General features: G+C 71.6%; 36 protein-coding genes and 3 pseudogenes (1 of these 39 running past the window's edge). 19 read left to right on the plus strand and 20 right to left on the minus strand.

What is annotated here, in order from left to right; translation table 11 throughout:
• Positions 1-1,032, minus strand: a 1,032-nt coding sequence (locus IF00_RS41710; protein ID WP_158710541.1) for a hypothetical protein, incomplete at its 3' end; no start/stop codon positions are given.
• 524 nt (positions 1,033-1,556) lie between these two features.
• On the opposite strand from IF00_RS41710, the gene IF00_RS42925 reads away from it, so the two are divergent.
• The 3 genes from IF00_RS42925 (at position 1,557) to IF00_RS0133130 (ending at position 6,823) form a co-directional block, all read left to right on the plus strand.
• Complete coding sequence (locus tag IF00_RS42925) at positions 1,557-3,422, plus strand: eCIS core domain-containing protein (RefSeq protein WP_280922634.1); 1,866 nt, start codon at positions 1,557-1,559, stop codon at positions 3,420-3,422.
• A 166-nt stretch (positions 3,423-3,588) separates the two neighbouring features.
• Complete coding sequence (locus IF00_RS42930; RefSeq protein ID WP_030324501.1) at positions 3,589-5,151, plus strand: eCIS core domain-containing protein; 1,563 nt, start codon at positions 3,589-3,591, stop codon at positions 5,149-5,151.
• A 478-nt stretch (positions 5,152-5,629) separates the two neighbouring features.
• Positions 5,630-6,823 (plus strand): hypothetical protein, encoded by a 1,194-nt coding sequence (locus IF00_RS0133130; RefSeq protein ID WP_037639630.1) that lies wholly within the window; start codon positions 5,630-5,632, stop codon positions 6,821-6,823.
• 129 nt (positions 6,824-6,952) lie between these two features.
• On the opposite strand, the gene IF00_RS0133135 is transcribed toward IF00_RS0133130, so the two are convergent.
• From IF00_RS0133135 to IF00_RS0133155, 5 genes are all read right to left on the minus strand, one after another.
• On the minus strand, positions 6,953-8,692 hold the full coding sequence (locus IF00_RS0133135; protein WP_030324504.1) for a lysyl oxidase family protein: 1,740 nt from the start codon (positions 8,690-8,692) through the stop codon (positions 6,953-6,955).
• 899 nt (positions 8,693-9,591) lie between these two features.
• A complete protein-coding gene (locus IF00_RS0133140; protein WP_030324506.1) occupies positions 9,592-10,827 on the minus strand; it encodes a cytochrome P450 in 1,236 nt (411 codons plus the stop codon).
• Between the two features lie 24 nt (positions 10,828-10,851).
• Complete coding sequence (locus tag IF00_RS0133145; RefSeq protein ID WP_051820746.1) at positions 10,852-12,276, minus strand: NAD(P)/FAD-dependent oxidoreductase; 1,425 nt, start codon at positions 12,274-12,276, stop codon at positions 10,852-10,854.
• Positions 12,233-12,460 (minus strand): ferredoxin, encoded by a 228-nt coding sequence (locus IF00_RS0133150; RefSeq protein WP_030324509.1) that lies wholly within the window; start codon positions 12,458-12,460, stop codon positions 12,233-12,235. Before IF00_RS0133150 ends, IF00_RS0133145 begins: the two co-directional genes overlap by 44 nt.
• Before the next feature lie 250 nt (positions 12,461-12,710).
• Positions 12,711-13,814: a PP2C family protein-serine/threonine phosphatase gene (locus tag IF00_RS0133155; protein WP_051820747.1), complete on the minus strand. Its 1,104-nt coding sequence runs from the start codon at positions 13,812-13,814 to the stop codon at positions 12,711-12,713.
• A gap of 264 nt (positions 13,815-14,078) precedes the next feature.
• On the opposite strand from IF00_RS0133155, the gene lanKC reads away from it, so the two are divergent.
• Positions 14,079-16,712: a class III lanthionine synthetase LanKC gene (gene lanKC / locus IF00_RS0133160; protein ID WP_051820748.1), complete on the plus strand. Its 2,634-nt coding sequence runs from the start codon at positions 14,079-14,081 to the stop codon at positions 16,710-16,712.
• Between the two features lie 376 nt (positions 16,713-17,088).
• On the opposite strand, the pseudogene IF00_RS47245 reads toward lanKC, so the two are convergent.
• Positions 17,089-17,298 (minus strand): annotated as a pseudogene (locus tag IF00_RS47245) (amino acid permease); the annotation flags it as partial.
• Between the two features lie 2 nt (positions 17,299-17,300).
• Here IF00_RS47245 and IF00_RS0133170 point away from each other — a divergent pair.
• A pseudogene (locus IF00_RS0133170) lies at positions 17,301-17,828 on the plus strand (amino acid transporter); the annotation flags it as partial.
• 18 nt (positions 17,829-17,846) lie between these two features.
• On the opposite strand, the pseudogene IF00_RS47875 reads toward IF00_RS0133170, so the two are convergent.
• The 4 genes and pseudogenes from IF00_RS47875 to IF00_RS0133185 all read right to left on the minus strand — a co-directional run.
• Positions 17,847-17,972, minus strand: a pseudogene (locus IF00_RS47875) (SAV_915 family protein); the annotation flags it as partial.
• 69 nt (positions 17,973-18,041) lie between these two features.
• Positions 18,042-19,172 (minus strand): glutamate--cysteine ligase, encoded by a 1,131-nt coding sequence (locus IF00_RS0133175; protein ID WP_030324516.1) that lies wholly within the window; start codon positions 19,170-19,172, stop codon positions 18,042-18,044.
• Between the two features lie 150 nt (positions 19,173-19,322).
• Positions 19,323-19,985, minus strand: a complete 663-nt coding sequence (locus tag IF00_RS0133180; RefSeq protein WP_030324518.1) for an HAD family hydrolase — start codon at positions 19,983-19,985, stop codon at positions 19,323-19,325.
• A gap of 11 nt (positions 19,986-19,996) precedes the next feature.
• Positions 19,997-20,227: a hypothetical protein gene (locus IF00_RS0133185; RefSeq protein WP_030324521.1), complete on the minus strand. Its 231-nt coding sequence runs from the start codon at positions 20,225-20,227 to the stop codon at positions 19,997-19,999.
• Between the two features lie 475 nt (positions 20,228-20,702).
• Between IF00_RS0133185 and IF00_RS0133190 the strand changes: the two genes are divergently transcribed.
• On the plus strand, positions 20,703-22,133 hold the full coding sequence (locus IF00_RS0133190) for a DUF2252 domain-containing protein (protein WP_030324522.1): 1,431 nt from the start codon (positions 20,703-20,705) through the stop codon (positions 22,131-22,133).
• Between the two features lie 70 nt (positions 22,134-22,203).
• Positions 22,204-22,677, plus strand: a complete 474-nt coding sequence (locus tag IF00_RS42935) for a hypothetical protein (protein ID WP_158710542.1) — start codon at positions 22,204-22,206, stop codon at positions 22,675-22,677.
• 28 nt (positions 22,678-22,705) lie between these two features.
• Here the strand turns inward: IF00_RS42935 and IF00_RS0133200 are convergent, their stop codons facing one another.
• Positions 22,706-24,835, minus strand: a complete 2,130-nt coding sequence (locus IF00_RS0133200; RefSeq protein ID WP_245234702.1) for a CHAT domain-containing protein — start codon at positions 24,833-24,835, stop codon at positions 22,706-22,708.
• 244 nt (positions 24,836-25,079) lie between these two features.
• On the opposite strand from IF00_RS0133200, the gene IF00_RS0133205 reads away from it, so the two are divergent.
• Positions 25,080-27,470 carry a CHAT domain-containing protein gene (locus tag IF00_RS0133205; protein ID WP_158710543.1) on the plus strand — a complete coding sequence of 797 codons (2,391 nt, stop codon included), beginning with the start codon at positions 25,080-25,082 and terminating at the stop codon, positions 27,468-27,470.
• A gap of 122 nt (positions 27,471-27,592) precedes the next feature.
• Positions 27,593-36,988 carry a hypothetical protein gene (locus tag IF00_RS0133210; protein WP_158710544.1) on the plus strand — a complete coding sequence of 3,132 codons (9,396 nt, stop codon included), beginning with the start codon at positions 27,593-27,595 and terminating at the stop codon, positions 36,986-36,988.
• A 153-nt stretch (positions 36,989-37,141) separates the two neighbouring features.
• Here IF00_RS0133210 and IF00_RS0133215 read toward each other — a convergent pair whose 3' ends face one another.
• From IF00_RS0133215 to IF00_RS0133235, 4 genes are all read right to left on the minus strand, one after another.
• Positions 37,142-38,665 (minus strand): MFS transporter, encoded by a 1,524-nt coding sequence (locus tag IF00_RS0133215; protein WP_051820756.1) that lies wholly within the window; start codon positions 38,663-38,665, stop codon positions 37,142-37,144.
• A gap of 181 nt (positions 38,666-38,846) precedes the next feature.
• Entirely contained in the window at positions 38,847-39,518 is a 672-nt protein-coding gene (locus tag IF00_RS0133220; protein WP_106975918.1) for a class F sortase, read from the minus strand.
• A gap of 90 nt (positions 39,519-39,608) precedes the next feature.
• Complete coding sequence (locus IF00_RS0133225; protein WP_030324536.1) at positions 39,609-40,115, minus strand: hypothetical protein; 507 nt, start codon at positions 40,113-40,115, stop codon at positions 39,609-39,611.
• 409 nt (positions 40,116-40,524) lie between these two features.
• Positions 40,525-42,186, minus strand: coding sequence for an FAD-dependent oxidoreductase (locus IF00_RS0133235; RefSeq protein ID WP_030324537.1), 1,662 nt, complete (start codon positions 42,184-42,186; stop codon positions 40,525-40,527).
• 231 nt (positions 42,187-42,417) lie between these two features.
• On the opposite strand from IF00_RS0133235, the gene IF00_RS0133240 reads away from it, so the two are divergent.
• The 7 genes from IF00_RS0133240 (at position 42,418) to IF00_RS0133270 (ending at position 47,752) form a co-directional block, all read left to right on the plus strand.
• Complete coding sequence (locus IF00_RS0133240; RefSeq protein WP_030324539.1) at positions 42,418-43,539, plus strand: SchA/CurD-like domain-containing protein; 1,122 nt, start codon at positions 42,418-42,420, stop codon at positions 43,537-43,539.
• Positions 43,540-43,604: 65 nt separating this feature from the next.
• Positions 43,605-44,075: a cupin domain-containing protein gene (locus tag IF00_RS0133245; RefSeq protein ID WP_030324540.1), complete on the plus strand. Its 471-nt coding sequence runs from the start codon at positions 43,605-43,607 to the stop codon at positions 44,073-44,075.
• Entirely contained in the window at positions 44,072-45,340 is a 1,269-nt protein-coding gene (locus tag IF00_RS0133250; RefSeq protein ID WP_030324542.1) for a beta-ketoacyl-[acyl-carrier-protein] synthase family protein, read from the plus strand. The genes IF00_RS0133245 and IF00_RS0133250 overlap by 4 nt, the downstream gene beginning before the upstream one ends.
• Positions 45,337-46,584 (plus strand): ketosynthase chain-length factor, encoded by a 1,248-nt coding sequence (locus IF00_RS0133255; RefSeq protein ID WP_030324544.1) that lies wholly within the window; start codon positions 45,337-45,339, stop codon positions 46,582-46,584. Before IF00_RS0133250 ends, IF00_RS0133255 begins: the two co-directional genes overlap by 4 nt.
• Before the next feature lie 24 nt (positions 46,585-46,608).
• Positions 46,609-46,869, plus strand: a complete 261-nt coding sequence (locus IF00_RS0133260; protein ID WP_030324546.1) for an acyl carrier protein — start codon at positions 46,609-46,611, stop codon at positions 46,867-46,869.
• Between the two features lie 2 nt (positions 46,870-46,871).
• A complete protein-coding gene (locus IF00_RS0133265; RefSeq protein WP_030324547.1) occupies positions 46,872-47,351 on the plus strand; it encodes an SRPBCC family protein in 480 nt (159 codons plus the stop codon).
• 68 nt (positions 47,352-47,419) lie between these two features.
• Complete coding sequence (locus tag IF00_RS0133270; RefSeq protein ID WP_030324548.1) at positions 47,420-47,752, plus strand: TcmI family type II polyketide cyclase; 333 nt, start codon at positions 47,420-47,422, stop codon at positions 47,750-47,752.
• Between the two features lie 95 nt (positions 47,753-47,847).
• Here IF00_RS0133270 and IF00_RS0133275 read toward each other — a convergent pair whose 3' ends face one another.
• On the minus strand, positions 47,848-48,897 hold the full coding sequence (locus tag IF00_RS0133275) for a methyltransferase (protein ID WP_037639635.1): 1,050 nt from the start codon (positions 48,895-48,897) through the stop codon (positions 47,848-47,850).
• A gap of 52 nt (positions 48,898-48,949) precedes the next feature.
• Positions 48,950-50,014 carry a right-handed parallel beta-helix repeat-containing protein gene (locus IF00_RS0133280; protein WP_030324550.1) on the minus strand — a complete coding sequence of 355 codons (1,065 nt, stop codon included), beginning with the start codon at positions 50,012-50,014 and terminating at the stop codon, positions 48,950-48,952.
• A gap of 186 nt (positions 50,015-50,200) precedes the next feature.
• Between IF00_RS0133280 and IF00_RS0133285 the strand changes: the two genes are divergently transcribed.
• On the plus strand, positions 50,201-51,748 hold the full coding sequence (locus tag IF00_RS0133285; RefSeq protein WP_037639638.1) for an MFS transporter: 1,548 nt from the start codon (positions 50,201-50,203) through the stop codon (positions 51,746-51,748).
• Between the two features lie 109 nt (positions 51,749-51,857).
• On the opposite strand, the gene IF00_RS0133290 is transcribed toward IF00_RS0133285, so the two are convergent.
• On the minus strand, positions 51,858-53,288 hold the full coding sequence (locus IF00_RS0133290; protein ID WP_030324553.1) for a tetratricopeptide repeat protein: 1,431 nt from the start codon (positions 53,286-53,288) through the stop codon (positions 51,858-51,860).
• A gap of 329 nt (positions 53,289-53,617) precedes the next feature.
• On the opposite strand from IF00_RS0133290, the gene IF00_RS0133295 reads away from it, so the two are divergent.
• Positions 53,618-54,517: a hypothetical protein gene (locus tag IF00_RS0133295; RefSeq protein ID WP_245234699.1), complete on the plus strand. Its 900-nt coding sequence runs from the start codon at positions 53,618-53,620 to the stop codon at positions 54,515-54,517.
• Between the two features lie 234 nt (positions 54,518-54,751).
• Here IF00_RS0133295 and IF00_RS0133300 read toward each other — a convergent pair whose 3' ends face one another.
• Entirely contained in the window at positions 54,752-55,690 is a 939-nt protein-coding gene (locus tag IF00_RS0133300; RefSeq protein ID WP_078944949.1) for an ATP-grasp domain-containing protein, read from the minus strand.
• A gap of 206 nt (positions 55,691-55,896) precedes the next feature.
• Between IF00_RS0133300 and IF00_RS0133305 the strand changes: the two genes are divergently transcribed.
• On the plus strand, positions 55,897-57,671 hold the 5' portion of the coding sequence (locus IF00_RS0133305; RefSeq protein WP_030324560.1) for a cellulase family glycosylhydrolase. The gene runs 124 nt beyond the window's last position; the window shows 1,775 of its 1,899 coding nt (coding positions 1-1,775); its start codon is at positions 55,897-55,899; its stop codon lies beyond the right edge, outside the window.

The following is a 57,671-nucleotide window of genomic DNA, read 5'->3' on the forward strand; positions in this document are numbered from 1 at the left end:
CCGCATGCGACGCGGGACATCGAGAGCGTCGCCGTTGGCACCCTTGCCCACGGTGATCTGGTCCGTGCCGGACCACAGCCGCGCCTGCCCGCCCTGGGCATACCACCGCCACCGCTCACCCGCGGCCGGGTTCTCGACGAAGGCTCCCGAAGAAGCCGTACGGTCGGCGAAGGAGAAACCACCGGCGGATCCACCGCTGTGCACCTCGGTACCCTCCACATGCAGGGCCCGCTGAGGCGAGGACGAGCCGATGGCCACGTTGCCCGTGCCGTCGATCAACAACCGGTCACGGTCGGCGTTCCTGTCCGCGAAGTGCCAACGACCGTCGGAACCCGCGTATGTGACGTAGCTCCGGGCATCCGCGGCGGAGCTCTCCAGTCGCAGCCCGGACCCGTTTCCGGAGCTTGACGAGGTGAGGCGCAAACCGTCCTTGTCCCACGCTCCCCCCTCGATCTGCAGCCCGCCCTGCACCTTGAGCGTCCCGGTGCCGCCCTCCACCGAGAGAGCGGGAGACCCGGACCCGTCGGCCGAAGGTACATTCACGTCCAGGCCCCCGTCCGCCCGCGCACGGAGATCAGCAGCCGGGGCGTCCTCGACCTTCAACGTCGCACTGTTCGACCCCGCTGGACGGCGGAACTCGAGCCGTTCCACCGGAACCCCCACTGCCCGGCGGGGTCCTGGAGACAGGGTCTTCACCTTGCCTTCGGAACCGAACGTCAGCTGTGCCAGTACCACTTGCTGCCCTGTGTCCTCGAATCCACCCGCCGGCAACAGACGGAGCCACGGCGCCAGGAGCCAACCCTGCTGTTGCGTACCTCCCATCGCGTCGAAATGGCCCATGACCTCCTGCCAGGTCAGTGTCAGCACCTGATCACCGAGCAGGGTCAGCCCCCCGGTCTCCAGCGTCAGGCCGTCTGCTGACACCTTGACAGGTTCGCCGCCCGCCTCCGGACCCGTCACCGCCCGTCCCCCGTCGACCAGCACGATCACGCGACCCGCGGCGTCCAACGCCGAGCCGGTGGAGACCTTCACCCCGGTGCTCCCCGCGGTCGCGGTCACCCGCAACCCGCTGGCCACCCCCCAGCTGTGCAACGCAGAATCCCGCACTCGCCCGATAGGCAGCAGATAGCCTTCTACATCCGCATGGTTCTGGGCTTGGTAGGAGAAATTTCCGGCAGCTTGATACCGGATACGCTCTAGTGCCATGTCAATTCACCGCTACGTCGCTCGTCGCGTCGAACCGGGGTTTAGGACGTCACTGTCGCGTCCTTCAAGCGGATTCGTCAGGGAAAGCGCGCACGGTGAGCGCCGAGTGCGCGCCGTTGCCATGACCGCCCGCCCCTGTTGTTCCAGCCCAAGGGGCAGCGTGGCATATCGCCTGCTCACCACAAGGATACGCCGGTGGCCCGGCGGTCGCCTCCGTACACGGTGGTGATCCGTACAGCGATCCCCTCGGACGGAGGCCGGGCACAGTTGAAGAGTAGTCAGGCTCAATGCCCTGCTCGTATCGTGGGGATCTACCATCGGAGGCGTTCGAGCCCCGGGGAGTGACGGCGATGGCCGAGCGAGCACTTCTTCACGCAGCGTCGAGTACGTCGGAAAGGACGCCTCCCACGGACCGGAGCCCACACCGGAACCATGGTGGCCCTTCCCACGCCAGTCGGGGAGTGTCCGGCCCAGGACGTCCCATCGGTCCGGATGTCCGAGGCGACATGGAGGCGCACCTCGGTCACGACTTGAGCCATGTCCGTATCCACACGGACGAGTCTGCAGCGATGTCGGCGCGGGCGATCGGGGCTCCCGCATTCACGGTGGGCCGCGATATCGCGTTCGCAGCAGGACAATACGCGCCGGGAACAGATCAAGGGCGAATTCTCCTCGGTCACGAGTTGACTCATGTGATTCAGCAGGCCGTCCCCGGCGATGCGCAGGGCGACGGACTCGTCGGTGCGGCTGGTGCGGCGGGGCGGGATGCCGAGGCCGAGGCGGCGGCGATGTCCGAGGCGCTGCGTGATGGCTCTGCCACGGGGCCGCCGCGGGTTCGAACGGGATCCGCACCCGTACTCCAGAGATACGAGGCGGGAGAGCACGCCAAGTTCGGTGAGGCGCGCGAGGAACTGAAGGGACTCGTCAGCAGACGGGCCCTTGCGCACAAGGTCAGACGCGGTGAAACGCCCGCCTCCATCGCGGCGCGGTACGGCATCACCGAGGCGGAGCTCCGGTCGACCAACGCGGCGCAGATCAGGACCTGGAAGTCGGCCAAGAGGGGCGGAAAGACGGTCCAGGGCTTCAACGCCGGAGAGACGATCGTGATCCCTCCGGCGGTGAACGAGGCGATCAAAGACGCTTTGAGCCGCGGCGAGTTGACCATCGTCGTGGGGGGTGTGCAGCTGGACTACGGCGAGGGCATCGCGATGGGTGACTTCTTCGCAGACCCGGCAGAGATGCTCACTGCACCGGACGCCACTCTGCGGGAGCTGTCCCGGCTCATCAAGAAGGACAAGGCGGGCCCCGCGGGAACCGTGAAGACTGCGGAGTGGGATGCGGTGACCGGCGGGAGATACTCGAGTCTGGCCCTCAGGAATGAATCTCACTTCTCCCCCTCGAACCCCGCCTCATCCGCCGGCTCGCCCGGGGACCACAAGTCCTCTTGGGAGAGGCATCACGCCGAAGCCGTCACCGAGTCCCAGAAGGGAAACAAGGAGAAGGCATTGGCGATCAACGCGTTTGCCGACCACTTCCTCACCGACGCCTTCGCCGCCGGACATCTCATCAACAAGCGGGACGTGATGGAAGCATTCAAACGCAACATCACGGTGAAAGCTGACAAGAAATTCACTGCCGAGTCGGTTGCCTTCTTCGACGCCGTGGCTGCCAAGTCGTTCGTCGGCGCCGTCAAGACTGCGTTCTCCGCGTACGAGACGGTCGAAATGAAAGGGTACGTGTTCCGTCCCGACATCGACTCGGTGAGTCGATTTTCGTCCCTCCTGCAAGGGATTCACGAGAAGGAGCCGGACCTCCTGTCGAATGCGGTGGTCAAGGGCGTCCACGACAGGCTGAACACACTTCAGGGCGGCGTTCCGGTGGAGAACAATGTGGGCGACAGCTGGAATCTGTCCGGGGACACCTCGCTCAACCCGGACAGCATGAGGGTGGCGCGCAAAGCAGTCGCCCAATCGCAACTCAATGTGCTGAGCGCCTTCAAGGCCCAAGGAGTGGTCATCGCCGACTTCTACAGGAGCGTCTGGGATCTTGTGCCGCACGTCACGACTCGGGGCGAGACGATAGTGAAGGAGAACGTGACGAGTGGCACGGACCCGAAGTCGGCAGCGCTGATCGACGCCACGGTCTCTCTCATCAGAGAGAACTACCTCCTTATCATCACAGAGCTCGAAAAGCGCAACGTCCTCAAGAAGGCGTGAGCACTGGGCCCCTTCCATGAAACGTCCCGCGGACCAAGGCGCTGCCGTTGCCACCGCCCGGGACTGGCGGGACGATGGAAGGGTGCTCTCGCACCAGCTACCTGCCGCGTCGAGCCACGCCGCACGGCAGCACGGAACGAGCGAAGTCCCACGATCCGGCGACCTCGTGGCCCGAACCGTTGCGCATGCCGCCGCGTCGAGCGGCACGGCGCTGGACCCGGCCACCCGGACCTGGGCAGACAGCCGCTTCGGGCATGACTTCGGCGACATCCGGGTCCACAGCGACCCGGTCTCCACGGCCGCGCTGGGCGCCGCCGCGTACACGACCGGCACCTCGATCGTCTTCGCGCCGGGACGCTACGCCCCCGGCACCGCATCGGGCCGTCGGCTCCTCGCCCACGAGCTGGCCCATGTGCGTCAGCAGCGCGGCAGCACCGCGCCGCCGCGGTCGGTGGGGAGCCCGGACGCCGCCACCGAGCGGGAGGCCGACCGGGTCGCCGACCTGGCCGCCGGCTCGGGGGGCCCGGGTCGACCACTACCCGAGATCCGATACGCGCCCGCGGCCGGGACGGTCCAGCTCCACCCCGAGGAGCCGTGCCCGGCACCTCCGGAATGGCAGCCCGAGAGTGCGGCGCCGCGAACGATCTACGGCCCGGCGAACCGGCTTCTCGAAAGGATCTACCGGGCCACGCACGCGGGGCCCAAAGAGCAGATCCTGGTCGGCTCCGACTTTCTCTACGGCGGGAACCCGGACTACGGGATCACGCTCCCCAAGGACGCGCAGGATGCCGAGTTCGCCCAGGATTTCCTGGGGGAGCTCCGCGGCTTGAGGCGTCAACGCGCGCCCGACATCATAGACTTCACCGCTCGCACGATCTACGAGATCAAGACCGTCGCCTACGCGGACGAGGGGCAGGAACAGCTCAGGGACGAGTACCGGCTGGCCGATGCACTCCAGGTCAAGCACGGAGGGCGGCCTTGGACCCGGGTGCACGCCACGTGGTTCCCGCCTCACGTACTGGGGCCGCTGGAGGGCAGCCCCGACTGCAAGATCTGCACCGCCGCGACCGAACACCCCGTAGGGAACGAGGGCCTGATCCTCTATCAGGTCTACCGTCGCAGCGGCGAGGAGCGGAAGAGGGAGAGCACCCCGTCCCCGGAGAAGGCCAAGGCGCTGGCCGCGCTGGCCGAGGGCGCGCAGAAGCTGCGAAGGCAGTTCGACCACTATTCCGGCGAGCACAAGGTCCAGGCCGAGCTGATCGACCGGCCATCGGTTTCCGGCTTCGCGGGCTACTGGACCAACCAGCTCTTCAACGGGCCCGTCCCTCCCCAGACCATCTGGCTCAACGCCTTCGCCTCACTCGCGGCGGTGGACTCCTCGGTGCGGACCGGGGACGTCCTCCGCGCCACGGCGAGCCTGGTCCGGGGCCGTCGGGAGTTCCTCCTGGCCCAGCGACGCTATCTGATGTGGAAGGAGGGCATCGAGCCGGCCGGCCGAAAGGCGAAGATCGCCATCGGTGTCCTGGCCGTCGCGGCGATCGCCGCCTTCGTGGCACCCCAGCTCCTCACCCCGGAGAAGGCACCGCAAGCCGAGCAGCTGGTGGTGCGTGTCGCCGAGCTGGTCGCGGAGAACGACGCGAGGATGCTGGCGACGGATGCGCTCTTGACGGAGGCCGAGATCGCGGCCGAGGCAGAGAAAGAGGTCGAGCTCCTGCTCCGCGTACCGTAGCCGGGGCAGTGCGGTCACACGCTGCCCCGCCGCGGCGGCGGTGCCCGAGCACGCCATTCCCTCCCCCGGCCCTTACCGCGCGAGCCGGGGGCGAACGAAGGGAACCCGCCAGATGAGCCACCGTCTCCACGGCCCGTCCGTCCCGGGACGCACCTCTGCGAGTGGGGCCGTCGCTCGTACTGACGAGGTCCCTGCGACTCCCTGACCGCCTCGTCAGCGAAACGAACGGCCACAGCGGCCACGAGGCGGAAGGGAACGAACGTGCTGACGTCCCGGAGACTCCGCTACCGGGCCGAGTGCAGCGGGACCTCGTACGTCGCGGGCACCGAGCCGCATCGCACAGCCGCGCCGCCTGTGGATCGATCGGCTTCCCCGTCGACCGGGTATTCGATCCGCGGCGGCGCGGGTGGGGTACCGCTTGCCTCGCGCGGGCTGCGGACCATACTGGTCGGGCCCTGATCGCCCACCGAACGGTTCCATGGCCAAGAACAGCATTTCATCGACCACCGTCCCCGACACCACCTGGCTCGGGCGTGGGCGTCACCTCGGGCCCGAGCCCGAGCGGGACGTCCGGCGCAACCTGCTCGCTCTCAAGGCGGCCCGGGTGATCGACGACTTCCTGGACCTCGACCCCGTCGAGGCGGCGCGTTCCACCGATCTGTACCCCAGGGACGAGTCCGCCGACCCCGGCCCGTCCGCCCGCCGGCTCTTCGAAGCCCGCTGGCGCGTGGCCGACGGCGTCACGGTTCGCGCGCAGCTGACCACGTACGAGCCCGAGTCCCGGCGCACGAAGGGCGAGGGTGTCACCTGGGTCCTCGCCGCCGAGGCCGAACGGGCCTGGGAGGCGAGCTGGCCCTCACCGGCCACCGTGTTCTGGCCCGACAGCGACCAGGTCGCATGGGACCACGAGACGGTTCCGGACGTACGCCTGCGGACCACGAACCACCTGCCGAAGGACGACGACGAGTTGCGCCGCCTGCTGCGGGCCTGCACCCGGCAGAGCTGGTTCATCCATGTCGTGGTCCATGAGGCGATGACGCCGGACGCCCTGGGACGCCGGCCGATCACGGCGTTCCTGCCACCGAGCCTGCGGCACCGGGTGGTCGAACACCGGGCCACGCCGGACCAGGCGCTGATCGCCGACTTCGTGATGAAGCGTGAGCTGGGTGTGGGGATACCGCGCGGTGGCGCCGTCATCCTGCCCCCGACACCGCAGGTCCCCGGCTACGACGCGGAGCGCTTCACGATTCGTGATGTCTTCCTGGACGGCACGGAACCCACCAGGCTCCTGGCCACGATCGAAGAGTTCGCCTCATTGCCCCGGCCGATGCCGGCGGACGCCGAACAGGTCCTGACGCGGCTGCGCGAAGGCTGGCACCTGCTCACCACCGCCGAGGAACTGGCGCACGCACGGGCCATGGTCACCAGGTACGCCAAGGCACTCGAAGCCATGACAGCATCCTGCGACCTGTACCGGGAGGCCGCCGAGTCGGCGCTCGGCGCCCTCGCCGAGGCGAACAGCGGCGACGGCGCCCCCCGGACGGCATCGCCGGCGTCGTCCAAGGAGGATCCCTCACCCTGGAAGACCCTCACGAAGACGCTCGCCCGCTTCCGGGCCCCGAGCCCCCAAGCGCCGGACACGGAAGTCCAGCAGCGTCCGCACGACCAGTGAGATGTGCGGGAGGACGGACCGGTCACCCGCTGACCGCCCCGGGGTCCGCGTCCCACGGGGATTCCGTATGACGACCGAGCCGGCCCCGTGGGGCCGGCTCGGCGGATACGGCGGGGAGCGCCGTGTGGGTCAGTTCGCGTTCACGAGGTCGTGGGCGGGGACGGTGACGGTCCGCCGGCCGGGGGTGCCGCCGAGGACGACCTTGCGCAGAGCGCTGTTGTTGTCGAGGTTGGTCTCCTTCAGCCGCTTGGCCGGGTTGGCGAGGACCTGGATGTAGTAGGTGCCGTTGGGCAGGTCCGTGATGTCGAAGGACTGTCCGGGCAGGTCCTGGGTGTAGGTGTCACCGGAGCCGACGTCCAGCACCTCGCGGACGGAGATGGAGTTCTCCTGGCCGCAGGCGGTGGACAGGTCGGTGTTGTTCGGGTGCCAGTTGGCGTTCTTCACGGTGTAGTCGACGGCGTCGGTGTTGGCGAGGCAGAAGGCCTCCTTGCCACTGCGGACGGCTTCCTTCTGGTCTGCCTTCAGCAGCCGGTAGCTGGCGAAGTCGGTGAAGTGCCAGTGCACGTGGCCGGGACGCGGGTCCCACTCCATGGTGCCGGTGGGCGTGTAGCCGACCTGCTTGCCCTGGGCGTCGTAGAAGTACTGGTAGGCGTCCATCATGGCCTTGCCGGGCGAACGGAAGCCGTCCACGACGAGCTGGGCCGGGCCGGCGTTCCAGACGTTCGCGCTGAAGGCGAGGTAGTCCTTGCCGGGGATGTCCTGGGCGCCGCCGTCGCTGATGGTGATGCCATAGGCCGGCAGGGACCGCAGGTCGGGCTTGGGAACGTTCGGGACGGACGGGGTCCCGGTGGGACGTGCGGGCCGGGGGGCGAGAGCGGGGGCCTGGCGCGAACCGTCGGTCTGCCCGGGGGTGTCACCGGCGGCCCGGACGCCGGCGCGACCGGCCTGCTGCACCTTGAGCGCCCACGGCAGGGCCGGGGGCGCCGCCTTCAGCGGCCCGTGGCCCACGTTGTAGGAGGGGCCCGCGCCGCTGGTCTGCGGGGCTCCGGCCTGGGCGGCGGTCGGAGCGTGTCCCGCTCCGTGCCCGGCGTGGGCGGAGGGGGCCTGGTGCGCGGGGCCGTGTCCGGCGTGTTCCCCGGCGGCGGCCGACCGGCCGTTCTCCCAGCTGCGTTCCTCGACGGTGAGCTTCACCGAGGCGGGCTTGTCGGCGATGCCGAAGAGATCCCGGTACTTCTTGGCGACCCTGACCTTGGCCGTGTACGTGCCCGCGGCGAGCTTCACGGGCTCGGTGTAGGAGCCGCCGTAGGTGTTGGCGGCCCACCCCTTCTCGACGCCCCACACGGAGCCGAGGGTGAAGGGGTTGGTGGGGCAGCTTTCCGGATACTTCGAGGTGGCGGGCGCGTCGGGCCGGATCCGTCCGCTGGCGTTGTTCGGGCAGAAGCTCTCCGCGCGGCTGACGACCACCTTGCCGTCCCTGTCCGTGACGGTGATCTCGGCGAAGCCCGGCAGTCCGGAGAAGTCCTTAACGGTACCCAGGGGCAGCGTCTTCGCCTTGCTGCCGCCGCCCTCGAACACGGTCTGGGTGACCGTCACGGGATCCTTGTAGGACTTCCGGGTCACCTTCAGCTCCAGAGGCCTCCCCTCGGCGGTGAGGTACGTGCCCAGGTCCAGGTAGACGCCCGGCTCCTCCTTCCACGAGGTGAGCGTGACCGAGCCGGTCGCAGCGACGAGGCTGAGCGTCGGCCCCGTCGCGGCCGTCGCCTGCTCCGGCGCGGCGGTCATGAGACCGACCGTCACTGCCACGGCGGCGACAGCCGTGGCCCCGGCGAGCAGCGGCCGCCGTAGCCGGTTGGTGCGCGTCGTACTCATCGTTCCCTCGTCCTCCGGATGCTGTGCGGAAGCGGATCGGCCGCGGCCCGGCGGGACGTCTCCGCCCCGGGGCTCATGCGGTGTGGGGCGCTCGGTGCACCCGCGCTGTGAGAGGAAGGCATCGGACGTCCGGTTGTCCGGAGAGCCGAAACGTCACGAAGTTGGCCGGAAGGCGCTCCCCGGACGAAAGCCGGACAGGACTGCCGAATCGACACCTCACCACCGGAAAGGGGATCCGGTTCGGGAGATGCCGAGAAGCTCACCGGTGGCCCGAAACGTCTGTCGCTGATCCGGTGACGGCAGGGCCCCGCCCGACACGGCGGGGCGGGCGGCCGCCCGCCCGGGTGATGCGTGGCTCCTCCCCGTCGACGCGAGCGTCTCTGCCCCGGCCGTCGGCGTCGGTCTGCGTTCGCCGTCGGCGTCGGCCTGCCCTTACGGACGTGTGGCACCGTGATCAACCAGGACGGAGGCGGGCCCGCGCGGCAGCGGCAGCAGGGGATCCGGCGCGAGCGGAGGGCATGGATCGGCCCGTACGGTGCTCAGAGGTGCATCGGGTCACCGATTCGTGTGGGGCGCCAGGCCGTCCCGGTAGTCATGGTCACAGAGCGTGGCCCGCTGGGCCGGGCCGACGCTCTGGTTTCCGTGCGGAGGGCGGGAAGGAAGCCTTCAGCGGCGCGTGGAGAGCCTCTGCGCGTACGACACGCCCGCGCCCGGCCCCCGCCGGGCAACGGCAGGACCGGCGGGCACGACCGCCGGCCCGCGTCGGGAAGCGCGCACCCCGGCGCGCCGGCAGCACTCGAAGGCGGTGGAGAGCTCCCGCGCCCGCCCATGGGCGGTACTGACGAAGCGGCAGTTCGGTACGCGCGATCCGCGTCGGCTCCGCGGACCTCACACACCCCCTAGGGTCGGATTCCGTCGCAGGCGATCCGCAGGTGGCGCGGCCCGCGCAGTACGGCGTTCTGGCGGTACTCGGGCGGGTCGTCGAGGAGGCGTGGGTTCTCCAGTCTCCGGGCCAGCTCCGCCAGGGCGAGTTGGGCTTCCAGTCGGGCGACCGGTGCGCCGAAGCAGCTGTGGATGCCGCTGCCCAGGCCGAGGTGCTGGATGTCCGGGCGGTCGGGGTCGAAGCGGTCCGGGTTCTCGAACCGCTGGGGGTCGCGGTTGCCGGACGCCAGGACCAGCCAGAGGGCGGATCCCTCGGGGATGGTGACGCCGCGGACCTCGATGTCGGCGAGAGCGGTGCGCCCCGGCAGCAGCTGCACCGGCGGCTCGAAGCGCAGCAGTTCCTCGACGATCGGCACGGCCAGTCGCGGTTCGGTCCTCAGACGCTGGAGGACCTCGGGATGGCGCAGCAGGGTCAGCATTCCGTTGCTGATGAGGTTGACCGTGGTCTCGTGCCCCGCGATCAGGAGCAGGGCCGCCGTGCTGAGCAGTTCCATCGTGGTCATCGGACCGTCCTGGCCCTTGGCCGTCGCCAGCTGGGAGAGCATGTCGTCCCCGGGGTTCTTGCGGCGTTCCTCGATCAGACCGGCCAGATACATGCCCAGCGCCATCCGGGCCTCGTGCGCGTCCTTGCCGCGCTCGGCGGGATCCGCGTCCGGATCGGGGTCCAGGCTGGCGGCGAGGGTGTCCGCCCAGGTGTGGAAGCGTGCCTCGTCCTCGCGCGGCACTCCGAGCAGCCTGCAGATCACGGTCACCGGGAACGGGTAGGAGAACTCCTCCACCAGGTCGATCCGGCCCGGGTCACCGAGGCCGTCGATGAGGCCGCCGACGATGTCGTGGAGCTCCGGGCGCATTCCGTCGACCCGGTGGGGGGAGTGCGGCGGGCCGAAGTGCCGGTTCGTCATGCGTCGCAAGCGGTCGTGTTCCGGCGGGTCGAGCCGCAGGAAGCTCGGCGGCAGGGCGCTCTCCTCAGGGGCGGACTCCGCCGGCGGGTCAGCGTTGCCGGATGCCACGTTGCGGGCGTCGGAGCTGATCCGAGGATCGTGCAGAAGGCTGCGGATCTCGTAGTAGGTGCTGATCACGTACGCCCCGTCGGTCTCGTGGTGGACCGGTGTCTTCCGCAGCTCTTCGTAGATCGGGTACGGGTCGGCCCGGTTGGCGTAGTCCAGGATCTGGTGCAGCAGGGTGGGCGTCATGGCAGGTCCTTGTGGCCGTACGGGTCAGTGCGCGGGGGTGAACGTCATCCGGCGGTCGGCCGGCGAGTATCCGCTGAGGGTCACGGTGGGGCCGTGGCTGGGGACCGACGGGTCGGGGAAGTCCGCGTCCACCGGCCGTTGCCCGCCCGCGTGCCGGTCGACCGTGGGGAACTGCGGCGGGAACGGCGCGGTGCGCTCGATGAGTTCCTGGTAGAACGGCAGCCACCGGCCGTGGTCGAAGGAGACGGCACCGATGACGCGCCCCTGGTATCCGTAGACGCCGACGAACCGGCGGCTGTCCAGCGAGCCCTGCGAGATCAGGATCTCCGTCCCCATCGACGGCACTCCGACCGACTTGATGTTGACGCCGAACTGGGACGACCAGAAGGCCGGCACGTCCATGTGCGGCAGCCGGTCGACGCTCTCGCTGACCATGTTGTGAGCCGCGATCCCGGCCTGGGCGACGGCGTTGCCCCAGTGCTCGAGCGACAGGAACTGATAACCGAACAGGGGATGGGGACAGCGGGCGACATCACCTGCGGCGTAGATGTCGTCGGTGACGATGCCGCGGATGTCGAAGGCCCGGCAGCCGGCATCGCAGGCGATGCCGCGGGGCCCGGCGCCGAGCCCGGAACCGTACAGCCATTCGGTGTTACGGAGTGCGCCGAGCGAGACGACCACCACGTCGGTCTCCACGGTGGAGCCGTCGGACAGATGCGCGGCCCGCACCCGTCCAGAGGCGTCGCCCTCGAGAGCGGTCACCATGACCCCGCACCGCAGGTCCACACCGTGCTCGCGCTGGAGGCCGGCGGCCACCGCGGCCACCACCCCGCCGAGTGCACCGACCAGGGGCGCGGCGCCCCGCTCGGCGACGGTGACGGGGATGCCGCGTTCGCGGCAGGCGGAGGCGACCTCCGAACCGGCGAATCCGCCCCCGATGACGAGGACCCGGTGGGGTCCCTCGTCGAGCCGCCGGGCGAGCGCGGCGGCCTCGTCACGGGTCCGCAGCACGAAGACGCCGTCGAGTTCCGCCTCCTCCTCGCGCGGCCACGGCCGCGCCCGTACCCCGGTGGCGATCAGCAGTCGGTCGTACGGCACCTCGTCGCCGTCGGCCAGCCGTACCCTCTTCGCGGCCATGTCCAGCCCGGTGGCGGGAACGCCGAGCCGCCAGGTCGCGTCGACGGATCGCAGCCGGGGCAGCGCGGTGCGTTCGGCGCGCGCCCTGCCCAGCAGCACTCCCTTGGACAGCGGGGGCCGGTCGTACGGTTCGCAAGGCTCGTCGCCGATCATGGTCAGAGACCCCGCGAAGCCCATGGCGCGCAGGGTCTCGGCAGCCCGCAGGCCTGCCAGCGAGGCGCCGACGACGACGATGCGGCCCTCGCGTTTGAGCTGCTCCAGGACTCCGTCACCGACCACCGGGCACCGCCTCGGCCGGCTCGTCCACGGCATCGACGAGGATGGCCTGCACCGGGCAGGCCGCGGCGGCCTGGGCCAGCTTCTCGCGGTGCGCCTCGTCGGGATCCGGGTCGTACAGCAGCGCCTCGTCGCCGTGCATGGTGAAGATCTCGGGAGCGAGGAACGCGCACTGCGCGTACCCCTGGCAGCGGTTCAGATCGACGGCGATGCTGACCACGGGATCGGTCCTCTCCAACGGCTCGGTCGAGCCCTCTGCGCCCACTCTCACGGGCCGGGAGGGTCACAGCGACGGGGGCGGACCGATCGAGTGAGCGATGGGGCCCGGTCTGGTCTGGTCGTGGGCTCGGGTCTGATCTGGTCGTGGGCGTGAGGCCCCCGTGGGTCCCCGTGGGTGGTGCCTGGCCGGCCGCCCGGTGCCGTGGCCGGGGAGGGCGCGGAAGACGACGGAAAAAAGGGCCCCCGTCCCGTCAGCCCGGCCCGGAGGCGTCCAAGGTGAGGATCAGGAGGGTGACGTCGTCCTGGATCTTGGGGGCGAATCGACTCAGATCGGCCCAGATCTCGTCGGGCAGCCGGTCCAGACCGACACCGGTCATACGGGCCAGACGCTCGACGAACGGGTAGAAGGCCCCCGAGGCGTCCCGTGTCTCCAGGACACCGTCCGACGCCAGGAGCAACAGGTCCCCGGGCAGCAGCGACACCGTCGCGGCGGTCCCCGGCATGACGTCGGCGAGGCCCAGTCCCAGGGGCGGTCCGGGGTCGGGTTCCAGGATGCTCACGGTTCCGCCGCGCAGCAGGACCGGCGGCGGGTGGCCGCAGGCCAGGACACGGACCTCCCGCCCGTGCGGCATGAAGTCCAGGAAGACGGCCGTGGCGAAGAGCTCCGCGTGCTCCGTCCGCGCCGAGTCGACGACGAGCCTGCGGTCCAGCCGCGCCGCGATCGCCTCCGCGTCCACGTCGTCCAGCACGGCCTCACGGAACGCCCCCAGGACGGAGGCGACCGTCGCGACGGCCGACAGACCGTGCCCCTGCACGTCGCCGTGGACAGCCCGTACCCCGTGGGGACCGGGCCGGACGTCGAAGAAGTCGCCTCCCACCAGCGTGCCGCGCTCGGCGGCGCGGTACAGGCTCGCGCAGCGCACGGGCCCCACCCTCTGCTGTACGTCGGGGACGATGGCCCGCTGGGCCGTCTCGGCGACGGTACGTTCCAGGTCGAGCTGCTCGTCCCGGCGCCCGCGGACGAAGGAGACGAAGACGCTCAGGGTCGCGACGAAGCCGAGGGTGAAGAGGTCGGTGTTGCCGGGCTGGTTCAGATGGAAGAAGGGAATGGTCAGCAGCCCGATCGTCGCGGCGCCGAGAAAGGCCGTGGCCAGCGGTCCGTAGGCCAGGACGGCCAGCGGAGGCACCGCGCCGAGCAGGAAGCCGATGTCCAGCGGAGCGGACTCGGTGAGGGAGGCCGCCCCGACCCCGACCAGCAGCAGCACGGGAAGAACCCGCACCCAGCGGGGCGGCGGGGCGCCGCGCAGCCAGCTCCGCCGGTGCGGTCCGGTCGCCGACTTCCTTGGCTTCACCACACCACCAGGCTCCTATGCCGGAGTGCACCGCGCACTCCACGGCCGCCGCCCCGCCGGTCCTGGGGGGCCGGGGCCGTGGACGTCCACCTGGGGGCTCCTGGGCCGTCGCCGAGCGGGAGCGGGAGCGCCGCCGCCCGCGTCGACAGCGGGCACGACCTGCCCGATACCGGTCGCATGCCGCCCACGAACCGTTTCCATACCCGCCGGTCCTAGCGTCGGGCACAGCCGTCATGGCCGCCCGCTACCACCCCGCGAGGAGATTCCGTGCTCGAAGGCTTCGGCGAAGCGCTCGCGGACCGGGAGTACTTCCTACCGCTGTCCAGCGTGACCGACCCCGGGCCGCGCTTCGCTCCCAGCGAGGTGCCGCCGGGACTGCGCGGCGCCGTCCAGGGCATCTGGACGGCCTGGGGCGGTCCGCGGGCCGGGCTCGCCGAACAGGGCTGGAAGATCCATGTGTCGGCGCGGCTAGACCGGGCGCAGCACGTGCTCGACACGGTCGCCGGGATCTGCTTCTCCGAAGGCGTGCCGTTCAAGCACCTGAGCGCCCGGCTCTTCTTCCTCTTCCTCCATCACAAGCACGCGGCGCGAGCCCAGTCGGGCAAGTTCTGCGCCGTCTATCCGCCGGACACGGCGACCGCCCGCCGACTCCTGGAACGCCTGCGTGACGCGCTCGACGGGGAGGAGGGACCGTATGTCCTCACCGACCGGCGCTTTCGCGACTCGCGGACGGTCCACTACCGCTACGGATCCTTCGGTGCCCGCAGCCGGCTGCGCGCCGACGGCACCCGCGAGGGGCTGGTCCGCGACGGCTCCGGCCGCGAGGTCGTGGATCTGCGGCTGCCCGCCTTCCACCTGCCCGCGGGGATCACGGACCCCTTCGCCGAGCGGGAGGAGCAGCCGCACGAGGGCCCGATCCTGATCCGCGACTACGAGGTGACCCGTGCGGTGCGCCTGAGCAACGCCGGTGGCACCTACCAGGCCCGGGACCGGCGGACCGGCCGCACCGTCTTCGTCAAGGAGGCTCGCGCCCACAACGGGCTGGTCTTCGACGGGACCGACGCGCAGCAACGTCTGCGGCACGAGTACGGCGTGCTGCGCGAGCTGCACGCGGCCGCCCCCGGGGTGGGCCCGGAGCCGCTGGACCACTTCACGGAGTGGGAGCACGACTTCCTCGTCACCGAGCACGTCGCCGGGCAGCCGCTGGTGAGCTGGCTGAGCCGGTCCTCGCCGCTGGCCCGCGCCGACCGCACGGCCGAGTCCGTCGCCGTGTACTACGAGGTGTGCCGGCGCCTGCTGGCCGCGCTGGACGCCTCGCTGAGGCGCATGCACGCCGCCGGCTACCGGTTCGGCGACCTCAGCCTGGGCAATGTCATGGTGACGCCGTCGGGCGGGGTCCGGCTGGTGGACTTCGAGGCGGCCTCGGCCCTGTCCGCGCCGCCCTCCGGGATCGGCACCCCGGGGTTCACTCCCCCGCCCGGCCTGCTCCGGCTCGACTCCGATCCGCTGCTGCGGGACCGGTACGGCATGTCGGCGGTCGCGTTCGCGTTCCTGGCGCCGTTCAACGAGATCGCCGAGCACGCCCCCGCCAACCTCGCGCTGCTGCGCCGCGACCTGGCGGACGTGGCTCCGCCGCCCGACCTGTGGCAGCGGGCCACCGCCTTCCATCCGACGGAGGACCGCGCGCAGGATCACGTGCGGGACCGGGCAGAGGACCACGCCCCTGACCAGGGCGGTCCCGGCCGCCTTCCCTCCCCCGCCGAGCTGGACGCCGATCCGCGCGGCTGCCTCGTCCGGCTGGCCGAGGAGGTGGCCGCGGGGCTGCTGGAGACGGCCGACGCCGGCCGGCCGGAGTGGGCCTTCCCGCCCTCGCCCGAGGCGTTCCGGACCAACAACGTGTGCCTGGCTCACGGCACGGCCGGGGTGGTGCACGCCCTGCACCGCGCCGGGGCAGCGGTGCCGGAGGAGATCCGCGAACGGCTGCGCCGCGACACCCTGGCGCAGCGCGACGCGCTGCCTCCAGGACTGCTCGTCGGCTCGGCCGGCATCGCCCGGGTGCTGGTCGGCATCGGCCTGCTGGACGAGGCCGTCGACCTGCTCCGGGACGCCGACGACCATGCGCTCACCGCCTCCTGCGGCACGCTGGCCGGCGGGCGGGCCGGGGTCGGCCTGGGCTGGCTCGCCCTGCACCGGCTGACCGGGGAGAGCAGCCACCTGGAGCGGGCCGCCTCGGCAGGGGAGCACCTGCTGCGCACCCCCGACCTGCCCGCCACCCTCGGCGAGCACGACGCCCGCGGTCTGCTGCACGGCCGCTCGGGGCTCGCCCTCTTCCTCCACCGCCTGGCCCGCGACACCGGCGAGGACCGCTACCTGGAGGCGGGGCGCATGCTGCTCCACCAGGAGCTGGACCGGACCTTTCCGCTGGACGACGGCGCCCTGTCCGTCTCCGACGACACAAGACTCAGCCGTGCCATGCCGTACCTGGCCACGGGCGCGGCCGGCGTCGCTGCGGTGCTCACCCGCTATGTGGCCACCGCGCCGGACGAACGCTGCGCCACGGCGCTGCCGAGGCTGGTGGCCGGCATCCGGGTCTCCCGCGCCACGAAGGAGGGGGGCCTGTACCGGGGGCTGGCCGGACTGACCTGGTTCCTGACCGAGCACGCCGAGCTCACCGGCACGGACGCCGCCCGCGCGGACGCCGTGGGCGCCGCGACAGGCCTGCTGAAGTACGCGGTTCCTTACCGGCGCGGTGTCCGCTTCCTCGGAGCGGGTTCGCAGCGGTTCACCGCCGACCTGTCCAGTGGCGGAGCGGGGGTCCTGCTGGTCCTCCACCGTCTGCTGTCCGGCCCGCTCCTGACGAAGCCCCACCACGCGCGTCCCCGGATCCCCGCAGCCCGCTGACGGCGCCGGGCGGACGTCCCATGAACGCCTGGGCACGGCGGCCGTCACCTCCGTGCCGAGGCAGGCAGTTGCCAACCGACACGACCCCGAGACGAAGGTGGAGAGCACCCATGAGCCAGATCCTCGCGCTCCAGACCCTGGACACCGAGCCGGAGGCCTGTTCCCTCCCTCCCTGCTTCAGCGTCGCCTGGAGCATCAGCGACATCTTCCCCGAGCCGATGTGACCGACCGGCACCCGTGAGGGCCGGGACCGGTGGGCCTGCCACCGGTCCCGGCCCGGAGTGCTTCGCCCGACCTGCCTGCGCGCCCGATGGGGGTTCGCAGGATCCGGCCCGCTTCACACCCCCGACAGCCTGGTCGGCGGCAGCGGATCGGGTCAGCAGCGGAAGCGGAGTCGGCACACGACGGCGTCGGTGTCGCGGCGGACGGCGTGGGCGACGACCGCGCCCCGCCGGTTCTGCAGAGCACGCTGCCAGAGGCGCTCGGGCTCGGCCTCCGGGATGAGAACGGTGACCTGAGTGCCGGGTTCGGTCGTCCCCAGGCCGCGTACGTACGCCGCAAGGGGTCGGCCGAGCGCGCGGCGCTCGGCTCCTCTCCCGCCTCGGGCGGGCCTTCGAACTGCGCGTCACCCACATCGAGCTCGACGAGATGGCCCAGCGCTTCATCCAGGACATCTCCCGGCGTACCCCGCGGTTCATCGCCAACGAACCGGACAACCGGGACGTGGCCGAGTACCGCGACAAGATCGAGCAGATCCGCGCCGACAACGATCTGCCCACCACCGAGGACTTCGTCTTCGTCGAGGTCACGGTCACCGACCCCTCCGAGTTCGAGGCGGGCCTGACCGTACGCGGCGAGGTCATGCACGACCGCTATCGCGTCCTCACCGTCGAGTCCTCCTCCATCCCGAACGCGCTGGCCGCCCTCCTGCTCCACGCCCGCGACCTCACCGGTGTGAGCCCGCACGTCTACTTCGAGTGGACCGAGGGCAACCCCTTCGCCAACTTCCTCCGCTTCTTCCTCCTCGGCCAGGGCGAGGTCGCCCCCGTCACCCGCGAGGTCCTGCGGGAGGCGGAGTCCGACCGGAACCGCCGCCCGCGCGTCCACGTCGGCTGACGCCGGAGTCGTCCCGCGCAGGACCGCCCGCGAGAGCCGGATCCAGGGCTGGTCCGAGCCGGGAGTGGCGGTCAGCCTCTCCACGGTGGTGAACCCGACAGCGGTGCGGCTGCCCAGCGGCGTGCGGAAGACGCGGACCGCCACCGCGTGTGCCCCCGGCCGGACGCGGACCTCCAGGGGCCCGGCCGGGTCGGGTTCCTCGGGCTCGGGATCTCAGGCTCGGGAGTCGCTCGTGATGCGCGCGCACTCGATGACCACCGAGGTGAGACTGCCGTGAGTACGCAGGAGCTCGCGCTGGATGCGGGCTCCGTTGCCCCGGTCCAGCAGCCCGGCGATGCCTTCGCGGACCCGTGCGTCGTCGCCGCTCTCGACCAGGGCCTCCTGGACATGGGCGTACAGCGCCTGGACGACCGCGGCCGCCGGAGCCTCTCTCATGGTCTCGGGATGCAGGAGCGGGCCGTCCAGGCCTGACCGGCCGGCCCGCCATGCCGCCAGCCGAAGGAGGTCCGTGTCGACGCGGGAGGGAGGATCCCCTTCGCGCCAGGCCCTGGCGGCAGTCTCGACGAGGGCGCGCACCAGCGCGGCGAGGAGTACCGGCGTCGACGCGTCGAGGCACACGTCCGCCACTCTGACCTCCACCGTGGGGTAGGTGGCCGAAAGCCGGGCGTCGAAGTAGATCATCGCCTCGTCTCGCAGGACTCCGGTGTCGAGCATGGCACGCACCTGCTCGTGGTAGCGATCGGCGGAGCCGAAGACCGGCATCGGGCCGGCGGAGGGCAGTCTGTTCCACACCCGACTGCGATAGCTCGCGTACTTGCTGTCCTGCCCCTGCCAGAAGGGCGAGTTCGCGCTCATCGCGGTCAGAACGGAGAGCCAGGGCCGGATCCTGTCGAGTACGGCGATGCCCTCCTCGTCCGACTCGACCGAGACGTGGACGTGGCAGCCGCAGGTGAGTTGTTCCTGCGCGGTCAGGCCGAACTGTTCGCCCAGCCAGGCGTATCGCTTGCCCGTGTTCAGCGAGGGCCGGGCGGGGAGCGGCGAGGTGGCGAGGGCCGCCACGAGGGCGCCCGCGGACGCGGCGTGCCGGCCGGCCTCGGCTCGGCACCGGGTGACCTCGTCCCCGAGTTCGCCCATCTCCGTCACCGGTTTCGTGGCGAACTCCACCTGCTCCTTCTGCAGTTCCTTCTCGAAGGCGTGCTCCGGCGCGCCGTCGGCGGAGTCGTCGCGGGCCCGCTGACCCGCGGACCGGTCCGCGGCCGCGAGAACGGCACTGGCCAGGGCGAGGGGCTTCCCGGTACGGGCATGCACGAGAAGCAGCTCTTCTTCCACGCCCACGCTTCTCATTCCGCCACCGCCGTTCGCCCGCTCTCCCTGAGCGGGAAGGTATATATGTCCTGACCGACGCTCCGAACGGCAAACCTGTCGAAGCCCCTCAGTGCCTCTCCGGCGAGCGGAACGGGCCGCGCCGTTTCACGAGATCCGCCTGCCCCTGGCCTACGTGGCGGCGAACGGGCTGTCACCGAGACGGGCCAGCAGATCGGCCGGATCGCGGTACACGGCGGCGGCACCGGCCTCTTCCAGGTCGGCCCGCGGGATTCCGCCGCAGAGGAGGCCCACGGCGGTCACACCCGCGCGGGTGGCCGCCCTCATGTCCCACACGGTGTCGCCGACGAACACGGCCCGCTCGGGTGGCGTCCGGGCCAGCCGAAGGGCGTGCCGGACGGGTTCCGGTGCGGGTTTGCCTTCCTCGACGTCATCCGAGGTACTGGTTTCGGCGATGGCGTCGTCGGCGTCGATGGCCCGGCGCAGGGCCGAGAGCTCTCTGTCCTTCGCCGATGTGACCAGGACGACCAGCCAGCCGCTGCCCGCGAGGGTGCGCAGCAGGTCGGCGACCGAGGCCAGGGCGGGCAACCGATCGAACCAGGTGGCGTACAGGGTGTCGTGCGCGGCGCTCAGGCGGTCGTCCTGCGCGGGGTCGCGGTCGCCTCCCAGGAGGTGGTCGAGCAGGTCCTCGCCGGGCAGGCCGATCGACCGGTGGACGGAGTGCATCGGCACCCGGTGCCCGGCCTGACGCAGCGCCTCCCACCAGGCGACCACGTGCAGGTAGTTGGTGTCGGTGAGCGTCCCGTCGACGTCGAAGAGCGCGGCACGGTCCATGGTTCTCCTCCTCACGGTTCCCGCAGGGCGGGGAGCAGCTCTGCCTGCGACCGGCCGAGGAAGGGCTCCTGCGGGTCGCCGCCGACCTGGCCTGCGCGGTCGCCCTGCGACCCCGGCCGGGGGCACGTGGGGCCGGAGACGACGCAGGGGTCGAGGAACGCTCTCTCGGGGCCCGCGGCGCGGGCGACCGGTTCGCGGGGCCCGGCCTGGTCGGTCTTCGTCGTGTCGCCGTAAAGGGCCATGGAGACCACATTGCTATGTCTCTCCCGACCTCACGAGCCGACAGCCGTGCCAGGGCTCCCGAGAGCCTCGCCCGGGCGCCCTCTGCTCGGCGTCCGTCGCCTTCGGGCCGACACCCGGCTCCTCGGTGCCCCTCTCCCACGAACGGTCGCAGTCGGCGCCCCTCGCCCTCGAAAGACGTCGCAGAGCCCTGAGGTGCGCAACAGGCCCGGCGGGTCGACAGTGGAAGTGACTCGATCAGCTGGCGCTCGTCGTGGGGACCGCCCGCGTCATGCCGGCAGCAGGTGGCAACATCGCCGCGGCACCCGGCATCGCGATCGCCGATGCCGGGGGCGAGGGCGTGGGGTGAGCCCGCACGCCCACCCGGCATCGATGATCGGCCCGTCCGACATCGGAGGAGACCGCGGAACCCTTCTGGCCGCCCCGGCCGGTGCCGGACATCCCGACGGCCGCAGTGCCGGGCAAGGAGGGCCTTCGATGCCCCAGAAGTCGACCACGGGGATGCGTGCGGCACCCCATGCCACGCCCGCCGAGCGCACGGCACTCGGCAAGGAGGCCCGGCGCCGCTCGCCGCGATCGAGCCACGCCGCGTACGAGCCGCCTTCCGACAGGCCGGATCCGCTGACGATCCTGGAGGCGCAGTCCGCGACACGCGTGCCCGAGCTCGTTCCCATCCGCTACAGCCGTATGACGGAGTCCCCGTTCCGCTTCTACCGGGGCGCCGCCGCGATCATGGCCTCCGACCTGGCCGCCACCCCGCGCTCGGGATTCACCGCCCAGCTGTGCGGGGACGCCCACATGCTCAACTTCCGTCTCCTCGCCTCGCCGGAACGGCGCCTGATGTTCGACATCAACGACTTCGACGAGACGCTGCCCGGTCCGTGGGAGTGGGACGTCAAGCGGCTGTCGACGAGTTTCGTCATCGCGGGCCGGGCGAACGGCTTCGACGACGACGAGCGCGACCGCATCGTGCGGCGCACGGTCCGTTCGTACCGCGAGGCGATGATCGGTTTCGCTGCCATGCGCACCATCGACGTCTGGTACGCGAAGATCGACGACGAGCGCCTCAAGTCGCTGGCCACGGACCGGCTCCACAAGCGCGGCCGGAAGAACCTGACCCGTGCCATGGAGAAGGCCCGGAGCCGCGACAGCCTGCAGGTCTTCGACAAGCTCACCGAGATCGTCGACGGCCGGCCCGTGATCGCGGCGGATCCCCCGCTGCTCGTCCCGGTGGCCGACCTGATGCCCGACGTGGAGCGCCACGCCCTGGAGCGCCAGTTCCGCGGTCTGATCGAGCGGTACGGCCACTCGCTGGCGTCCGACCGGCGCACGCTCCTGTCGGACTACCGTCTGGCCGATGTCGCCCGCAAGGTGGTCGGGGTCGGCAGCGTCGGTACCCGCTGCTGGATCTTCCTGCTCCTCGGCCGGGACGACCAGGACCCGCTCTTCCTCCAGGCCAAGGAGGCGGACACGTCCGTGCTCGCCGCGCACGTCGGCGCGAGCATGTATCGCAATCAGGGCGAACGGGTGGTCGCCGGCCAGCGGCTGATGCAGGCCACCAGCGACATCTTCCTCGGCTGGGAGCGCGTGGACGGCATCGACGGCAAGAAGCGCGACTTCTACGTCCGCCAACTGCGTGACTGGAAGGGCATCGCCCTCCCCGAGACGATGAACCCGAGGCGCATGCAGGCGTTCGGCGAAGTGTGCGGGCTCACGCTGGCCCGCGCGCACGCGCGGTCCGGCGACCGGATCGCGATCGCCGCGTACCTGGGCGGCGGCGACTCCTTCGACCGGGCGATCGCCACGTTCGCGGAGGCCTATGCCGACCAGAACGAGCGCGACCACCAGGCCCTCGTCGACGCCGTAGGCGCGGGCCGGCTGCCCGCGGAGGAACTGCCGACGCCCTGATCCGGCAAGGGGCCTGGTCCACTCGTCGTCTGAACACGAGCGGGGGGCCACGGTTCCTCCGTCTCGTGACGTGACCGGTGTCACGGGCGGTACGTTTACGCCGACAGTCACACGGGGGACGGGACGACCGGAAGGAACGGAAGTGCAGGTTTCGACGCTCAGCCTCTGGGGTGCCGCCGCATTCGGCGCGGTCATCGGCTGGATCGCCTACCGGACACTGCGGCGTGCTGCGAACGCACCCAGGATCACCGATCTCATCACGGTGATCGCGGCATTGGGTGGCGGCGCGGTCATCAACACACAGTTCGCGGAGCCGGATCTGTTCGCCTGTTACGGCATCGGGCTGTTCGCCGGATTCTTCGCCTACTTCGTGATCGGACTCCTGGTCGACCGATCGGAGCGGAAGGCCCAGGACAAGCGCGAGGCGGCGCAGATCCCCGCGCAAGCGACGCAGACGACGCAAGCGGTGGAGGGGGCACCCGCAGGGACGACGGAGCCGGTCGGCGCACGGCAGAACAGTTCGACCTGGATGGGCGACCTCTGACGCTCCGGCGCGCCGACGGGTGGGGCCGTCAGGAAGCGAAGCTCAACCGCAAGGCGGCCGAACAATAAGCCGTATAGGCGAGCCCCAGGACGTTCCCCTGCCCCAGAAGCTCCATCCGCACCTGGTGCAGGGCGGATCCCACGTCGTGGCCGGCGAGGAGGAGCTCCCAGAACCGCTCGGCGAACCTGCCGGCCAGCCCCTGTTCCACGGTGATCTCCGTACCGACGACTCCGGCGGCCTGCAGTCCGGCGAAGGCGGTGACGAAGGGCAGCCAGGACCGGGCGTCGTGGTCGGCGGTGTGACAGCCGTTGAGAAAGACCAACGGCGCGACCCGCTCCCAGCCGTCCCAGCCCGGGTCCTCGCCCCAGGCGTTCAGATCCTCGGGCAGGATCCGGTCCGTGCCGCCGATCTCCAGGACGGTGGGTGTCGACACTTCCCCGGCCTGAGGGCGGCGTCCATGGCCGTAGAAGTAGAGACAGTCTCCGGGAGTATCCGTCAGGGACTGCCGGAGTGCCTGCTTCCGATCACAGACACGCAGCTCCGCGAAGCTCCCCCGCAGGACGGACAAGTGACGGGTCGCCACATCGCCGGCAAGCGCGTGACTCCGTGCCACGGTGAGGGAGGGCCGGGTTCCCTCACGGCCTGCCCGCAGGCGAATCCGGCGTCCCCTTCGAACGGACGGGGGCTGCTCGATGATGTGCCGGAATCCCCAGAACCCGTACGGGCAGAGCGTGTTGAGCGGATGCACGGCACCCTCCGGACAGGAGCGGGCCGTGGGGTCCTGTCGTACCCGCTCCCATCCCGCGGCGCACGGCTCCAGCGCGGCGTCACTCTCCACCGCGTTGTCGTACAGCAGGGCCCACGGGAAGACGAGGTCGTTCAACTCGGTCCGGCACACCTGGATCTCCGCGGGCTCGCGCAGCACGTGACGCAGGGCCTCCCGTTCCGGGCGGCTGCGCGCGACCATCTGGTAGAGCGTCCAGCCGAGCCGCGCGAGCCGGGTCATGTCCCGGAGCAATGCGGGGAAGTCCTTGCCGTGGTTCGCGTCGAGGAGGTTCACCGGCCGCGATGCGCCACCCTCGACGCGGAACTCGGCGTGACAGGCGAAGAGTGCGGCCCTCGCCTGTTCCAGCGCGGTGACCACCTGGTGCTCGCTGAGCCAGAACGTGGCGAGGGGCCCGCCCCCGGCGGTGACATCGATGGTCATGGCGCCGTCCTGTCGCCCCACTCGCACCGCCGCGGAGCGCCGGGGCAGCTCGCTCAGCGCCGCGAAGCCCGAGGTCAGCGTATAGTCGACCGCCGCCGTGGTGGCTCCTCCCGGCCCTTCGTCGGCGGCGATGGACGTGGTCAGGGTGACCGACTGCAACTGGTTGCCGCGGTACGAGACGAACATCCGCAGCCGGGCAGGGCCCGGCTCCTCCGGAGCGACGAACGGGATGTGGAGGTGCCGGCCACGGTGCCCTTCCTCACACGTGTGCCGGCCTCCCGGCTGACAGTGGCAGACCCAGGACGCCCCCTCGCGGGGCAGGAAGAGCCAGTGCTGCGCGGCGGGGAGGCGCAGGTCGTCGCTGACGACGGTGACCTGGAGCCAGTCACCGCTCCCGTCGTCGTCCGTGTGGTCGAGGCTGTTGTCGGGGAACGCCTCGGCCTGCGCCGCAAGGAGACTCCCGGGCTCCAGGCCTCCGATGTCCACGCGGAGTTCGTACGTCCTGCCGGAGGCGAGGAGACGGTCGGAGGGGATGACCACCCGCGAGAGAGGCCATACGACCGCGACGTTGAGGAAGCGCTCCGTGGCGTCCGGCTCGGAGGAACCGTCCGTCACGGGGACGGCGTCCGACGCTTCCTCGTCATGGGGCACGGGCTCGACGTGCCGACCGTCCGGCACGGCGCCCACGGGCACGCCGCGCAGGCCCTCCCGCTCCTGTCGCAGGAACAGGCCCCATGTCTCGATGGCTCCCGTGTACTTGTCGTACACCTCCTCGCACTTCTCAGTGAACTCGTCGCCGTCGAGGTCCGGATCGTTCAGCAGGGCGAGCCAGCCGTCGCGGGCCTTCTCCTCCAGCATGTCCGAGTGCCAGAGGTCGGAGTCCCGCAGAGCTCGCAACAGTCTCTCGTCCTCGCACCGCGGCGCCCATCCGTACGTCACCGAGTCCCGCATCTCCACGCCCGATCGCCCCTCGTCTCCGACTGGTGATGGCATTCTGAGGCAGGCGGAGGAACGGGGGCCAACCGTGGACCGGGATCAGGACATCGTCATTCGGCTGTCGTGGCAGGGCCGAGACGTCAGTGCGGTCGTCCTCGACGACCGAGGCGACCCCGTCCACGCGCCCGCGCCACCGGTCCGCGTGCGTCCGGGGATGTTCGTGCGATGGGCGGATGCCGTGGGACCCATGGTGACCGGGATGCTGACGGACGTTCTCCTGCCGGCGCCGGTGCGTCGGCACCTCGCGCATCGCAGGGAGCAGATGGAGGGGCGGTACGCACGGGTCCGGCTGCTCACGCCCGACGACGGCTCCCGCGACCTGGCCGCCCTGCGCTGGGAAGTGGTGCCCCTCCCCTCCGCGGAGGCCTCGGTCGGGGAATGGCACGCCTGGGCCGCGGAGCCCTCGGCACCACCGGCGGACGGCGGCTGCCCACTGGGTGTCCATCCCTCGTTCACCCTCGTCCGTGACGTCGCCTCCACGGCCCCGGTGCCCACGTCGACCCCCGTCACCGTCGGGAGGGTGACGATCGCGGACGCGACCGCGATCCACGGCGAGGTCGCAGTCCCCGTCTTCGCGGAGCCGCTGACCCTGCCCGAACCCCCTCCCGAGGCACTGACCGACGCCGACGGTCGGCTCGTCCGGCAGGCGGTGCGGGGCTCCCGGCTCTCGGCGCGAGTCGTGGACGCCCCGGCGACGCCGGGGGCGCTCTGGCAGGCCCTGTCCGAGGGGACACAGGTCTTCTACTTCGGCGGTCACCACGTGGCCTCCGGTCTCGTGGTGGGCGCGGACACCGGTGCCGGTCCGGTGTGGCTGGACGTGGACACGCTGGCCGGCTGGCTGCTGCAGGCCGACGTCCGGCTCGCGGTGCTCATGGCCTGCGACTCGGCGGTCTCGGAGAACGGGGAGGAGCCCGACCAGTCGGCGGCTCGGCGGCTCGTGCGGGCCGGCGTGCCCCATGTCGTCGCGGTGATGGGCAAGGTGAGTCATGATCAGGCCAAGAGGTTCTCCGGTTCCTTCTTCTCCGCCCTGACCCGGGGAGAGGAGATCGACCGCGCGCTGCTGGCCGGCCGAGCGCGCCTCGGGGACGCGGCCGCCGTGCCCGTGCTCTTCACCCGGTACGGTGCCCGCGAGCTCGCCGTCGAGCTGCTTCCCGAGCTGCGGGAGACGCAGCGGGCACCCGTGGCCCACCGTCTGCCCGTCGGAGACGGTGTCGTGGTGCCCGAACCGGACGAACGGCACCGGGTGCACCTGGACACCCGGTGGTGCCTCACGGAGCGGCCCGTGCTCGACGTCCTGGCCGATCCCACGGCCGACGACCTGCCACGGCTCCTGCTGGATGCGGAACGGCTGCTGGTACGGGCCCGCAACGCGGCGGGCCACGTCCGCGAGGCACTTCGCCGGTGGTACGTCTACGACGCGAGTAGCGATCGGCTGCCCCGGACGGAGTCGCAGCTCCGGGCCCGCGTCTCGCCCGCATTCGGACAGCCTGCGCCCGGCGCCGACCGAGGCGTCGGGCTCGTGCTGCGCTTCGACGGCACCGTCGTTCCCCACGACGGCCTCCGCCAGGAGCTCGACCAGCTGTACCGGTTCGGCTGGGACCTGCGCGTGGTCGTCCTGCAGATCAGGGACGAGGACCCCGCGCGGGTCCGGGACTCCGCCGAGGAGCTGGCGCGTGCGCTCGGCCTGGACGAGTACCTGCTGCGGACCTCCGTGTCCTCGGCCGTGTCGTCCGGCACGGCCCCACGGCCGCGCCGCCTGCTGCCGGCGAACACGGGTACCGACGCCTCCGGCCGTGGAGCGGGCGAACTCCTCGCATGGGCCCGGGAAGCGGACGCGTCGGGTCGGCCGGGGCCCTTATTCGACGTCGCCCCCCGGACCGTCGTCGAGGAACTCAACACGGAGGCGTCGTGGGGTGGTCCGCAGGGGGAGCTGGGTGTGCTCGCGGTCGTCCGGCGCTACTGGCCGGCGCTGTACCGCCCGTTGCTGGAGGCCTACGCGTCCGCGCGCTCGCGGCCGGCACGGGGCCTCTCCCTGCAGCTGGCGGCCCATCGCGACGAGGACCTGGACCGGTGGCTGCGGGCCGCCGGGGAGCAGCTGCCGCTCCCGGGTGAGGTCGGTGCGCTGGTCCGGGGACGCGCGCTCGTGGGCACGGTCGTGCTGGGACTCCTGCGAGCAGGGCACGCGGACACCGACGCCTTCGACGACTGGCTCGCCGAGGCGCCCCCGGAGGTCGCCGAAGCCGTCGCGACGGCGAAACGGGGACCCGAAGCGCTCATCGGCGAGGATCTCGCCCGTCCCGACGTCGCCGTGGCACTGGACCGTGCCGGGATGCTCGACGGCGTCGACCTGGGGCGGCTGGATCCCTCCGGCACGTGGCACGGGACATGGGCGCTGCTGGCCAGGCGCCCGCTGACCGAGGGGACCGCCCACTGGCTGTACGGCCTGCGCGAGGCTCCGCGCCGCGTTCTCGGGCTCGCCCCGGCGACCGGTCCCGGCCCGGAGAGGTCCGACAGGGAGCTGGAGGTCCAGCTCGCCGCGTACCGGCACGCGCTGGTCCCTCCGCTGCCCCGGACACAGGTGGGTGACTGACACCCCTTTCTCCACGACCAGTTGGCCAGAACCCGTTCATCCGTCCGGCTCCCTTCGTATCCTGGTCCACTCGCTCTTTCCTCCCGGCAGCGCGGCCGGGAACCGCAGGCAAGGGGACGCCTATGCTCGAACACTGGTATTTCTGCGCTGCGTTGGGGCTTCCCCCGCAAACTGCCGCGATACAGCTCGATCTCCTGACCGCTCTCCAGGAGCCGGTGGAGACCGAGCGGTCCGAGGAGATCGTCTCCACCGCGGTGGAGAGCCTCGCCCGGGCCGGAACGGCGACCGCGCTCTACGCCCTTCCCCATGTCCTCACCGCGCAGCGTCGGTTCGCGGGGGTGACCGAGGTGGCCGCACGGGCGGCGGCCCACTACCGGAGCATCGCGTCCGTGGCCCCGGAACAGCTGCGGGCCCGTCTCGGAGCCGCCTTGCGGGCGGCCGCCGGTCCGGACATCGCACAGGCCGTGGCGGCACTGGGCGAACTCCTGGACGACGCGGGCGACAGCACGACCGAGGCCGACGCCTCCATCGCCCCGTACCACGACCTCGTCGAGCAACTGGCCCCGACGACAGCCCTGGTGATCGCCCGGTTCCTGGCCGGCCGTGACGCGCGCGCCGTCGGCGAGCTCCTCGACGAGCACCCGTCCCTTACAGAGGATGCGCTCCGCGGCCGCCACGGCAGGCTTGCTCTGCTCCATGCGGCCGAGACGATCGCGATGGTACGGCCGGAAGCCACCGACAGGATTCGGACAGCCCTCGCGGTGGTGTCGCGAGGGGCGTTCGACATGGAGCCCGACCTGCTGGCGACCGCGGCCCGAGTCACCTTCACGCTGTCCGGCGGGAACGCGGGACCGGATCCCTCTCGTGCGGTGGGCGTCCTGGACGCCCTGGAGCACGAGGCGTTGACCGCCGAGTCCCTCTACGGCTGGCTGCAGACATGGACCGCCGACGGCCTGCTGCCGCCGCCGGCGGACTGCGAGGCACGGGAGTCGGCGTACCAGCGACTCGGCGGGGTGGGCGCCGCCCGGGAGTCGGCCATGCCGTCGGTGCTCTGGCAGTCGGCTCTGTGGTCCGCCGCGGCCGAGTACGCCCCGCAGCAGACCGTGGAACGGCTGGCGCGGTGGTGGCGATCGCCCGACCCGGCCTGGCGCACCAGTGAGCCGGGCGGACGGACCCGAGCCCCCGCGAACCTCCCCGTGACGCTGCCCTACCGCTCGTACGACGTCGTCCTGCGGCACACCTACCGGCTGTTGTCCCTGCGCCACCCCGCCGGCCAGAGCCCCACACCGATGTTCTCGACGGGCCCGGCCGGGGAGACCGATGCGGGCACGGCGGCATGGCTGTGGTCGCCCTGGCTCCTCCACCACACTCCGCCGCCCACGCCCAAGCCGACGCGCAACCGGCCCGGGTCGGCTCCCCAGACGGCTCAGGCGCCCACGCCGCGGCTCTGGGGCGATCAGCCCGAACAGCTGGTGCGGCTGCTCGGCGCGGGGCTCCTCGCCACCCGGCTGCTGACCTGCGCCGTGCCGGGCGAAGCCGGCCGGACGACGGAGAGCGGCACGACCGGGCAGCGGGACCATCTCCTGCTGCTGCTCGTCCATGTGCGCGACACCCTGTACCGGACGTTCGGCGCGCTCATGGACGTCGTCCACGGCAAGCCGCACCAGGCCCAGCTGTACGCCGGCCAGCTGTCCTCCCTTCTCCTGCACGCGGCGAGCGCCGCCGACTCGATCGGCAAGGGTGCGCGCAGCGGCGTCCACCCTGCCGAGATCGTGCGGGTGGTGGCCGAGCTCTCCCCTCCGCCGAGCAGCCCTCCCTATCCCCCGTTGCCCGACTGGGGCGCGCGTGGCGTAGCGCTGCACTGGGCGCAGGAGGCGTCGGCGGGAGGCACCGGGCCGCACCGGACCGAGGCCGGCGGACGGTGGTTCACCGGCGACCTGCCCCCGGCCGACACCCTGCTGTCGCTGATCCGGGAGCGGGAGACGCTCCGGCACTCCGCGAGGGCGATCCGCGCGACGCAGCTGCACCGTGACCTCCACGCGCATTCCCGATACGACGTACTGCGCTGGGACTGGACGCCGGAGGGCCCTCGGACGAGCGACGGGGCGCTCCTCGCGAGTCTGGCTCCCGTCGGACTGGCCCTCAGCGGCCCCGTCGACCCGAGCCGCGACTCCTTCTCCGTCGAGGAGTGGCGGGAGATGGCGCAGGGCGTGACCGAGTTCCTCACGGAGACGGACAAGTACGACATCACCCCGGTCACGGTCAAGACACTGCGGCTCGCGGCGCTGCTCGGACGGCCCGAGCTCGGCGACGAGGGCGCCTTCGAGGACTGGGTCTCCGAATGGAGCGGCCTGGTCACGTCCCTCAACGCGAAGTCGAACCTGCCGCGTTACGTGCGTTCCCGGATGTTCGACATGTTCCGCTCGCCGACGGACAGCGCCGGTTCGCAGGAGCGGCTGCTGCAGGTGCTGGAGCACGTGGTGGACGTGATCGTCGACCTGAGCGGTACCGCGCAGTTCTACTACGACCGGCTGTTCGAGGAGCTGACCGCTCACGGGCTGCCACCGGAGATGGCGAACCGGCTCCGGGTGCGCACGCTGCGGGCGCTCTACCACAAGTGGGGCGGAAACCCTCCGGTCGTGACGCACGGGAGCCCGTGGTCGAGGTACCTCAGCCACGTCTCCGGCCGGGGCACCGAGGCGGCGCTGGTCCGGTTCCTGCGGGCGACAGCGGCGGAGGAGCTCCAGGGGCAGGGGGTCACGCTCGACAAGGTGATGTCCTCCCTGTGGAACCGCACGCAGCGGCCCGCCCTCTATCCGGCGTCGCGACAGCCGTCGGGGCGGTCCGACGGGGACCGCCGGTTCGTCGAGGCGGTCGTCCAGGTCCGGCACGCAGGGGAGATCGTCGAGTACCGGCGGAGCGAGAACAGCAGTGTCGGGATGGTGCGGTCGGGGCGACCGTACGTGTACGACATGTTCCGGGACGGCGCCCGTACCCGCCCCCATGAACAGGGCGCCTACGTGCTCGGCTTCGTCTCCTCGCCGCCCCGTCGCGGCAAGCAGCCGACCCTTCTGGTCAACTGCGGCCTCGACCAGCCCGTGCAGTGCCGCCTGGAGGCGCACGAGACGAAGAACTGGGAGCTCGGGGAGCCGGTGGCGGTGCGGCTCGCCACCCCCGGCGACCCGCGGTCCTGGAGCGTCACCCGTCTCGCACGGCTTCCCCAGCAGGACGGGGAGGTGCGGGAGGCGGAACTCGCCCGGACGGGCGACTTCCCCTGGCTCAGGCTGACCGTCGACGGCGCGGCCATCGACGCGTATCCCCGGGGAGACGGGGAGAAGGACATGATCGCCCGCCGCAGGTGGGACCCCGACCTTTCGCGGGCCTTCGGGGACGGAGGCACGACAGCCCGGCCCGTGGAGACCCTGGTCCGATGGCACGAGGAGCTCAATCACTGGGTACCCGTCGACGCCGGTCTGCCGGAGCTGGCCGTCGCGGCCGGCACCGTCGACGGGGGCGGGGCCACGCCGGTGCGCCTGGTGCTGTCCGGGGTCGCCACCGAGAGGTCCGGGTTCGGGACGGCCTGGCGGTTCGTCACCGAGCCCGGCCAGTGCTACGTCCTCGGACCCTCCGCGTGGGACCCCGAGGACTGGCCGCGTGTGGAGGAGGAGTGCCTGGCCGCTCCGGCCGGACTGATCCTCCGCGCCGAGTTCCGGCCCGGGGAGAACCGGCTCCGCCTGTCACCCGAGCGGCCGTTCGACCGGCGCAACGTGCAATGGCTCGGGATCTTCGACCAGGTGAACGGCCCCCGCGACACGGCCGGGGACGAGGACGAGGAGCAGACGAGGGACCGGCCCGCCCACGAGGAGGCGTTTCTGCGGACCGACGCCGACGGGCAGCCGGAATGGCGGATCGACGTTCCCGCGGTCGAGGGCTTCCCCCGCTGGGTCACGGCCAGGTTCGACGGTCCTACGCCCAGAACCGCGCACGTGGTGTGCAGCGTCGAGTCCTGGGACGACACGGCCGCGCGCCGGCCACGGGTGACCGTTCAGCCCTTCGAGGAAGAGGGCATCCGCGAGGAGAAGCCGACTCCCGAGCTGTACGCCTGGTTCGCACGGGTACCGGACCACACGGTCGTCGACGTCGTCTGGGCCACGCGGAAGGCCTTCACGGCGGTGAACAGAGCTGCCACGAAGGAGGGCCTGCCGGGACGGATCACCACCGAGTCGCTCACGCTGAGCGGCCACTTCCCCTCGCTTTCCCGCACCTCTCCGCGCCGGGCCGTCGTCACGTCCGACTATGTCGTGCAGCCGTACGCGGAGCACCGTCGGGAGCCCACGGCGGCCCTGACGGCGGCACAGCTCGCGAGCCATTGCGTCACGCCGTGCGACCCGACGCTCCTGGACGTTCCGGCGCTCGGCGGCATGGTCATCGCCCGGACGAAGGAGGGCGGTCATGTGCGTGCCTGGTTCGACCTGGGCACGCACATCGCTGTGGCCGTGCTGCCGGTGGGATGCCTGGACGTCGAGGCGCCGTCGGTGGGCGACCACCTCATCGGGGAACTGACGCCCGGGGGCTGGGTGTTCCACGTGCAGCGACGCCTGCTGCACCTGGAGGCGCTGTGGGAGTGGGCGGAGGCGCCGGGGCCGGGCTGGAAGGCAGTCGGGCACACCCGCGGCCGGGACGGCACCTTGCTCCTCGTCCGACAGGACACCTCCGGGCCGCCCCGTCTGGCGAGCGCTCCGATGGACGACGAGTCCGGGACGAGCGGCCGGGCCGGTGCCCGGCGGGGCGGCAGGACGAGGAACGACGGCTCGTTTCCGGTCGTGGTCCAGCACGAAGGCACGTACCGCGTCGGCCACACCACCGGCATCGAGCTGGCCGACGCGTTCCGTCCTGTTCATGTCGAGCAGGAGCTCGTGGAGGTGTGGGACGTCAGGACTCCCGCGTCATCGGGCCCCGCGAGCCTGGACGACACCCGTCACGTGCGCGTGCGGCGGAGGTTCGATCTGTCGCCCGTCGGCACCGCTCGGCCGACGGAGACCGCGCAGCCCCGTCAGGAGCGGGACCCTGCGGCGGCCTGGCAGCAGCTCCTCGAGCTGCCCGGTCTCGCACTCACCGGCCGGCTCACCGAGGACGACCGCCTTGCGCTGACCGTCTGCGAGGCCCCCGATTCCGAGGGCGTGTACCGGCCGTGGCTGGAACTGCTCGACGAGCCGCGGGCCTGGGTGGGTGGCCGAAACTATCCGACCGATCCGGTGCGGGCCTCGCCGGTTCCGAACGGTGCCGGATACGCGGCGTCGTGCCTGCGGGCGACGCCACTGCCGGTCTCCGAGTTCATGACGACGTTCGCCCCGTACGCAGCACCGGACGGACGCCGCTGCGACTTCCGCGAACCGCGACACACGCGGGGGAAGCTGTACTACGTGGGGATCGAGGAGGGCGACGCCGGCCTCGCCGCCCGTTTCGAGTTCGGCCACGGCTGGTTCGTGGACATCCCTGTCGAGGCGCTCGTGGTAGGCGGGGAGCCGCTGGATCCCGACGGCCTCGCCCTCTTCCACGGCGACCGTGTCAACGCGATGACCTTCTCCCTCGACGAGGACGCCGTTCCCGGCGGCATCCGAGTGGTCATCGATCTGGCCGACATCTCCAAGGGCGTGGAGTGGCAGGTCCGTACGGAGGCGACGGCTGCCAACGTCGTGCACCTTCTTGAGGCGATCGTGGACAGGGACCGCGGCCGGGTGACCGTGCACCGTGTCCTCACCCGCACACGGGAGCTCGGCCGCGGCGCGGAGGAGGACACGCACGCCAAGGAACAGCCGGTGAGCGCCCGCATCGAGGAGCGCGACGCCCTTGCGTTGCTGGCGTCCGTGGAGTCGGGCTCGCAGCGCCGGCTCGTGCTCGGCCGGCTCGTTCCCGAGGCGATCGGCCGACAGCACCGGGCGTTGCGCTTCGCCACCGTCGCGCCGTACGCCACGGCCGACGGGGGGTCGGGGCTTCGCCGGTACGACCGGCTCTACCTGGACGCGGGGGTCATCCACGAGACGCACAACGACTACCTGCTGCGATTCGGCCTGCCCGAGGCACTTCATCAGGAGGGCGCCCCACTCGCGGTGGTCGTGCCCCGGCGAGACTTCTCACACCGCGAGAGCTGCCTCCGTCGCGCCGCGAAGACCGAGGGCCTCGGCGCGTACCGGGGACGGGCGCGCATGCTCGTACGGCTCGGGAACCACAACGAGAGCCCCGGTCAGCCGGCCAACCAGTGGCACGGGTCCACGAAGTCGCCGCCGGCACGGAGCACCGAGACCCTGCGCAGCTATCTGCGGCGCAGGTCGCAAGGCTGCTTCGGAGTGGTCGACTCCGACGGCGTGCAGATCGAGCTGCGGCCGGGCGTCGTCTTCGAGCTCTCAGGACTGCGGGGGACGGACGGCATCGTCCCCGGATCCGTGGTGCGGCTGACCCTGGACGAGGCGGAGGTCATCCGCGTCCACCAGGCGATCCCCGCCGACATCAGCTATCTCGACGACAGGCCCCGGCCCGCGGTGGTCTTCCCCAAGGACAGCCTCAAGAACGCCGAGGCCATCCGGGACGCGGACTCCTACGGGCGCTTCACCGTTGCCGGGCTCCCCGGACTCAACGCCACGGCCCAACGGGGAACGGGAGCGGCCCTGCTGCACACGGATCACCCCAAGATCGCCGGCGTGACGCGCCGGGCACTGCCGAGACCGCAGACCCAACTCGTTCCCATGGACGACCCGCGCGCCGGGATCCTGGAGTTCGACGCCGACGCGCCGACGGAGGGCGTGCTGGTGCGGCCCGTCGGCACCGGGCGGGAGCCCGTCGCAGCCCGGCCCGTGGCCTGGGCACAGCTGTCGTTCCGGGACGCTCCGGCGCGCCAGATCGCGGAGGCATGTGAGAACGGAGGCTGGCGGTATCACGACTCCCGCACTCAGACATGGCCGACGAACGGCGACGGGCCTGTCCGGCGTGGCCTGCCGGCGGTCGCCCGTGCCGTCGCCGAGCCGGTCTTCTTCTCCCTGAAGGGGGACGGCTGGACCCTCCGGCACGAGTCGGCCTCCCTGCGTCACCACGGCTTCCCGGCGACCGAGCTACTGGAGGAGACCTTCCAGGACCTCTCCGACGGGCGGCGCACGCACTGGACGGTGGCCCGGACGGAGGGGAGCAGTGTCTGGCTGGAGCTGACGCCGGGCCGTGTCACCGAAGTGCGGGGCGAACTCGTCCGCTTCTCCGACGGACAGTCGCTGGCCGACCTCGACTGGTCGCGTTTCGCCCCTGGAGACCTGCTCTACGGGCAGGTCGACGGAGGGGTGAACGAGTGCGGGCACCTGGTACTTGAGGACTGGCGGCCGGGATTGCGCGGCTCTTTGCGGCGCAGGGGCAGCACCCGGGTGCTGCTTCCCGTCACCCACGCGGACGACGTGGCCGGGGCCCTCTATCTCGGCGAAGGCGAGGCGGCGTTCCCGTATCCCGCGGAGCGGGAGCTGATCGCGCGGTGCCCCGTCGGCAGCAGCGTGTGGCTGGACCAGGCCAACGACGTGACCCCTGCGACCGCCGGCTCCGTGCGGGCGGGCGACGTGGTGCTCGTCTCGGCGAACCCGGCCGGCGGGGGTCTGCGCGTGGCCGGGCTGCAGCGGGCCCGGGTGGAGCTGGCACCACTCGCCAAGGAGCACTGGTTCCTCACGCCGTGGCTGCGGGACGACCTGGCCGCGGCCGGCGTGACGGGCAGCGCCGTCCTGCGGCAGCTGGGCGTGCTGCCCGTCACGGTCGAGGCGGTCGACGACGGGCCTGAGCCGGTCGTCACGATCTCCCGCAGGCATCAGCCCGGGGGCGTGTGGCCGGACGGCACGGTGCTGGCCCGGCCCGTGGCCGACCTCGGGAACGGCTACCTCGTGATGCGCAGCGGTGCGGCGCTGGTGCGGGTGCACGTGGAGACGTTGCTGCCCGGGCTGCCGCCGGAGGCGACGGCGGCGACGGCGAGCGCCCTCGTGGCGGACCGGCGCCTGCTCCGGCTGCACTGGGACAGGTCGACGAGGATTCTGCGGAGCGGGCTGCCGACCGGTGGGACCGGGCTCGACGAGACGGTCGTCCAGGCGTTGTTCGCCGTCGACGGTCCGGACGGCGACTGCCTCGGTGTCCTCTGCCGGGATGAGCGCAGCCAGGCGCTCTGTTGGCTCCCGGCACGGGACGCTGCGTGGACCACGGGTGTGCCCGGCGAGCTGCTCGTCGCGCGACTGCGTGCCGCGCGGCAGTTGACCGTACTGCGCCGCGACCGCTGCCAGGTCAGCCTCGTCCACCACCCGCTTGTCGTTCGGGAGTACGAGAACCTGAGCGCCGGCCAGCTGGTCCGCGTCACGGTGGTCGGTGAGTCGGCGGCCGTCGGCAAGCACGCCCCGAACCCGCTGCTCGTGTCCGTCGCACCTCTCGGCCTGTTGGCTCAGTACGCGAGGGGTCGCACGGTGCGCGGGCCCGGCGACGACATGATGGCCGAAGTCGCCCGGCTCGAGCGGATCGCGGACCGGGGCATCGTCCGACTGGTGGAACCAGGTGGCCGTCGGACATTCGTCGACCTGCCCGAGTGGATGTACGAGAGGCTCAAGAAGCTGTCGCTGCGGACGTTCGCCGAGCGTCCGAAGCCCGTCAGGGACCTGGTTCCGAACTGGTTCGGCAAGTACCGGAACGCCTACCGGGCGGGTGTCGAGGGCGAGCCGCTGCCGGCGGGGAACTCCACGGGGCGGAAGGTGATCTGGTCGCTCGGCGCGCTGGAGCAGGCATCCGGCGAGGAACACGCGGAGAAGCAGCGGACCGCGGCGGCCGCGGTGGCGGAGTGGCTGTGCTCCGACGTCGGCCGACCGATCGTGCTCCAGGAGGACGCGACCGTCGACCTTGCGCCGGTGCTGGCCGCCTGCCGGATCGGGGCCATGCTGCCGCAGGGGGTCGCTCGGCTTCCGCACGGCTGGCCGGCGTTCCTGCTGGCCCGCGTCGGGGACCGGGCGGTGTGCTCACTGCACACGGAGGCTCTCGTGACCGAGTGGCTGACCCGGCCGGAACGCCATGTGCTGGACGGCGACTGGCGCAGGCTCCGGTCGCTCTATCTGGCCCGGGAGCTGTCCTTCGGTCAGGTGGCGTCCGTCGAGGAGTTCGCGCGGGCCGTCATGGATCGCCCCGCGGGTCTGCCGCAGAGCGAAGCCGGCCGGGTGGCGAGGGCGCTGCTCGCCGCGGTGGGCCGGCTCCCCTCCGCGGAGCATCTGGTGCAGGACGCCCCGCTGATGCACCGACTGGCACGGCTCGGGGTGAGCCTCACACCGCCGGCCGGGTCGGCGGCACCGCGATGGGAGCCGACAAGGGAGCAGTACCTGGTGCTCCAGTCGGTCTTCCAGGCGGTGGTGCCGACCGGGCTGCCGATCACGCTCCTGCCGGCCCATGTACCGCTGCCGGAACCGGGCGCACGATACGGGGAGGCACTGCTCAGGGAGGCAGCCGCTCAGCTCGTGCGGCAGTGAGCGGCGGGGCCTCGCCCCCTGCTCACGAGTCGAGCCGCGGCGCCGGGCCGGAGGGGAAGCCACGGAAGGCGGTCCCCCGGCCCGGTCGGCCCGTCGGTGACGGGCCGATCGGGGCAGCGGATCTCGGCTCGCCGCCACTCCCCCGTCGGTCCGTCACTCCCGAGGTGTCGGCTCGGGGTCCTTCGGGGTGACGCGGTCGCCCGGATGGCGGATGGCGCACAGGAAGCCGAGAGCGAGGGCTACGGCCATGCCGTAGAAGACCCACTGGTTGGCCTGGGCGAAGTCCATCTGGATGGCCGACATGGCGTCGCGGGTGGCTTCGGCGACCTGGCCGGTGCCGGTCGGCGGGGTGGCGTCGCCGTGGCCGGAGACGGAGTCGGTGATGCCGCGCGCGACCTGGTCGGCGGTGGCGGGTGCGATGCCCCGTGCCCGCAGCGTGTCCGTCACGTTCTCCGTCATGGCCCGGGACAGCAGGGTGCCGAACACCGCCATGCCGATGCTCGCCGCGTAGTTGCGGACGGTCTGCGTGATGCCGGTGACCTCGCCGTAGGAGGCGCCGATGGCCCGGTTGACCGCGTCCGTCGACGCCGGGGCCAGGATGAAGCCGATTCCCGCGCCCGCGAGGGCCACGTACGGCCATTGGTCGTGCATGGACAGGTTGGTCAGTTCGTTGGCCCACAGGGCGAAGCCGACCGCGCCCAGGATCGTTCCCGCTTTCAGCGCGGGGCGCGCACCCCGTTTGTCGAGGATCCGGCCGCCCCACTGGGAGGCGAGGGCGAAGCCGACGAAGAAGTACAGCAGGAAGAGCGCCGCCTGGTTGGGAGAGGCGCTGAGGGACACCTGGGCGTACACGGAGGAGAAGAAGAACACCGGCACGAACGCGAGCATCGCGAAGAACAGTACGGCCGAGTCCACCCTGAACGCCTTGTCCTGGAAGACCCGCAGGTCGATCAGCGGGTGGCGGACACCGCGCTCGTACCGTACGAACACGTACAGGATCGCGAGGCCGCCGACGACGCACAACCAGGTCGCCCAGCTCCCCCATCCCCAAGACCACGCCTGCTGGAAGCCGAGGACGCTCAGGCCCATGCCGGCGGCGACGAGGGCGGCGCCGGGCACGTCGAGAGTTCCGGGGCGCGGACGGTCCGCGATGTGCGCGAGGGCCGTGAGGATCAGGGCGACGATCGCGACCGGCACGTTGACCCAGAAGACGGCGCGCCAGGTCCACGAGGACGTGAGCCAGCCGCCGAGCAGCGGGCCCACGGCGGTGAGCGCTCCGGTGACCCCGAAGAACAGGGCGAGGGCCCTGCCCCGCCGTTCGACGGGGAACACCGCCACGACCACGGCCAGCGCGGCCGGGAAGAGCAGCGCCGCGCCGAGACCCTGCACGGCCCGGAAGGTGATGAGCCAGGGCTGGGCGTAGTCGCCGGAGGGGACGCACCCGCAGAGGACCGACGCGATGACGAAGACTAGGGTGCCGATGACGACGATCCGCCGTGGCCCGTACAGGTCAGCCAGGCGGCCGCCGAGGGCGAAGAACGCGGCGAGGGCCAGGAGGTAGGCGTTGACCACCCATTGCATGCCCGAGCTGGAGAGTCCCAGTTCGCGCACGATGTCGGGGGCTGCGATGGAGACGATGGTCTGGTCGATGAACGTCATCGCCACGGCGAACATCATCGCCGTGAGGGCCACCGTCTGGTTCGGGAGCGCGCCCTTCTGCTGTGCGGGGCGCGGCTGCGGATCAGGCTCTGTCCGGCTGCTCACTCTGCCCAGTCTGAGCCCGTCCGCGGTGTCGCGCATGCCACGCGGGTGCAGAAGGAGTACCCCTGGCGTCGGGCGCGCATCCGTGCGCCCGGTGTCATCTCGTCCCCGTCAGGGTCGCGTAGACCACTGTGTTGGCCCGGTAGCCGGTGTTTCGGGACCAGTCGCCGCCGCAGGTGATCAGCCGTAGCTCGGGGCGGCCCGAACCGCCGTAGACCTTGTCGTCGGGGAAGCGGTCCTTGGGGTGGACCTCCACCGCGTCCACGGTGAAGAGGGCCGTACGGCCGTCCTCGCGGTCGATCTCGATCGCGGCGCCCCGCGAGAGGGTGTCGAGCCGGTGGAAGACAGCGGGGCCGAGCGGGGTGTCCACGTGTCCCGCCACGACGGCTGTGCCCGGTGCCCCGGGGGCGGTGCCGTCGGCGTACCAGCCGGCCACGGTCGGGGCCGACGCGGGCGGGGGGCGCAGTGCTCCGGCGCCGTCCAACTCCAGGCGGACGAGGGACACGTCGATCGCGATGGCCGGAATCCTGATCCGCGACGCGTCGGACGCGGGCAGCGGCCGGGGCGCTGGGCGGTCCCTGACGGGTCCGGCGGCAGGCCCGGCGGGCAGCGGTGAGGTCTGCGCCGTCGTCGGCGGCCGCGAGCCGTCACCGTCCGGTACCTGGGCCAGCATGACGATGCCGACGAGCATCGCGCAGGCGAGTGCGCCGACCGAGGGAACGCGCCGGGACGGCGGTCCGTCGGGCTTCGGACCGGGGCCGTTCGTCATGCGGGTCCTGCCTCCGCTGAAGGGCGGGCCCCGGATCCACGAGCGGATCCGGGGCCCTGACCGTGGGTCATGGAGCGTGGAGGCGTGGGCTCAGACGGAGTCCCTGGCGGCGGCGGCGCGGCGGCGGGTCCTGACCAGGAAACCCGCGACGGCGCCGCCGAGGAGCAACGCGCCGAGGGCGTACGGGCTGCCGCCGCCCTCCTCGTGCGCGCCGGCCGCCCACCCGAAGCCCGCTTCCACGGCACCGTTCGGCCGGCCGGAGATCTGGTAGGTGACGGTCTGCTTGATGCGGGGCGGGCACTTGAGGGTCACGGTGTCCGTGCCGGAGCGGGCGTCCATCGGGAGCGTGAACCGACCCACCAGGACGCCCTTGCGGTCACCCGGCAGAAGGTGGAACTTCCCGCCCGCCTCCGACTCACCCTTGCCGTAGGTCTCCTTGCCGCAGGCGGTGGTGGTGACGGTGACGGTGGTGCCGGGGGCCGCCTTCCCCGGGTTGACCCGGACGTCGCCGACGGGCGCGGCGACGGCGGAGGGTGCGGACAGGGCGAGGACGCTCAGGACCAGGGCGAGCTGGGTACCCGTACGTGCGAGACGCATGCTTCTTCTCTCCTTCGGCGGAGCTTTCCTGGCCGGGCTGGGCCGCGCGGCGCCTGTGCTGTGCTCCGTGCACGAGAAGATCCCCGACCGCTGACCACCGCAACGCGAGGATCGCGCGCGGTGTCCCCCGGTCGGGGGCTTGATCGGTCGTGCCGGTGATCATCGCCGCAGGTCACGGCGGCCCGTGCGGCGCTCGGGAACGAATTGCGTCCCGCGCGCGAATGGGTTACACGTCCTGGCCGACCTCGGTGCGGCCCGGAACACCCGCGTCCGCCGACCGCGGCCCAGGGCGAGGCCGTCGGCCACCCGATTGCCGGGCAGGGAGTCCGGGGGCGCGGGCGTCGGACCGGCTCACCGACCGATGACCGGCGCGCCCCGGGCCGTCCCTTCCGGGCAGGCGAAAAAGCGGTCAGCCGAGGCCCAGGATCGCCGTGAGAGCGTGCCGCAACGCCGCCACGGGATCCGCCGACGCCCCTTCGGACCGCCACGCGACGAATCCGTCGGGGCGGACCAGCACCGCGCCGTCCGTGGTGACGCCGTGGGCCTGCGCCCAGTCCGTGTCGCTCGCGGGAGAGAGCTCCGCGTCGGGGCCGTCCCCGATCCGGTACGAGTCGAGCGGCACCGCCGGCTGCCGCCCGACGCGTGCCGCCGCGGAGTGCCACCCGCCGGCGCCGTCCTCGGAACTCAGGAGCACCAGGGACCGCTCGTAGAGGTCGAGGGTGGAGACCCGGGTACCGGCGCGGTTCAGCCACACGTGGGGTGCCCGGCTTCCGGGTTCGCCCGTCAGGCGCAGTCCGTCGGACACGACCGGCTGCGTCCGGTCGGCGCCCAGGACGGCGCCCTGCGGGTAGCGGTAGCCCAGCACCTCGTTGAGGATGCCGCCCTTGCGTCCCTGGGGGCTGCCGGCTCCGGGGACGGGGATGTACCCGGGGTGGCTGTGCTCGACCGACCGCGCCGCGGCCCGGGCGCTCGTCACCTCCGCGACCGGCCGGCGCTCCGCGTCGTAGGACGCGAGCAGGTCGGGGCCGGCCCAGCCGCCCAGGACGGCGGAGAGCTTCCACGCGAGGTTGTGCGCGTCCTGGATACCGGTGTTGGAGCCGAAGGCCCCGGTGGGCGGCATCTCGTGGGCGGAGTCGCCGACGAGGAACACCCGGCCGTCCGCGTACCGTTCGGCGATCCTCTCGGCCGCGTGCCAGGGAGCTCTGCCGGTGATCTCCACATCGAGGTCCGGCACTCCCACGGCCCGCCGGATGTGTTCCCTGCACCGCTCGTCGGTGAACTCCTCCAGCGTCTCGCCGTGTTCGGGGTGCCAGGGAGCGTGGAACACCCAGCGCTCCCGGTTGTCGACCGGCAGCAGGGCCCCGTCGGCCTCCGGGTTCGTCAGGTAGCAGACGATGAAGTGCCGGTCGCCGACGACGTCCGCGAGGCCGCGGGAGACGAAGGTGATGCTCACGTTGTGGAACAGGTCGCCCTGGCCGCTCTGCTTGATGCCGAGCCGCTCGCGAACCGGGCTGCGCGGGCCGTCCGCCGCGACGAGGTAGTCCGCGCGGATGGTGGTGTGCTCGCCGGTGTCGCGGCTCTTGACCTGCGCCGTCACTCCTTCGGCGTCCTGCTCGAAGGACATCAGCTCCGTCGAGAACCGCAGGTCCCCGCCCAGCTCGCGGGCGCGTTCACGCAGCACCGGTTCGAGATCGTTCTGGCTGCACAGGCACCACCCGGCGGGGCTGAAGCGGGCGAGGCCGCCGCCGGGGTCGATCTCCTTGAACAGCCACTCGCCGGCGTCGCCCACCAGACTCGGCGTCTGCAGGATGCCGTTGTTGGGCGCCAGGACCGACGCGGCCTCCTGGATGGGCCGCTCGACCCCCGCTCCGCGGAACAGCTCCATCGTGCGCACGTTGTTGCCACGGCCGCGCGGGTGGATCGACGTGCCCGCATGGCGCTCGACCAGTGTGTGCGGCACTCCGAGACGCCCCAGGAACAGCGAGGTGGAGAGGCCCACCAGCGAGCCGCCGACGATGAGTACGGGCGTGCGATGACCGGCTGCTTCGCCGGCCACGTCGAATCGGTTCATTGTTCGTCTCCGGCGTCATGTGCGACGCGAGTCGGGGATGGGATGCAGATTCATGCCCTTCGGGGAAGGGTCCGCGTGCCGGAGGCACCCGGATGACACGCGGTTCACTCGTCCGCTCTTTCGGGCTCGCGCGCTGTCGGCGCTCCTGTCAACGATCGACACATCACGACCGCGGTGCTTCGGTCACGCCGGTCGTTCCCACCCCCACCGAGAAGAGAAGAGGTGTGCCGGATGGCCCCCTCAGGACGCATCTCGCAGTCGGCATTCGACGGCTCCAGGCTGCGGGTGATCCTCCTGCTCGACCTGTACGAAGGAGCTCAGCAGCAGTTCCTGGACGCGTACGAACTCATGTGCAAGCAGGTCGCCTCCGTTCCCGGCCACATCAGCGACCAGCTGTGCCAGTCCATCGAGAACCCCTCGCAGTGGCTCATCACCAGCGAGTGGGAGAGCGCGCCGCCGTTCCTCGCGTGGGTGAACAGCGAGGAGCACGTCGAGACCGTCAAGCCGATGCACAGCTGTGTCCGGGACACCCGCTCGATGCGCTACAGCATCCTCCGGGAGACCGGTCCCGCTCAGCCGGCCTCGCGGACCGCGGCGTCGACGGGCATGCAGGTGGCCGCCCGCGTGGGCGACGGTGTGGCACGCCACGCGCTCACCTTCACCGTCAAGCCGGGCTCCGAGTCGAAGGTGGCGGAGATCCTGGCCGGGTACCAGTCACCCCGGGCCCAGGTCGACGACACCACGCGGCTGCGGCGTACCTCGCTGTTCATGCACGGCAACCGCGTCGTGCGGGCCGTGGAGGTGGAGGGCGACCTCCTCGCCGCACTGCGGCACGTCGCCCGTCAGCCCGAGGTACGAGCGGTCGAGGAGGCCATCAACCCGTACCTGGAGCAGGACCGGGACCTGACGGACCCCGAGTCGGCGCGTGTGTTCTTCACGCGGGCCGCGCTCCCGGCCGTCCAGCACGTGGCGTCGAGCCGGCCGGCACCGGCCGACCTGCGACGGCACGCGCTGTACTACCCGGCCAAGGAAGGCTGCGGGATGGAGCTGGCCCGGCTGCTCGCCGATCAGGACCGGGCCGCGGCGGACGATCCGGACAGCCCGGTGCACAGCAGCACCGTGTTCCAGCGTGACGACATCGTGGTGCGCCTCATCGACCTCACGGGTGAACTCGACCTCGACCCCGTCGCCTCCCTCGGGCTCAAGGGTTCCGGGAAGGCCGCGGCGCTGGAACTCCTCCTCGACGGCCCCGCGATCGGCGTCGAGGGCTCCCTGAAGACGGAGCGCAACATCAACCGGCTTCTGTCGCACGCCGACATGCTGCCGGTCACCGACCGCTCGGCGGATTCCTGACGGCCAGTCGCGGCCAGGCCGCAGTCGCTCCCAGCACGTCACTGCCACATCCGGAGGTATCAACCATGCTCAAGCAGCGTCCACGCATCGTGAACCTGAGCGAGACGGAACCCAACCGCAGGCGGGGAGGTGACCTGCGGGCCATGCTCACGCCGGCCACGGTGGGTTCCACCAGCGGCTTCATGGGGCTGGCCATCGTTCAACCGGGCGAGCGCATCGGCGAGCACTACCACCCGTACTCCGAGGAGTTCGTGTACGTCGTCTCGGGCGCGCTGGAAGTGGATCTGGACGGCGACACGTACGCGCTCCAGCCCGATCAGGGACTCCTGATCCCGATCGACGTGCGGCACCGCTTCCGGAACGTGGGCGACGTGGAGGCCCGCATGGTCTTCCACCTGGGTCCGCTCGCCCCGCGGCCGAGCCTCGGTCACGTCGACACGGAGGTCACCGACGAGGCGCAGCTCGCCGCCGCCGGCCCACACCTGACCGTGGGCGATCCGGGACAGGTGTCCGAGCGAAGCGGGGCCATCGAGTGACCCGGCGAGTGGCCGTCACCGGCATCGGTGTGGTCGCTCCGGGCGGCACCGGAGCGAAGGCGTTCTGGGACCTGCTCGCCGCCGGCCGTACCGCGACCCGCGGCATCACCCTGTTCGACCCGGTCGGGCTGCGCTCCCGCATAGCCGCCGAGTGCGACTTCGACCCGGCGGACCACGGCCTGGACCCGGATCTGAGCCGGCACGCCGACCGGTACATCCAGTTCGCCGTCGTCGCCGCCGGGGAAGCCGTCCGTGACTCCGGACTCGACACCGACACCGAAGACCCCTGGCGCGTCGCCGTCTCCCTGGGCAGCGCCGTCGGCGGCACCACCCGCCTCGAACACGACTACGTGCTGGTCAGCGAGGGCGGGCGGCGGTGGGACGTGGACCACCGCGCGGCCGACCCGAAGCTGCACATGGCGTTCTCGCCGAGCACGCTCGCCTCCGTCGTGGCGGAACAGTTCGGTGCCCGTGGCCCGGTGCAGACCGTCTCCACCGGCTGCACCTCCGGCCTCGACGCCGTCGGCTACGCCTTCCACACCATCGAGGAAGGCCGGGCGGACGTCTGCATCGCGGGCGCGTCGGACTCCCCGATATCCCCGATCACCATGGCCTGCTTCGATGCCATCAAGGCCACGTCGCCCGACAACGACGACCCGGAGCACGCCTCCAGGCCCTTCGACAACAACCGCAACGGTTTCGTCATGGGCGAAGGCGCGGCCGTCCTCGTCCTGGAGGAGTACGAGCACGCCAGGGCCCGCGGTGCGCACATCTACTGCGAGATCGGCGGTTACGCCACCTTCGGCAACGCGTACCACATGACCGGTCTGACCGGTGAGGGCCTTGAGATGTCCCGGGCGATCGACTCCACGCTCGACCAGGCCCGGATCGACCCCACGCTGATCGACTACGTCAACGCGCACGGCTCGGGCACCCGGCAGAACGACCGGCACGAGACCGCCGCCGTGAAGCGGTCCCTCGGGGCGCACGCCTACGACACCCCCATGAGCTCCATCAAATCCATGGTGGGGCACTCGCTGGGCGCGATCGGTGCGATCGAAGTGGCCGCCTGCGTCCTCGCGCTGAAGCACCAGGTGGTACCTCCGACGGCGAACTACGAGACCCCCGACCCCGAGTGCGACCTGGACTACGTGCCGCGCACCGCCCGCCCCCGGAAGCTCAGGAACGTGCTCTCCGTGGGCAGCGGATTCGGCGGCTTCCAGTCCGCGGTCCTCCTGACGGGGCCGGGCGGGAGGACACGATGAGCACTGAGCGCCCACGGCGTGCGGTCGTCACCGGCATCGGTGTGATCGCCCCCAACGGATTGCGTGCCGACGCGTACTGGAAGTCCGTCCGGGAAGGGCTCGGCGTACTCGACCGGATCACCCGTGAGGGGTGCCAGGACCTGCCTCTCAAGGTCGCGGGCGAGGTCCGGGGCTTCGACGCCTCCGCCCTCATCGAGGAGCGCTTCCTCGTCCAGACCGACCGTTTCAGCCACTACGCGATGGCCGCGGCCCAGCTCGCCCTCGACGACGCCGGCGTCGCCCGGGAGAACCCCGACGAGCCGTTCGAGATCGGCGTCGTCACCGCGGCCGGCTCCGGCGGTGGCGAGTTCGGCCAGCGAGAACTCCAGAAGCTCTGGGGTCAGGGATCCAAGTTCGTCGGCCCGTACCAGTCCATCGCCTGGTTCTACGCCGCGAGCACCGGCCAGATCTCCATCCGGAGCGGGTTCAAGGGCCCGTGCGGTGTGGTCGCGAGTGACGAGGCGGGAGGCCTGGACGGCATCGCCCATGCGGCCCGGGCCGTACGCCGTGGGACCGGTGCCGTGATCGTCGGAGCGGCGGAGGCCCCCCTCGCCCCGTACTCGATGGTGTGCCAGCTCGGCTATCCGGAGCTCAGCACCGTCGAGGACCCTGACCGCGCCTACCGGCCCTTCACCGCGGGAGCCTGCGGCTTCGTCCCGGCGGAGGGCGGCGCGATGCTCGTCGTGGAGGACGAGTCCCGCGCCCGTCACCGGGGAGCGGCCGTCCGGGCCGTCGTGGCCGGCCACGGCGCCACGTTCACCGGCGCCTCCCGGTGGGAGGAGTCCCGGGAGGGACTCGCCCGAGCCATCCGGGTCGCCCTCGACGAGGCCGAGTGCGCCCCCGAGGAGATCGACGTCGTCTTCGCCGACGCCCTTGGCGTACCGGAGGCGGACCGCGCCGAGGCGCTGGCGATCGCCGACGCCCTCGGGGCACACGCCGCCCGCGTACCCGTCACGGCGCCCAAGACGGGCATCGGCCGTGCCTACTGCGGGGCGCCCGTCCTGGACACCGCCGCCGCGGTCCTCGCGATGGAGCACGGCGTGGTCCCCCCCACCCCCAACGTGTTCGACATCTGCCACGACCTCGATCTGGTGATGTCCCGCGCTCGCCCCGCCGAGCTGCGCACGGCCCTCGTCCTCAGCCGGGGACTCATGGGATCCAACGCGGCGCTGGTCGTGCGCCGCGGCGACGACACCACCCGGTAGGACCGGGTGGGAAGGAGAGCACAGATGATCACCACCGCACTGACCTTCGACGAACTCGCCGCGCTGATGAAGCAGGCCGCCGGAGTCACCGTCGACGCCCGGGAGCTGGAGAAGGCGCCCGACGCGCCGTTCGCCACGCTCGGCGTCGACTCGCTCGGCCTGCTCGGGATCGTCGGCGAGCTGGAGAACCGGTACGGCGTGGCTCTGCCGACCGACGCCGAGCGCTGCAAGACGCCCGCCGAGTTCCTCGGCATGGTCAACAGCGCCCTCAAGACGGGAGTCTGACGTTGTCCGGTCACACTGACAACAGCATCACGATCGACGCCCCCCTCGACCTCGTCTGGGACATCACCAACGACATCGAGAAGTGGCCCGACCTCTTCAGCGAGTACGCCTCCCTCGAGGTGCTCTCCCGAGAGGGCGACTCCACCACCTTCCGCCTGACCATGCACCCGGACGAGTCCGGGAAGGTCTGGAGCTGGGTGTCGGAGCGCACCGTCGACCGCCGCGGGCGGACCGTCCGCGCCCACCGCGTCGAGACCGGCCCGTTCGACCACATGAACATCCGGTGGGAGTACGAGGAGACACCGGCCGGCGTCCACATGCGCTGGGTGCAGGACTTCGCGATGAAGCCCGAGGCTCCGGTCGACGACGCCTGGATGACCGACAACATCAACCGCAACTCGCGCACACAGATGGCCCTCATCCGGGACCGCATCGAGCAGGTCGCCCGCGACCGCCGGAGCGCCTCGGTGCTGCCCGGCTGACCGCACGCGGCCGCGCACACCCCCACTCCCCCATTCCCGTACTCCCGTACTCCCAGGAAGGAAGGTCCATGCACCACGCTCTGATCGTCGCCCGCATGGCGCCCGATTCGGCGCCGGCGATCGCCGATGTGTTCGCCGCCTCCGACCGCGGTGAACTCCCGCACCTGGTCGGCGTCACCCGGCGCCGCCTGTTCCAGTTCGGCGACGTGTACCTGCACCTCATCGAGTCGGACCAGGACCCGGCGCCGGCCATCGCGAAGCTCACCGGGCACCCGGAGTTCCGGGACGCGAGCGAGAAGCTGTCGGCGTACGTCAGCGCGTACGACCCGAAGACGTGGCGCAGCCCCAAGGACGCCATGGCGCAGTGCTTCTACCGCTGGGAGCGGGACGCCGGTTCCTGATCCCCCGAGCGGTACGCACGACGGAGAAACCCGAGGCCGCCCGCCCCGCGAACGACGCGGAGCGGGCGGCCTCGGGTTTCCCTCCTCCGCTCCCGTCAGGCGGGAACGGTGCACTCGAAGGCGTGGAGGTACGCGTTGACCGGGCGGATCTCACCGATGACGAGCCCCGCGTCGGTCAGCCGGTCGACCATGCTCTGCCGGGTGTGCTTCGCACCGCCGACATTGAGGAGCAGCAGCAGGTCCATCGCGGTGGTGAACCTCATCGACGGCGTGTCGTCCACGAGGTTCTCGATCACGACGACCCGGGCACCGGGGCGCGCCGCCCCGAGGACGTTGGCGAGCGCCCTGCGGGTGCTGTCGTCGTCCCACTCCAGGATGTTCTTGATGATGTACACGTCTGCCTGGACCGGGATGTCCTCACGGCAGTCGCCGGCCACGACGCGGACCCGGGAGCTCAGCGAGCCGCCGTCCCGCAGGCGCGGGTCGGCGTTCTCCACCACTCCGGGAAGGTCGAGCAGTGTGCCGTGCAGGGTGGGGTGCCGCTCCAGCAGACTCGCCAGGACGTGCCCCTGACCGCCTCCGATGTCCGCGACGGAGGCGGCCCCCTGCAGATCGAGCAGGTCGGCGACGTCCCGGGCGGACTGCTGGCTCGACGTGGTCATGGCCCGGTTGAACACGTACGCGGACTCGGGCGCCTCCTCGTTGAGGTACGGGAAGAACTCCTTCTCGTACACGTCCTCGAAGACGTTGCGTCCGGAGCGCACCGCCTCGTCGAGCTTCGGCCACACGTCCCACGTCCACGGTTCGGTGCACCACAGGGCGATGTACCGCAGGCTGTGCGGGTCGTCCTCGCGCAGCAGCCGGGACATCTCCGTGTGGGCGAACGTGCCGTCGGGGTTCTCCGTGAAGACGCCCTGGCAGGACAGTGCCCGCAGCAGGCGCCGCAGGGTCCGCGGCTGGGCCTGGACCGCGGCCGCCAGGTCCTCCACGGTCATGGGCGTGTCGTCCAGGGCGTCCGCCACACCGAGGCGGACGGCCGCGCGTACGGCGGCGGCGCAGGCCGCCCCGAACACGAGCTCCCTGAGCCGCATGGGCGGCGGAGGAGCCGGATCGACAGTCGGGGAAACCGGATCAACAGTCGTCATCTGTCGCCTTGTCTGTGCTGTGGTGCCGTGGGTGGGGAAGCGGAGCCGTCCGTCAGCACATGCCCGCGGGTTCCGAGACCCCGCAGGTGTTGCCACGGAAGGTGTTGCCCTTGCCGGTGTCGCGGTTGGCGAGGTCGGCCGAGCCGTTGCGGAGTACGACGTTGTCGCGGATCTCGTTGCGCTCGTTGAGGGCGCCCACGAAGCTCTTGAAGAGCACGATGCCGCCCGACAGCGGCGAGGCGCCGACGTTGTCCACGATCCTGTTCTCCGCCACCAGCGTCTCCTCGGCGCCGGTGAGGACGATGCCCGAACCCTGCAGGAACGGCAGTCGGGGGGTCTTGGGGCAGTGCTTGCTGTTGTCGTGGATGTTGTTCCTGCGCAGGGTCATCGCCCCGGCGCGCGGCGTGGACTCGTCGCCCACCACGAACACGGCGGCACAGTTCCCGGTCGCCTCGTTGCGCTCGACGGTCAGGTTCCGCAGGCGCCGCACGGTGACGCCGATCCGGTTGCCGGAGACGCGGTTGTGGCTGATCACCGTCCCCCGCGCGTCGACGGCGCCCGCCTCCGTGTCGGTGGTGTTGGAGACGAACAGGCCGGCGTCGGCGTTGTCCCGGGCGACGTTGTGCGTCAGTACGCTGCGGACGGACCGCTCCAGGGCGATGCCCCAGGTGCCGTTCTTCTCGGCGGTGACGCGGTGGACCTTCAGCCGGTCGGTCCGCGACGCCCACAGGCCGTTCTTGGTGAAGCCCTGGAGCGTCAGCGAGCGCACGGTGACACCCTCGACGGGACGGTCGGCCGTGCCGGTCACACAGACGCCGTGGCCGGCCCCGGCGCAGGTGTCGGCGGCGGCGGCCTTGCCGGGCACGAGGACGGTGGGGAAGACGGTCGAGCCCCGCAGGGTGAGGTTCGACGTGGTGATGCGGACGCTCTCACGGTAGGTGCCGGGAGAGAGGACAATCGTGTCCCCGGGCTTCGCGGCGTCCACCGCTTTCTGGATCGATTCGCCGAGTTTGACCCGGTGCACCGTCCGGTGGGCGGCCGTCGGAGCGGCGGCCCCCATCCCCGAGACCACGAGGGTCACGGTGCATGCCAGGTAGGCGATCTGTCGTTTGGTCATACGGCGAAGCTATGAGCGGGCCTCCGGGCCCGCCACCGCTGATCCTCCAGGCGGACCTAGGCATACCTCCCTGCGGTCCACGCGATGGGCGTGGCGCGCGGGTCCTGGCCGGAAACACCACTCCGCCGTGGATCATGGGGCCGCCGGGGGCACCCCTTCGGTGCGGCGGGCAGGGAAGGGGTTCGGATGCGTAAGTGGTGGCCCTTGGCGGCGATCTGCCTGGGCACCTTCATGCTTCTGGTGGACGTCACGATCGTGACCGTGGCGCTGCCCGCGATGGCGGCGGACCTCGACACCACGCTCTCCGATGTGGAGTGGGTGGTCGACATCTACGCCCTGGCACTGGCGTCGCTGTTGCTCGGCGTCGGTTCCCGCGCCGACCGGATCGGCCGCAGGAAGCTGTACCTCGTCGGGCTGATCGTCTTCACCGCCGCTTCGGTGGCGTGCGCGGTCGCCCCGAACGCGGGTGTGCTGATCGGCGCCCGGGCGGTACAGGGACTGGGCGCCGCCGGGATGTTCGGTACGACGATCGCCCTGCTCGGCATGCACTACAGCGGCCGGGAGCGGGGTGTGGCGTTCGCCGTGTGGGGCGCCACCAACTCGGTCGCCGCGGCGGCCGGGCCGATGGTCGGCGGACTCCTCACCCAGTACCTGGACTGGCGATGGATCTTCTTCGTCAACCTGCCGGTCTGCCTGGTCGCCGTCGTGCTGACGCTCCGCTCGGTGCGAGAGGCCAAGGCCGAGGGCAGGCAGCGTGCCGACGTCCTCGGCGTGGTCACCTTCACGGTGGCGAGCGGGGCCCTCACGTTCGGGCTGATCCGAGCCCACTCCGACGGCTGGGCGGCACCCTTCACCCTCGGCCTGTTCGCGGTGGCGGCCGTCGCCCTGACCCTCTTCGTCGTGGCCGAGACGCGGCACGAGCACCCGGTACTCGATCTGTCGCTGTTCCGCAGGCCGTCGTTCACCGGCATCATGGTCAGCGCCCTGTTCCTGCAAGGCGCCGCGTTCGCCTACCTGTTGTTCGAGTCGCTGTGGATGCAGTCCGTCCTGGGGTACGAGCCCGTCGAAGCGGGTCTGTACATCCTGCCCATGTGCGCGTCCGCGTTCGTCGTCTCGGCTCTCGCGGGCCGCTTCGGGCCCTGGCCGCCCCGGGCGTCCATCGGGGGAGGACTCGCGCTCATCGCCCTGGGCTCCGCGATGCAGGCCACCCTCGACGCGGGGTCCACGGGCGGCAGCCTGGTGGCGGGACTCGTCGTCTCCGGTCTGGGGGTCGGGCTCGTGACTCCGAGTCTGCCGGCGGCGGCCCTGGCCACGGTGCCGCCGGAGCGCGGAGGGATGGTGGGCGGTGCGGTCAACACCTTCCGCCAGTTGGGCTTCGCCCTGGGGATCGCCGTGTTCGGAGTGATCTTCCAGTCGCGGATCGAGAGGGTACTCACGGCCGACGGCGGTGTCCCGGACCCGCACGGGACGGCCGCCGCTCTGAGCGGCGGACAAGCACGGTCGATCGTGGCGGGCTGGCCGGAGGGCGAGCGCGCCGGGATGGGGCAACTGGTACGTGAGGCGTTCGCGTCCGGTCTGAACGCGGTGCTGGTCGTGGCGGCGGCGCTGGGGGCGGTGGCCTCACTGCTCGTCCTCGCGACGGTGCGCGTCCCGGCGGGCGGTGCCGAGCGGCAGAAGCCGGAGGCGGGCGCGAGCCCCCGCGGTCAGGAGACGCGAGCGGACGCCGCCCTCTAGGGCCTGTCGATCGGGCCGGGCACCCCCAGCGGCGGGCCACACGTGCCGCGCGGCGTGGCGCGACCGCCGCAGCCGCCCGCACGGGTGCATGGGGATCGTGGCTCCACGATCACCGGGACGGGGGCGGAAGGGTTTCGGCCGCTGCCGCAGCCGCGGCCCTCTCCCGGTCGCGAGCGACTGCGGCCAGGGCGGCGTCTCCCAGGGCGTCGGCGAGGCGCGCCCGAGCCGCCCAGTTGTACGAGCTGTCCGGCCGGATCCCGATCCGCTCGCTGATGAGAGCACGGGCCAGATCGTGCCGACCGGAGCCGAGCGCGGAGTCGAGCAGGGTCTTCTGAAGCGCGTCGCGCTGGGCATGGCTGCCTCCGAACGCGTGCATCCCACGGCGAAGGGGCCACAGGAGCTCCACGACGGTGGCGTGCTTCCCCTGCCCGTGCGCCACCAGCGCTTCGCACGCGGGCAGACCGATGTCCGCGGTCATCCGCCGATTGGTGACGGTGTCCGGGCCCTCCTGGGCGAGCCATCGCCGTCGGTCGGCGATGAGCCGCGCCGCCTCCCCGAGCCGCCCGGCCCCCACGTAGGACATGACGGCGTGCACGTCGTTGAACGCGTAGAAGGGGGGATCGGCTCGCGCGGCCCACGCGTCGGCGAGCGCCTCGAAGCGGGTGCCGGACTCCCCTCCGGCGAGCCGGATCCGCCACAACAGCGCGGCGGCGTCCAGCAGTTCCATGGCCAGTCCGGCCGACGCGTCGTTGTGGAGAGCGGCGTCGTAGATGCTCAGGGCGGTGCCGGTGTCGCCCGCTTCCAAGGCGTACAAGGCGTAGTGCCACCAGTTGTGGACGTTGAGGTAGTTGCCCCGCGCCCAGTCGTCGCGGCGTGCATCGAGGTAGCCGATGCCTTCCGACACCCGTCCCTGCATCTCGTACGTGTGCACCACGGCGTGGATCGCCCAGACGTCGCGGGGGTTCTGCTCGACCGCGGCGAGCCCCGCCTCCTCGGCGAGGCGGTAGTGGCCCGACTCCTCCAGCCCGAACGCGTACATGCCCAGCACCAGTCCACGGTGAGGATCGGCGGCATCCCAGGCCGAGAGGGCTCCACCGATGCGATCACGCAGGCGGACCGAGTCACCGGTGAAGAAGTCCAGCTGGTGCCCCACGGCCAGGGCGAGCGCGTCTCTCGGGCACACCAGCGACAGCTCCTCGAGCAGCCTGCCGGCCCGGAGCAGGTCTCCGGCCAGCCACGCCCCGGCCGCGGCGACGTGCAAGCGCTCCCGCACGGGCAGGGACGCGACGTCCACGCCGGCCGTGTACCGGTCGAACCGTTGCCGTGCCGCGAGTGCGTCGCCCGGCTCCGTGCCCAACGCCCCGAGATAGCCCGCGAAGGACTGGGCGACGGGTGAGGTCGGCCCGCTGTCGAGGGCATCGCCGACCGCTTGCTCCACCTCGGGGCTGAAGTGGAGCAGGGACTCGACGGCTCGGTCCAGGTGTGCGGCCGTCTCCTGGGTGCACTCGTGCAAGGGGTTGCCGTACCGGTCTGTCACCATCAGAGATCGCCTCGGCGCGTCGACGGGTCGGAGGAGAAGCACGGCAGCACGATCGCCACCGCATCCCTCATGAAGCCATCCCCGACGCGTCCGGCGCCACCCGGACATGCGCGACCTGGCGAAGTGCCATGATCTGCCGCGCCGTTTCACCGGTGGCGCGCTCCCGGTGCGCGACCCGCCGCGGGACGTCCAGGACCTAGGATGCGTGGATTCGAACGTGCGGGACATCGGGGGTACGCGGCATGAGCGGTTACGGCAGCGGTGGATACGGTGACGGGGCGGGCAGCGGCGGCGCGAACCCACCGCCCGGACGCCCCTACGCACCTCCGGTGCCCCCGCAGGGATATCCGTACGCACAGTCCGGCCCTCCGCCGGCCTATCCGTACCCGCGGTCGAGCCCTCCGCCGGGATACGCGTACCCGCCGTCGGGCCCCCCGCCGGGTCACCCCTACCCGCCGGTCCCGCCGCCGCGCCCGGCGCCTTCGCGGGCCCGGAACATTCTGCGCGGCGTCTACAACCCCCTGTACGCCGCCCAGCGGACGTTCCGCCCCTCACGCCCCGGGATCGTCATCGACCCGGAGGTCCGCAAGCTCCAGTTGTGGCGGACCGGGCTGGGCCTCGCCGCCTGGGTGGGCCTGATGGTCACCTACAACGCCATCGCGAGCGCCGACGACGTCCAGGGCGTGGCGAGCGAACGCCTCGACCAGAGCTGGACCAGTGTCCTGGTGCTCGTCTGCACCTTCCCCGTCGTGGTCGGCGCCTTCGTGGCAGCCGCACGGGACGGCCTGCGCCGGGTGTACCTGCGCAGGACTCTGCGTCCCCTCGGTTCGGTACTGGCCATCATGGCGTCCATGGGCACCTCCGCCCTCTCCATGGCCCCCGAGTTGGCGGGCCTGCGGGACGCCGTGGGGCTTCCCGGCAGGATCATCATCGTCGTGCTGTTCCTGTGGTCGATCGGCTTCGCGCTCTACGGCATCGGGCTGTCCCTGGTGCACGTGTTCCGCACGGCCGACATCCACGAGGTGCTGCCGCCGATCCTCGCCGGCGTCCTGGTGTGGGAGATGGCCCTTCTGGACCTGATCACCGGAAGCTACGCGCAGGTCCCGCCGGGTGCCCGGGTGATCTTCATCCTCGGCGCTCCCGTCACGGTGACAGCCCTGTCGTACTGGGAGCTGCACCGGCTGCGGCGCGACCACGGGCTCACGCTCCGCACAGCCCTGCGGCGTTGACACGCGCCCGGCGTGTGCCGTGGACCCCCGGCCGTGCGCGGCCCGGCCGCCGGGCGGCGCCCGCCGCCGGCAGCGGATGAGCCGGATCTCCGCTGGTCCCACCGGCCGTCACCGCTCCTCCTCACCTCAGGGTCTCCGGGTCTCGGGTGCACCACGCCGTCGGCGGGCAAGGGGCGCTCCCCCGGCATCGGCGGCGGCGACACCGTGGCGTCCCTGCGCCGGATTCGGCGGCGCTCAGCCCGCTGCTTCGAGGCGCCGACGGCAGGCCACGGCGATGGCTTCGGCGACGCCGAGCATGTCGGGCCGCCAGGTGGGATTGCAGTTCACCTCGCACACGGTGAAGGACCCGTCGGCCTCGAAGAGGAGATCGACGCCGGCGACGCCGAGGCCGATGACATCCGCCGCTTCGACGGCCAGGGCCTCCGCGTCCGGATACCGGCCCGTGCAGACGGTGTGGGTCCCGCCCTGCGCCAGGTTGGAGACGAGACGGTCGTCACCTGCCGTGCGCACGGCGGCGGCCGCGGCCCGGCCGTCGACCACGACGACGCGCAGGTCCCGGCCGTGGGAGTGGGCGACGTACCGCTGAAGGAGATAGGGGTGCCGGTCGTCCAGGCTGCCCGCCACGGCTCGCAGCCCCTTGTCGTCGGCGGCGAGGAAGACCCGGCGGCCGCGGTGGCCGCGCACGGCCTTCACCACGCACGGCTGCGGTACACCGGCGTCGAGTACGTGCTCCAGGGGCGCGTCGGTGTGCGTGCGGGTGTCGGGGACGGGGATGCCCGCGGCGGCGAGCTGCTGCAGGTGCCAGAACTTGTTCACCGCCGCGAGGACCGCTTCGGCGGGGTTGATCAGTTGCGTGCCCATCAGGGCGAGGTGCCGCAACAGGGTGACCTCTCTGTCGGCGGACAGCCGAGGCGTCGACAGGCGGGCGTAGGCCACGGCGGGCGTGGGGACGGGTTGCCCGCCGGTGTCGGTGAGTGTGAGCCGTCCGCCGTGCACGCCGAGTACCAGCCGACTGCTGTGGACGACCGCGGCCCGGTGCCCGAGCTCCGCGTCGAAGGAGGCCATGAGCGAGGACGTGACCGGACCCGGGTCTCCCCCGGCGGCGCCCTCCGTGCCGCGGCCGAGCCCAGGGCACAGCAGCAGCCATGCACGTGCTTCGATCACCGACGACATGCCGGTCCCTTCGTCGCGGGTTCCCTCTGCCGGCCCCGACAGATGATAGGGCGATCGAGAACCTGTTCACGGTGGTCACGGCGACGTCCACAGGGCAACGGACCGCGGACATCGGTTACTTGTGGGTACGAAGTCTTGTCAGCCGCATGTTGTTTACGCGAACATGCTGCGGCACGGCTCCCACCCGTCCCCCACCGAAGGCCGTCATGAAAAAGTCACTGCTGGGTGTCGCGCTCGCCGCGGCCCTCATCGTCGGCGGGGCCCCGGCCACCGCCGTACCGGCCCGCGCCGGCGCGGGCACGCCCTCGTCCGCCGGGTCCCTGCTCGCCGAGAGCTGGCAGCCGCCGCTGAGCACCCGCGGCCGCTACGTCGTGGACGCCCACGGCGACCGCTTCAAGCTCCAGTCGGTGAACTGGCACGGCGCCCAGGGCTCGTACAACGGCACCGGCGACGTGAACGACCCTGCCGGCCACCACGACGCCGAGAAGTCCGACCAGGTGCCCCTGGGCCTCGACCGGGTCCCGCTCGCGACCATCCTCGCCGACTTCCACCGCCTCGGCGCCAACAGCGTCCGGCTGCCGTTCTCCAACGAGATGCTGCGCGACCAGCGGGCCGTGCCGGACGCCGCCGTCGCGGCCAACCCGGCCCTCAAGGGCAAGACCCCGCTCCAGGTCTTCGACGCGGTGATCGCGGCGACCACCGCGGAGGGTTTCGCGGTCATCCTCAACAACCACACCAACACCTCGCGTTGGTGCTGCGGACTGGACGGCAACGAGCGCTGGAACACCAGCCAGTCCACCGCGCAGTGGGAGGCCGACTGGCTCTTCCTCGCCAAGCGCTACAAGAACGACAAGCGCGTCGTCGGCGCCGACCTCTACAACGAGGTCCGCCGCACGGTCATGGACGACGCCAACTGGGGCTGGGGCAACGACCACGACTGGTGGGCCGCCTCCCAGCGGGTCGGCGACCGGCTGCTCACCGAGGCCAACCCCGACCTCCTCGTCATCGTCGAGGGCATCAACTGGCAGGGCATACCCACCGACATCACCCCGCACGGGCGGCCCACCCTCGAACCGGCTCGCGAGCTCTCCCACACCCTCGTCGCGTCGGACAAGCTCGTCTACTCGGCCCACTTCTACGGCTACACAGGCCCCCACCACACCGGCGCGACCGGCACGGGCGAGACCAGCGACTGGCGCTACCAGGAACTCCCCCGTGAAGAGCTGTTCCAGACCCTGCAGCGCCAGGCCCTCTTCGTCGCCGACGACACCCGGCGCCACTACACCGCGCCCGTCTGGATCAGCGAGTTCGGCATCGGCGCCGACGAGACCAACCCGCAGGGCCGGACCTGGTTCGCGAACTTCGTCGACTACCTCATCGAGCACGACGCCGACTTCGCCTACTGGCCGGCGGTCGGCTTCACCGGCCACGGACGGTGGAAGCTGCTGGACTACGACAGCCAGGGCCGGCGCTCCGGCATCCTCGACGGCGACGACTGGCGCACCCCGCACTGGCAGCGGCTCGTCGGCGCCCCCGGCAGGGCAGGCACCGTGCCCGTCGCCGACTCCTGGGACATGCTCACCACGGACCACGCCGACTTCGTCCAGTCCCTCCGCGCCCGCGCGAAGGGCGACTGGGACAACGGGGCCCGCAAGGCGGCCTGCCCCGACGGCGAGCGGATCGTCGGGCTCTCCCACGACGGCGGACGCGGCCTGTGCACCGACACCGGAGCCCGCGGACTCGCCGCGCCCACCGGCGCGTTCACCGTCGTGACCGACGAGCGACACGTCGCCGACGGCGACTGGGCCGGCGGCTACACCAAGTTCCAGTGCCCCGCGAACCAGTTCATGGTCGGCTACAGCCTCCGCGGCCGGGCCGTGTCCGCCGTGCTGTGCACCGAGGCCGCCCGGGCCCTGCCGAAGGCCGGCCGCACCCTCTGGTTCGACCGCGGCGACAACCGTCCCGCCGGCGCGCCCGGCGG

This window comes from Streptomyces flavochromogenes (assembly GCF_000717595.1).
GTDB classification, from domain to species: domain Bacteria; phylum Actinomycetota; class Actinomycetes; order Streptomycetales; family Streptomycetaceae; genus Streptomyces; species Streptomyces flavochromogenes.

Bases quoted from the DNA above. Each gene is read 5' to 3' on its own strand.
- IF00_RS0133210 (WP_158710544.1), top strand. From the start codon at position 27,593: ATGCTCGAACACTGGTATTTCTGCGCTGCGTTGGGGCTTCCCCCGCAA.
- IF00_RS0133290 (WP_030324553.1), bottom strand. From the start codon at position 53,288: ATGGTGACAGACCGGTACGGCAACCCCTTGCACGAGTGCACCCAGGAG.
- IF00_RS0133135 (WP_030324504.1), bottom strand. From the start codon at position 8,692: ATGAGTACGACGCGCACCAACCGGCTACGGCGGCCGCTGCTCGCCGGG.
- IF00_RS0133225 (WP_030324536.1), bottom strand. From the start codon at position 40,115: ATGCGTCTCGCACGTACGGGTACCCAGCTCGCCCTGGTCCTGAGCGTC.
- IF00_RS0133275 (WP_037639635.1), bottom strand. From the start codon at position 48,897: ATGACGACTGTTGATCCGGTTTCCCCGACTGTCGATCCGGCTCCTCCG.
- IF00_RS0133245 (WP_030324540.1), top strand. From the start codon at position 43,605: ATGCTCAAGCAGCGTCCACGCATCGTGAACCTGAGCGAGACGGAACCC.
- IF00_RS42925 (WP_280922634.1), top strand. From the start codon at position 1,557: ATGGCCGAGCGAGCACTTCTTCACGCAGCGTCGAGTACGTCGGAAAGG.
- IF00_RS0133200 (WP_245234702.1), bottom strand. From the start codon at position 24,835: ATGCGGGACTCGGTGACGTACGGATGGGCGCCGCGGTGCGAGGACGAG.
- IF00_RS0133280 (WP_030324550.1), bottom strand. From the start codon at position 50,014: ATGACCAAACGACAGATCGCCTACCTGGCATGCACCGTGACCCTCGTG.
- IF00_RS0133240 (WP_030324539.1), top strand. From the start codon at position 42,418: ATGGCCCCCTCAGGACGCATCTCGCAGTCGGCATTCGACGGCTCCAGG.
- IF00_RS0133300 (WP_078944949.1), bottom strand. From the start codon at position 55,690: ATGTCGTCGGTGATCGAAGCACGTGCATGGCTGCTGCTGTGCCCTGGG.
- IF00_RS0133130 (WP_037639630.1), top strand. From the start codon at position 5,630: ATGGCCAAGAACAGCATTTCATCGACCACCGTCCCCGACACCACCTGG.
- IF00_RS0133255 (WP_030324544.1), top strand. From the start codon at position 45,337: ATGAGCACTGAGCGCCCACGGCGTGCGGTCGTCACCGGCATCGGTGTG.
- IF00_RS0133175 (WP_030324516.1), bottom strand. From the start codon at position 19,172: ATGAGAAGCGTGGGCGTGGAAGAAGAGCTGCTTCTCGTGCATGCCCGT.
- IF00_RS0133145 (WP_051820746.1), bottom strand. From the start codon at position 12,276: ATGCCGTGGACGAGCCGGCCGAGGCGGTGCCCGGTGGTCGGTGACGGA.
- IF00_RS0133235 (WP_030324537.1), bottom strand. From the start codon at position 42,186: ATGAACCGATTCGACGTGGCCGGCGAAGCAGCCGGTCATCGCACGCCC.
- IF00_RS0133205 (WP_158710543.1), top strand. From the start codon at position 25,080: ATGCTGACGGACGTTCTCCTGCCGGCGCCGGTGCGTCGGCACCTCGCG.
- IF00_RS0133215 (WP_051820756.1), bottom strand. From the start codon at position 38,665: ATGATGTTCGCCGTGGCGATGACGTTCATCGACCAGACCATCGTCTCC.
- IF00_RS0133190 (WP_030324522.1), top strand. From the start codon at position 20,703: ATGCCCCAGAAGTCGACCACGGGGATGCGTGCGGCACCCCATGCCACG.
- IF00_RS0133220 (WP_106975918.1), bottom strand. From the start codon at position 39,518: ATGACGAACGGCCCCGGTCCGAAGCCCGACGGACCGCCGTCCCGGCGC.
- IF00_RS0133260 (WP_030324546.1), top strand. From the start codon at position 46,609: ATGATCACCACCGCACTGACCTTCGACGAACTCGCCGCGCTGATGAAG.
- IF00_RS0133180 (WP_030324518.1), bottom strand. From the start codon at position 19,985: ATGGACCGTGCCGCGCTCTTCGACGTCGACGGGACGCTCACCGACACC.
- IF00_RS0133270 (WP_030324548.1), top strand. From the start codon at position 47,420: ATGCACCACGCTCTGATCGTCGCCCGCATGGCGCCCGATTCGGCGCCG.
- IF00_RS0133140 (WP_030324506.1), bottom strand. From the start codon at position 10,827: ATGACGCCCACCCTGCTGCACCAGATCCTGGACTACGCCAACCGGGCC.
- IF00_RS0133185 (WP_030324521.1), bottom strand. From the start codon at position 20,227: ATGGCCCTTTACGGCGACACGACGAAGACCGACCAGGCCGGGCCCCGC.
- IF00_RS0133285 (WP_037639638.1), top strand. From the start codon at position 50,201: ATGCGTAAGTGGTGGCCCTTGGCGGCGATCTGCCTGGGCACCTTCATG.